Below are 56,053 nucleotides of genomic sequence, written 5' to 3'. Positions count from 1 at the left end.
TGTCCTGGTACGACAACGAGTGGGGCTACTCCAACCGCCTGGCCAACCTGGTCGATCTCGTCGGCAAGTCGCTCTGACCGCGATGACAGTCCAGACACTGCAAGATCTGCTGGCCGAGGGTGTCGAGGGCCGGGGCGTACTCGTGCGCTCCGACCTGAACGTTCCCCTCGACGACAATGGCCAGATCACCGACCCGGGCCGCATCATCGCCTCGGTGCCGACCATCCAGGCACTGGTCGAGGCAGGCGCCAAGGTGGTCGTCATGGCCCACCTCGGCCGCCCCAAGGGCGAGCCCGACGCCAAGTTCTCGCTGGCCCCGGTGGCCGCGAAACTGGCCGAGCTGCTCGGCCGCAACGTCCAGCTCGCCGGTGACGTGGTCGGCTACGACGCGCTCTCGCGCTCGGAAGGCCTCACCGACGGCGATGTGCTGCTGCTCGAGAACGTGCGTTTCGACGCGCGCGAGACCAGCAAGGACGACGCGGAGCGCGCCAAGCTGGCCGCCGCCTACGTCGAGCTGGTCGGCGACGACGGTGCGTTCGTCTCCGACGGTTTCGGTGTGGTGCACCGCAAGCAGGCGTCGGTCTACGACGTCGCCCAGGTGCTGCCGCACTACGCGGGCACGCTGGTTGCCGCCGAGGTCGAGGTGCTGCGCAAGCTCACCGAAGACCCGGCCCGCCCGTACGCGGTGGTGCTCGGCGGCTCCAAGGTCTCCGACAAGCTCGCGGTCATCGAGGCGCTGGCGCCCAAGGTCGACACCCTGGTGATCGGCGGCGGCATGTGCTTCACCTTCCTTGCCGCACAGGGCCTTTCGGTGGGCACCTCGCTGCTGCAGGAAGAGATGATCGACACCTGCAAGTCGCTGCTCGAGCGCTTCGGCGACGTGCTGCATCTGCCGGTCGACATCGTGGCGGCCGACAAGTTCGCGGCCGACGCGGACTCGAAGACCGTCGCGTCGACCGAGATCCCCGACGGCTGGATGGGCCTTGACATCGGCCCCGAGTCGGTGTCGCGGTTCGCCGCGCTGCTGACCGAGGCGAAGACGGTGTTCTGGAACGGCCCGATGGGCGTGTTCGAGTTCGAGAAGTTCGCCGCGGGCACCCGTGGCGTCGCCGAGGCCATCGTGACCGCCACCGGCAAGGGTGCGTTCACGGTCGTCGGCGGCGGTGACTCGGCGGCCGCCGTGCGCACCCTCGGCCTGCCCGACGACGGTTTCTCGCACATCTCCACCGGTGGCGGCGCGTCCCTGGAATACCTGGAAGGCAAAGAGCTGCCCGGTATTTCGGTGCTGGAGGGCTGAGCGATGGCAGTGCGTAAGCCGCTCATCGCGGGCAACTGGAAGATGAACCTCAACCACCTCGAGGCCATCGCGCTGGTGCAGAAGGTGGCCTTCGCGCTGCCGGAGAAGTACTTCGCGAAGGTCGACGTGTCGGTGATCGCGCCGTTCACCGATCTGCGCAGCGTGCAGTCGGTGGTCGAGGGCGACAAGCTCCTGCTCACCTACGGTGCGCAGGACGTGTCGGTGCACGACTCGGGTGCCTACACCGGTGAGATCAGCGGGTCGATGCTGGCCAAGCTGGGCTGCACCTTCGTGGTGGTCGGGCACTCGGAGCGTCGTCAGTACCACAACGAGGACGACGCGACCGTGCTGGCCAAGGCCAAGCAGGCGCTGAAGAACGAGATCACCCCGATCGTCTGCATCGGCGAGGGTCTCGGCGTCCGCGAGGCGGGCACGCACGTCGAGTACAACCTCGAGCAGCTGCGCGGTTCGCTGAAAGGCCTGACGGCCGAGCAGATCTCGCAGATCGTCATCGCCTACGAGCCGGTCTGGGCGATCGGCACCGGCAAGGTCGCCTCGGCGGCCGACGCGCAGGAAGTGTGTGGCGCGATCCGGGCCGAGCTGGCCGAATTGGCCTCCCCTGAGGTCGCCGCGGGTGTCCGCGTGCTCTACGGCGGGTCGGTCAACGCCAAGAACGTCGGCGAGCTGGTCGGCCAGGCCGACATCGACGGCGCCCTGGTCGGCGGTGCCTCGCTCAAGGCGGACGAGTTCGCGACCCTGTCGGCGATCGCCGCGGGTGGGCCGCTGCCCTGATCGGGTAGAGCTGTAGCGAAGGGCCGGGAACCGGAAAGGTTTCCGGCCCTTCGTCGTTCGTCGCTACTGCGCGTGCAGGATCAGGCCGTTGCCGTTGACGTTGCGCAGGGTGAGGCTGTCGCCGTCGATGGTGGCCGTCGTGCGGCCGTCGAGGGCGCGCAGCACGGCGTTCTCGATCTCCATGACCTCCGGTGCGCACATCATCTTGGTGGTGGCGACGGCGAAATTCACCGCGTCGCCGGGGCCGACGCCCGCGGTGCCGGTCATCCGGTTGCAGCCCGCCATCCCGTTGACGGTGCCGCCCGCGCCGATCGTCAGGTTGGGGCCAACCTCGTCGAGGGTGGTGGAGCGGACCTGGCCCTGCTCGGTGATCAGCGTGGTGACGATCCAGGTGGTGCCGGTCAGCGGCTTGTCCGGGGTGACGATCTTCTTGTCGGTGAGGTGGACGGTGGCGGTCTTGCCGGTGAGGGTCAGCTTGTCGCCGTCCAGACGCCAGGTGGGATCGGACTCCAGGAAGGAGTTCTGCCAGGCGTCGGACCTGCCGACCTCGTCGGTGCAGGCCATCAGGGTGCTCGCCAGCGGAGACGTGCTCAGGACGTGGTTGCTCAGGTCGACGGTGCCGCTGCTGGTGTTGCAGCCGGAGTTCGCGGAGATGCGGCCGTCGGCGAAGGTGAGCCTCATCGGACCGCCGCCGGGGATCTGGTCGCCCTCGACCTCGGTGGAGATGTAGGTGTGTCCCATCGGGGTCGCGGTGTCGTCCGGTGCCTTCGGAGAATCGGAGGAGGAACAGGCCGTGGCCGCGGCGGTGGCGAGCACACAGAGCGCGGCGAGACGGATCAGGGTTGCCGACATGTAGCCCATCGTACGTGGCAGAGGGGTGAATTCGGCTCGAGCTGCGGCGAATCCGTCTCGCGCCCGCACCGGACCTGCCCGCCGTTGCGCGTACCGTCGCGCAAGGTCGCCGGGGATATGCTCGGCGGGTGAACAGTGTGGCGGCGGAACCGGTGTCGACGTGGGCGCCGTTGCGCTCGCCGGTGTTCCGGGCACTGTGGATCGCGCAGCTGGTGTCGAATCTGGGCACGTGGATGCAGACGGTCGGTGCGCAGTGGATCCTGGTCGACCAGCCGAACGCGGCGGCGCTGGTGTCGTTCGTGCAGACCGCGCTCGCGTTGCCGGTGATGTTGCTGTCCATCCCGTCCGGGGTGCTCGCCGACCTGGTCGACCGGCGCAGGCTGCTGATCGGCGCGCAGTCGGGCATGGCGCTGGCCTCGCTCACCCTCACCGTGTTCACCGCCACCGGGCACACCACGCCCGCGGTGCTGCTGACTCTGCTGTTCCTGCTCGGCTGCGGGCAGGCGCTCACCGCACCCGCGTGGCAGGCGATCCAGCCCGAACTGGTGCCGCGCGACCAGATCACCTCCGCGGCGGCGCTGGGCAGCATGAGCGTCAATATCGGCCGCGCCGTCGGGCCCGCGGTGGCCGGCGTGATCGTGTCGATCGCCGGGCCGACGGTGGTGTTCGGGTTCAACACGCTCTCGTTCGTCGGCATCGTCGCGGTGCTGCTGGTGTCGCAGTGGCCGATCCGGGTGCGCACCCTGCCCAGCGAGCGGCCGCTCGCGGCACTGCAGGCGGGAACCCGGTTCATCCGCGCCGCGCCCGCGATCCGGCGCGTGCTGTTCCGCGCGATCCTGTTCATCGCGCCGGCCAGCGCGGTGTGGTCGCTGCTGCCGGTCATCGCGCACGACCGGCTCGGGCTGGCCTCCGACGGCTACGGTCTGCTGCTCGGCGCGCTCGGCCTCGGCGCGGTGTGCGGCGCGCTCGGCCTGTCCCGGCTGCGGGTGCTGTTCACGCCGACCCAGCGGCTGGCGCTGGCCGCGGTGCTGTTCGGGCTCGGCGCGGTGGCGACGGCGCTGGTGCCGAGCGTCCCGATCGTGCTGGTGCTGCTGGTCGGGTCAGGCCTGGCGTGGCTGCTCGCCATGGCGACGCTGAACTCGACCATGCAGTTGCTGCTGCCCGCCTGGGTGCGGGCACGTGGCCTGTCGGTGTACATGCTGGTGTTCATGGGCGGGCAGGCCATCGGCTCGCTGCTGTGGGGTCTGGTCGCCGGTGCGTACAGCGCCGTGGCGGCGCTGCTGATCGCGGCGGGATTGCTGGCCTGCTGCGCGGTGAGCACGCTGTGGTGGCCGATCCGGCACAACGTCGAGGACATCGACCTGTCACCGGCCGCGTTCTGGCCCGAACCGCAGCTCGTCGTCGAACCCGACCCCGAGGACGGCCCGGTCCTGGTGATGCGCGGCTACGACGTACCACCCGAGGACGTCCCCGGATTCACCGCGGCGATGGCCATGGTCGGCCGGTCCAGACAGCGCACCGGCGCGATGGAATGGCGGCTCTACCGCGACGTCGGCATCGTCGACCGTTTCGTCGAAGCCTTTGTCGTCCGCTCCTGGGCCGAGCACATGCACCAGCATCAGGTCCGCCTCACCGCCCGCGACCAGGAGATCGAACAGACCGTCGCCCACTGGTCGGCCGGCGCCGAAACGGTCTCCCACCTGGTCGCGGTCGAGCCTGGTTAGACCAGCCGGGCGTGGACCCCATAGGATGGGCGCCATGTCGCTGTTCCTCGATATCCTCCTTGTGATCACCAGCGTCCTGTTGGTGCTGCTGGTGCTGCTGCACCGCGCCAAGGGTGGCGGCTTGTCCAGCCTGTTCGGTGGCGGCGTGCAGTCGAGCCTGTCGGGCTCCACCGTCGTCGAGAAGAACCTCGACCGCATCACCATCTTCGTCGGCATCGTGTGGCTGATCGCGATCCTCGGCATCGGCCTGGAGATCAAGTTCGCCTGAGTTGTTCCGGCCTGTTCCTGTCGAAACTCAGCGCACAGGACTTCGGGCCTACTCGGCGGATCGGTGCGTACGCGGTGAGCTAGGGCAGTTTCCTGGGTGGCATGTGTGCCCGGTGGGCAATCGTGAGCGCGCCGAGTCACCGAGTTCGATCGGCCGAATCAGTGGGACGCTATGACTCCTGTCGTGATCCGCGGCGCCTGGCGGTGACCGGAATGGCGATGCCGATGAGGGTTCCGGCCGCGGCGATCGTCAGCGAACCGAGGACGGTCCGCTTGATCGAGGGAACGATGTCGCTGCCTACTGCCACGGTTTTCCCCGGGCTGCCCTGGACAGTGACGCGATAGCTGCCGCTGTCGTCGGCGTGGAAGGCGTACCGGGCCTGACCATGGTGATCGCCGATCTGAAATACCATCCGCGTCACTGAGCGCAGTTCGACCGGATGACCTGCCGGATCGGTGAGTTCTACCGATACCTCGGGCGCATCGGTACCTACCGGGTACTCGATGTACGCCGAATACTCGCGACCTGCCACAACATGCACAGAACCGGCACCAGGGACCGAAATGCGTTCGAAGTGGTCGACCTGATCCGTCATCCGCGCATAGCTGACCATCCCGAAACCGATGGCTCCGATGGCGCCCGCCATGATCACAAGCACGCCGACTCCGATCCTCCGGGTCGGTGGACGTGTGCGTTGTGGGATAAGCGGTGGGGACGGCTGATCCGCGATGTCGTCGTCCAGATATGGCACTGTTGAATGCTATGGGGTGAGAGCTGTTCCGCTCGACTGTCCGCTGTCGAGTGCGGATGGCTGCTAGCGCATTGGCTGGAACATGCCGAGAGCTGTTGCTTCGATAGCCGACTCGCTCAGCAGGACGGTGTCGGCGGCGGGGCCGAGGGGGACGAAGCTGTCCTCGCTCGTGACGCGGGCGAGGGGCCCGGGGAAGCGCGCGTCGATGAGCGCCGCGAAGATCGACTCGGATACGCCGCCGGTGCGCCTGGTTTCGTCGGCGACGAGCACACGGCCGGTGGCCTCGGCGTGACGGAGCAGGTCGGCGACCGGGAGTGGGTTCAGCCAGCGTAGGTCGAGCACCCTGGCGTGGACGCCCTGGGCGGCCAGGCGGTCGGCGGTGCGCAGGCACATCGGCACCCCGTTGCCGAAGGTGACCAGGGTGAGGTCGGTGCCGTCGCCGTAGACGCGGGCGCTGCCGATCGGGACATGCTCGGAAGTCGGTGTGGCGAGCCAGGATTCGTCGCCGGGGTGTAGATCTCTGGTGTGGTACAGCGCGATCGGCTCGACGAACAGGCAGACACGCCCGTCCACCCGGGCCGCGGAGACACAAGTGCGTAGCATCGCCGCCGCGTCGTCGGCGCGAGCGGGCACCGCCATGACGACACCGGGGATATCGCGCAGGGCCGCCAGGGAATCGTCGTTGTGGAAGTGGCCGCCGAAGCCCTTCTGATACGCGAGCCCGGCGATGCGCACCACCATCGGATTGCGGTACTGGCCGTTGGAGAAGAACGACAGGGTCGCCGCCTCACCACGGATCTGGTCGGCGGCATTGTGGACGTAGGCCAGGTACTGGATCTCCGGGATCGGCACGAACCCGGCCAGCCCGGTTCCCAGGGCGGTTCCGAGGACGGCTTGCTCGTCGAGCAGGGTGTCGAAGACCCGCCGCGCACCGAATCGCTTCCGCAGGCCCTTCGTGACGCCGTAGACGCCGCCTTTGCGCGCCACGTCCTCACCGAAGACCAGCACATCGTTGTCGCGGGCGAGTAGTTCACCCAGCGTGTGGTTGATGGCCTGGGCCAACGTCATCGGCACGGGACGGGCGGGTGCGGTTGAAACGCGGTGCGACTCGGTGTTCTCCGTTGCGCCGCTGGTCTGGCCGCGTTCACCACCTCGACCGTAGGCGCGACCGCGCACGCCGACGCCCGGCTCGACGCCGTCGGCCGCGCGGCGCTCGACATCGCTGCGGATAGCGTCGGGACTGGACGGTGCGAGAGGAGCCGTCACCGCCGCCGCGGAGTCGAGCCGGGCCTCGTGGAGCACCTCGTCGGCCGTGTCGCGGACGCGAGCGCCGATGCGCTCGTAGCGGTCGAGCAGGTCGACGGCGTCGGCGATCCCCGCATCGAGCAGAAAGCGGGCGGTGCCGAGCAAGGGATCACGAGCCAGGTCGGCGGCGAGTTCGGCCGGGCCACGGTAGGCCGCCTCGACATCGGATCCCGCGTGCCCGCCGAGGCGAACGGTGCGCAGGTGCACGAAGACCGGTACCCGCCACGTCCGGGCGAGGTCCACCGCGTCCTCGGCGACACCGAGGGCATCCGGGAGATCGCAGCCGTCGGCGGCGAGGTAGGTGAGCCCGGGCCGCGGGCCGTAGGTACGTTCGATCCAATCCGGCGGCGTCGGCACACTGATGCCGATCCCGTTGTCCTCGCAGACGAGCACGAGCGGCATCGGGACACCTTGATGCGCGGCGTGCACCGCCGCATTGATCGCCCCCGCCGCGGTGGAGTGATTGGCCGAGGCGTCACCGAAGCTGCATACCACCACCGCATCGGCGGGCCATGGGCACGGAATGCCTTGCCGTGCAGCCCGATCCAGCGCGAAGGCCAGCCCGACCGCGCGCGGCAGCTGGGACGCGATCGTCGAGGTCTGCGGGATGATCGAGGCCGGTTTGCTCCCGAACACCTTGTGCCTGCCACCGGAAATCGGATCGGCGGCCGCCGCGACGACCCCGAGCAGCACGTCCCGGATGGGATCGGCCCCCGGAATCTGTCTGCACCGCTGGACGAAGAACGCGCCCGATCGATAGTGCAGCAGCGCCGGATCGTCCACTCGCAGTGCGGCCGCCACCGCCGCATTGCCCTCGTGTCCCGAGGACCCGATGCTGTAGAACCCCTGCCGGGCGGCGCCGAGCCGCCGAGCCGCCAGATCGAGATGCCTGCTGGTGACTTGGGATTCGAACAGCTCCAGCCCCCGCGCGGCATCGATCGCGCCGACGGCATCGCACCGGTCGGCCGCGGTGAGATCGGCCAGCGCGGCCCGAAATGCTGCATCCAGGTCGAGCGAGCTCCTCGCCACTTCGCCCATCGCACTTACTCCTCGCCCGCGGTCGAGTCGACGTCCGATCCCGTCGGCATGCCAGGAATCCGATGCTAGGCGCTTGTACGTCCCCGGCTGCCACATTGGATCGACCCGACCGGCGGATGTCGGACACCGACCAGCCATCAGGCGGGTATCTGCCAGTAGGGGGCGGTGCGAGCAGTCGGCCGGGTCGAGGGGCCACAACATCCGGCCCCGACAACGACCGGCGGATGTCGAAGAGCGATCAGAGCATCGGCAGGTATCTGCACTCAGCGGGCGGCGGGAGTAGCCGGGCGGGGTCGAGCGACCACAACATCCAGCCTCGACGTCGGTCAGCTGATGGCACGCGCCGGATCCGGTACGACGGTGCTGTGGGGCCGACACTGGTCGAATTCGACCCGGGCGTGCGTGGCGATCGTGCCGGACCGCATGTTTCCGAAAGCGCACCGCCGGTCACCTCAGGCACCGTAGTGCTACCCCGCTGACTCAGCGGCCGGTGAACAGCACGACGAGACGCCCGGAGGACCCATCATGCGAGGCCGAATCCCCCTGCGAATGCGGATACTGGCCGCACTCAAGCCTGAACCGGACTGGGACACGATCACCCCGGCCGAGGTCGTCGAATTGCGCGCCGCCCAGGCGCGCACCCTGGGATCCGCGCTCGGCGCCTTCGTCCTGGGCAAACCCGACCCTGGCGCGCGGATCACGACACACTCTCTCGAGCTCCCAGGCCGCACCCTCGACGTGCGGATCCACCAGCCGACAAGTGGCGGCACCGGGCTGCCGTTGATCGTCGCCTTCCACGGTGGCGGCCTCATCGGCGGTGTTCCAGCCCAGGACGATTGGCTGCTCAGCCACCTGGCCGCGCACATTCCGGCGGTGGTCGCCTCCGTGGATTACCGCCTGGCGCCGGAACATCCGGTACCCGAACCCGTCGACGACGCCTACGACGCGGTGCCTGGCCTCGTCGAGCAGGCCACGCGATGGGGCGCCGATCCCAGCCGCCTCGCCCTGCTCGGCGCCAGTGCGGGCGCCACGCTCGCCGCCCTCACCGCGATCAGGGCCGTCGAAATCGGTCTGCCGGTGCGCAGCCAGGTCCTGATCAATCCGCAGCTCGACTGGACCGACGCGGTGTTCCGGTATCCCTCGTTCACCGAGAACGCCGACGCCCCGACCGCATCGCCCGCCAATTGCCGTGCGGTACAACGGATCGCGCTACCCCCGTCATTCGATGCCAGGACGATCTCGCCGCTGTACGCCGACGATCTCACCGGCGTCGCCCCCGCCCTCATCGTGTCGGCCGGTCTCGACACGATCGAGGACCAGTCGCCCGCGTACGCCGCCCGGCTGCGCGAGGCAGGCGTCGAGGTGACACTGACCCGCTATGCCGAAGCGACCCACGCCTTTCTGAGCATGCCCCGCCTGGTCCCCGCGGCCCGGCCTGCCCGCCAGGAAATCCTCACCCACCTGCGTAATCGCTTGCTGGAGCGCGCGAGTACACCACGCTGACCCCGGGCGTGGCCGACGTCGAGTCAGCCGGCGGCGATCCCTTCGTCGCGAAGGCGGCAAGCCGTCAGCGCGGTCCTACCGCCAGGGAGCCGGGGCCGCACTATCGCCGGGGAGCCGGGGCCGCGCGGTCGCCCGGGAGCTGCGACGGCGCTGTTGCCCGGGAGCCGGGGCTATCGCCCGGAAGCCGGGGTCGGCGCTATCACTCGGAAGCGTGGGGCGGGGTCTGCTCGCACGGTACGACCCACAGGGCCTCGGCGAGGGCGCACAGCTCGCCGCCGCGGGTGGAAAGGGACACGCCCACTGTGTATTTGCGGCCTTCGGTGCGGATCGCCCAGGCATGCGAGATGTATTCCGCGCCGGCCAGGACCGGCTGGAACTGGGTGGCGGTGAGGGCTGCGGTCACCGCGCCATGGGCCATCCCCTGGAACACCCAGGCGGCGATACCGCCGGGGCAGTCGAGTGCGGCCCAGACGATCTCCGGGGGCAGCTCCCCGTTGTCGTCCGCGAGACCCTGATCCGGAGTCCACGCCGCGGCGATGACCGGACGATCCGGCACCGGCCAGGGGAACAGGCGCAGACCGTGGCCGGGCACGCACTCGGCACCGCAGCCGAAGCAGTCGGTGACCGGGCGTTTCGGGCTCGCGAGCGCGGCTTCGGCAGCGCGCTTCGCCGCCGACCAGGAGGGGCCGGGCGGCGCGGTGATGCCGAGTGTGGCGGGGGAGGCCTGCGCCAGCAGCGTGCCGTCCGCGTCGGTCAGCGTCGCGTGGCCTGGTTCGGCGTCGGTCAGGGCGATGGGGGTGTCGATCGGGACCGCGCGGCGGAAATCGACGCGCACGGTGTCGGCTCCGGATCGGCGGGCCAGCATTCCGGCCACATATCCGCCGAACGCCACCTGCGGATAGCCGTGCACATGGCCGGGAATCGTCACCGTCTCGGTCTGGATCATGCTGGTGGTCACCCTTTCGGCCGGTAGAGCACCCTCGACGATATCGATGGGCCGGGAGAGTCCGCCGCGAGGGGCCCGGCATGCGAAAGGGCCGGACCCGTCTGGGGCCGGCCCTTCGCGGACGACTATTCCTCGTCGAGCAACAGGTCGGCGGCGGCCGCCTCGTCGATGACCCAGGTCGTCGACTCGATGCCGACGGCGCCTGCCGACGGAACGTCGTCGGGCGACGCGCCGTTGACCGCGGCGGCCACGGCGGCCGCCTTGGCGGTGCCGCTGACAACGAGCATCACGTGACGGGAACGGTGGATCGCGGGCAGGGTCAAGCTGACGCGGGTCGGCGGCGGCTTCGGGCAATCATGTACGGCGACAACGTAATCGTGCTGTTCCCGGATGGCGGGGGAGTGCGGGAACAGAGAGTCGATGTGGCCTTCGGGGCCCATGCCGAGAACGGTCAGGTCGATTTCGCCGCGTTCGTCGAGCTCAGTGTGGATCGCCTGGGCATAGGCGGCGGCCGCCGCCTCCGGGGAGCCGTAGGTGCCGTCCGAGGCGGCGATCGGGAAGACGTGGGCCGGGTCGAGCGGGACGAAGTCGAGCAGCGCCTGCCTGGCCTGGAGTTCGTTGCGATCCGGGTCGTCCGCGGGGACGAAACGCTCGTCGCCCCAGTAGACATAGAGCTTGGACCAGTCGATGGCGCCCGGGTTCTGCCGGACCCGCTCGAGCAGCCGGATGCCGTCGCTGCCGCCGGTCAGCGACACCGAGGCGGTGCCGCGTTCGGCCTGGGCCGCGACGATCACGTCGACGAATCGTTCGGCGGCGGCATCGGCCAGACCGTCGGCGTCGTCGTGGACCTCGACGGTGTCGGCCGGGAATTCGGCACCGAGCTCGTCGTGCACGTCGATGTGGTCACTCATAGGTCACCTTCTCGATTCCGGCGAGCGCCTCGGCGTAGATCTCGTCGGCATCGAGCCGGCGCAGTTCCTCGGCGAGGCAGTCGCGAGTTTCCCGGCGCGCCAGCGCGATGCGCTGATCGGGTTCACCGGTGCGGGTCAGCGTTGCTGTTCTTCCTAGTTGCGGGCGGCTGATGGCGATCGAATCCGTGCCGCGGTGCAGCTCCACCCGCAGCTCACCCGTCCTGCGGACGACGGGACAGCTCAGCCGCGAAGCGAGCCAGCCCGCGAGGGTGTCCAGCGCGGGCTCGCCGGCCAGGCCGGACACGGTCACCGAGGTGACCGCCTCGAACGGCGGCTCGTCCAGCGCCGCGGCCAGCAGCGCACGCCAGTAGGTGATGCGGCTCCACGCCAGATCGGTGTCGCCCACCGCGTAGGAGTAGCGGCGCTTCTTGATGGCGGCCTGCGGATCGGGCGCGAAGGTGGCGTCGGTGATCCGGCGCTTGGCCAGCTTGCCCACCGAGTCCAGCGACGGGAACTCCGGCGCGCCACGCGGCCACCACGCCACCACCGGGGTGTCGGGCAGCAGGAACGGCGTGACGACGCTGCTCTCGTGGTTCACCAGCGGACCCTGCAACCGCAGCACGATCACCTCGGCCGCACCCGCGTCGCCGCCGACGCGGATCTGGGCGTCGAGGCGGGTATCGGCGTCGCGGTCGCCGCGGGCCAGCACGATCACCCGGCACGGGTGTTCGCGGCTGGCGTCGTTGGCGGCGTCGATCGCGTCCTCGGCCTCGGAGGAATCCAGCGTGCACACCACCAGGGTGAGCACCCGGCCCTGGGTGATGACGCCGTTGGTCTCGCGCAGCAGCACCATCCGCTTGGCCACATCGGCCGTGGTGGTGTCGGGCATGTCGACGATCACGGGCGCCGCCATTCCCGCCCGCTGCGCGCGAGCATCTCATCGGCCGAGGTGGGACCCCAGGTGCCCGCCTCGTAGGGTTCGGGCTTGCCCTCTGCCGCCCAGTGCTCGAGCACGGGATCGAGGATGCGCCAGGACAATTCGACCTCCGCGTTGACCGGGAACAGCGAGGGCACGCCGAGCAGCACGTCCAGGATCAGCCGCTCGTAGGCCTCGGGGGAGGACTCGGTGAACGCCTCGCCGTAGCTGAAGTCCATGTTCACATCGCGCACTTCCATGCCGGAGCCCGGCACCTTGGAACCGAAGCGCAGGGTGATGCCCTCGTCCGGCTGTACCCGGATGACCAGCGCGTTCTGCCCGAGTTCCTCGGTCATGGTCTGGTCGAACGGCAGGTGCGGCGCGCGCTTGAAGATCACCGCGATCTCGGTCACCCTGCGGCCCAGGCGTTTTCCGGTGCGCAGGTAGAACGGGACACCGGCCCAGCGGCGGTTCTCCACGTGCAGGGTTATCGCGGCGTAGGTCTCGGTCCGCGACTGCGGGTCGAAACCGTCCTCCTCGTGCAGGCCGACCACCTGCTCGCTGCCCTGCCAGCCCTCGGTGTACTGGCCACGGGCGGTCGTCTCGTCCAGCGGCGCGACGAGTTTGGTCGCCGAGAGCGCCTTGATCTTCTCGGTGGTCAGCTGCTCCGGCTCGAAGGAGGTGGGCTCCTCCATCGCGGTCAGCGCCAGCAGCTGCAGCAGATGGTTCTGGATGACGTCACGCGCGGCGCCGATCCCGTCGTAATACCCGGCGCGCCCGCCGAGGCCGATGTCCTCGGCCATGGTGATCTGTACGCTGTCGACGTAGTTGGCGTTCCACAGCGGCTCGAACAACTCGTTGGCGAAGCGCAGCGCCAGGATGTTCTGCACCGTCTCCTTGCCGAGGTAGTGATCGATGCGGAAGACCTGCTCCTCCGGGAAGACCCGGTTGACCAGGGCGTTGAGTTCCTTGGCGCTGGCCAGGTCGTGCCCGAAGGGCTTCTCGATCACCACCCGCCGCCACGGCAGGTAGCCGTCGGCGTCGGTGCCGACGGGCTGCGCCAGCTTGTGCTCGGAGAGCTGGTCGAGCACCACCGGGAACATGTTCGGCGGAATCGACAGGTAGAAGGCGTAATTGCCGCCGGTGCCGCGGGTCTCGTCCAGGTTCCGCAGGGTGTCGGCGAGCGTCGCGAAGGCCGCGTCGTCGTCGAAACTGCCCTGGACGAACCGCAGCCCTTCCGCCAGGTGATCCCAGACCTCCTGGCGGAAGGGTGTGCGTGCGTGTTGCTTCACCGCGTCGAGGACGACGGAGGCGAAGTCTTCGTCGGCGTAGTTACGCCGGGCGAACCCGACCAGGGCGAAGCCAGGGGGCAACAGCCCCTGGTTCGCCAGGTCGTAGATGGCCGGCATCAGCTTCTTGCGGGACAGATCTCCGGTGACGCCGAAGATCACCATGCAGCAGGGCCCCGCGATGAAGGGAACCCGTTTGTCTCGTTCGTCGCGCAGCGGGTTGCGCCACAGCCCCGCCGCCCGATCCGTCGATGCTGTGCCGGCCATCGGGTCAGTTGCCCCCCGCCGCCGCGGTGCGCAGTTCGCCGGTGGTGGCGTCGAGCAGTTCGTTCCACGCCGACTCGAACTTGTCGACGCCCTCACGCTCGAGCAGCGCGAACACATCGTCGAGGTCGATGCCGACCGCCGCCAGGTCGGCGAAGACCTGCGCGGCCTCGGTGGCCCGGCCGCTGAGCGTGTCGCCGATGACCTCGCCGTGATCGGCGAAGGCCTGCAACGTCTTCTCCGGCAGGGTGTTCACCGTGTTCGGGCCGACCAGCTCGGTGACGTACAGGGTGTCGGAGTAGTCCGGGTTCTTCACCCCGGTCGACGCCCACAGCGGACGCTGGCGGTTGCCGCCCTGCGCGGCCAGGTGGTTGTAGGTGGAGGTGTGCGCCCCACCGTCGAACACGTCCTGGTACTCGGCGTAGGCCAGCCGGGCGTTGGCCACACCGGCCTTGCCACGCAGCGCGAGCGCCTCCGGTGTGCCGATCGCGTCCAGGCGCTTGTCGATCTCGGTGTCGACGCGGGAGACGAAGAACGAAGCGACGGAATGGATCTTGGCCAGGTCGTGGCCGCCGATCTGGGCGTTGCGCAGACCGTCGAGGTAGGCGCCCATCACCGCGCGGTAGCGCGGCACCGAGAAGATCAGCGTCACGTTCACGCTGATGCCCTCGCCGATCACCGCGGTGATGGCGGGCAGGCCCGCCTCGGTGGCCGGGATCTTGATGAACAGGTTCTTGCGGTCGACGATCTTCCACAGCTCGATCGCCTGGGCGACGGTCTTGTCGGCGTCGAAGGCGAAGCGCGGGTCGACCTCGATCGACACGCGGCCGTCGACGCCGTTCGTCGCCTCGAACACCGGGGCGAGCACGTCGCAGGCGGCGCGCACGTCGTCGGTGGTCATGGTGCGGATCGCGGCGTCGGCGTCGGCGCCCTGGGCGGCAAGCTCTTTCAGCTGACCGTCGTAGTCGTGACCCTTGCTCAGGGCGGCCTGGAAGATGCTCGGGTTCGTGGTGACGCCGACGACGCTGCGGGTCGCGACCAGGTCGGCGAGATTGCCGGACTTGATCCGATCACGGGACAGGTCGTCGAGCCACACCGAGACCCCCGCGGCCGAGAGCGCGGCGAGATTCTCGTTCTGTGCCATTGGTTTTACCCCTTCACCTTGTCGGTCGAACGCAGTGCGGCGGCGACGACGGCATCGGCGGTGATACCGAATTCGCGGAACAGGGTCTTGAAGTCGGCTGAGGCACCGAAGTGATCGATACCGACCACCTCGCCCGCGTCACCGACGAACCGGTGCCACGGCATCGCGATACCGGCCTCGACGGCCACCCGGGCGCGCACCGAAGGCGGCAGCACCTCGTCGCGGTAGCCCTGCTCCTGCGCGTCGAACCATTCCACACACGGCATCGAGACCACGCGGGTCGGGATGCCCTGCTCCTCCAGGGTAGTGCGCGCGGCGACCGCGAGCTGGAGCTCGGAACCGGTGCCGATCAGGATGACCTGCGGGGTACCGGTCGAGGCCTCGGCCAGCACGTAGCCACCCTTCTTGACACCCTCGTAGCTGGTGCCCTCCAGGGTCGGGATGTCCTGACGGGTCAGCGCCAGCGCGGACGGGCCATCCTGGTGCGGGGCGTCGAAGGTGTGGAAGTGCGAGGTGTGCTCGTCGGAGTCGCGCTCGAGGATGGTGCGCCAGGCGTGCACGGTCTCGTTGGCGTCGCCGGGGCGCACGACATTGAGGCCCGGGATCGCGCGCAGCGCGGCCAGGTGCTCGACCGGCTGGTGGGTCGGGCCGTCCTCGCCCAGACCGATGGAGTCGTGGGTCCAGACGTAGATGGCGGGCACCCGCATCAGCGCGGCCAGGCGAACGGCCGGGCGCATGTAGTCGGAGAACACCAGGAAGGTGCCACCGTAGGGGCGGGTCGGGCCGTGCAGCGCGATGCCGTTGAGGATCGAGCCCATCGCGTGCTCACGGATACCGAAGTGCAGGGTGCGGCCGTAGGGCTGCGCCTTCCACATGCCGGTCGAGATCGACTCGGGGCCGAAGCTCGGCTGGTTGGGCATGGTGGTGTTGTTGGACTCGGCCAGGTCGGCCGAACCGCCCCACAGCTCGGGCAGCTCGTCGGCGACGGAGGCCAGGAACTTGCCGGAGGCCTTGCGGGTGGCCATGCCCTTCGGGTCGGTCTCGAAGGCAGGCAGCGCCTCGACCCAGCCCTTGGGCAGCGAGCGGGTCTGCAGGCGGTCGAACAGGGCCTTGTTGGACGGGTTCGTCTCGGCCCACTTGTCGAAGTCCAGCTGCCACTTCGCCTTGGCCTCGGTGCCGCGGCCCAGGGCCTTGCGGGTGTGCTCGATGACGGCCGGGTCGACGTCGAAGGACTTCTCGGGATCGAAACCGAGCGCCTTCTTGACCGCGGCGACCTCGTCGGCGCCAAGCGCCGCGCCGTGCACGCCACCGGTGTTCATCTTGTTCGGCGCGGGGAAGCCGATGATGGTGCGCAGGATGATGATCGACGGCTTGTCGGTCTCGGCCTTGGCCGCCTCGATGGCCGCCTCGATCGCCACGACGTCCTCGCCGCCCTCGACGATCTGCACATGCCAGCCGTAGGCCTCGTAGCGCTTGGCGACGTCCTCGGTGAAGGCGATGTCGGTGTCGTCCTCGATGGAGATCTCGTTGTCGTCGTAGATCACCACGAGGTTGCCCAGCTGCTGGGTGCCCGCGATCGAGGAGGCCTCGGCGGTGACGCCCTCCTGCAGGTCGCCGTCGGAGGCGATGGTGTAGATGAAGTGGTCGAACGGGCTGGTGCCCGGCGCCGCTTCCGGATCGAACAGGCCACGCTCACGACGGGCGGCCATCGCCATGCCGACCGCGGAGGCCAGGCCCTGGCCCAGCGGGCCGGTGGTGATCTCGACGCCGTCGGTGTGCCGGAACTCGGGGTGGCCCGGGGTCAGCGAACCCCACTGGCGCAGGTGCTCGAGGTCGGTCAGCTCCAGGCCGAAACCGGCCAGGTAGAGCTGGATGTAGAGGGTGAGGCTGGAATGCCCACAGGACAGCACGAACCGGTCGCGACCGACCCAGCGCGGTTCCGCGGGGTCGTGGCGCATGGTGCGCTGGAAGAGGGTGTAGGCGACCGGCGCGAGGCTCATCGCGGTGCCGGGGTGTCCGTTGCCCGCCTTCTGCACGGCATCGGCGGCGAGGACGCGGGCGGTATCGACGGCCTTGGTGTCGAGGTCCGTCCAGTCGCTGGGGTAGTTCCGCTGAGTGAGGGCGCGAATGTCGTCTGTGACTGACACGACCGTGGTTCTCCTGACCTGAGGTTTCGTCGACGGCGATACATGGCAGCTGCGATGTGTCTCGAACGGATCGCACGCGGCCGGGGGTGCGTACCGATGTACATCCATACCCTAGTGGTGATGCTCGGTGGGACCGGCGCGAACCCTGGTTGTGAGTGTAGTGCGGACCTGGGCGTCGTCTCCGGTGTGGGCGGCATCCATCGGCAGGCAGGGCGCAGGCGCGTCCGCGGTGCCGTTCACCTGCATGTCGATGCCGGTTCACCGTCGGATGGGGCCTCGTGACGGCCGCGTGGGCGGCAGTGACCGTGCCCACGGTGGCAGGGGCCTGGCGTGGAGCGGCACCGGCGTGGGTCTACCATCGTCTGTAGTAGTGGCCGCGCCGCAGCCGCGCGCTGCTCGTTCCAATGCCGGATGCGAAGCACAGCGTGCGAGGAGAAACAGTGCGGATCGATCCCCAGCCGGGTAGTAGCGGTGCGCACAATTCCTCGACGGCACTGGCCGATCGCCTCACCGGGGACGGTCTCGTCTCCAAAATACTGCGCAAGCCGCTCGCCTACATCGCGCTCACCAAGCCGCGTGTCATCGAGCTGTTGCTCGTCGCCACCATCCCGACGATGCTGCTGGCCGACCGCGGCACCGTCGACATCCGGCTGATCCTGGTCACCCTCTTCGGTGGCTGGATGGGCGCGGCCAGCGCCAACACCCTCAACTGTGTCGCCGACGCCGACATCGACAAGGTGATGAAGCGGACCGCGCGGCGCCCGCTGGCCCGCGACGCGGTGCCGACCAGGCACGCGCTCGTCTTCGGTGTGGCACTGGGCGCGATCTCGTTCGCGTGGCTGTGGTGGCAGGCCAACCTGCTCAGCGGCGTGCTGGTGGTCGCGACGATCCTGTTCTACGTCTTCGTCTACACCAAGGGCCTCAAGCGCCGGACCTCGCAGAACGTGGTGTGGGGCGGCGCCGCCGGCTGCATGCCCGCCCTCGTCGGCTGGTCCGCGGTCACCGGGAACATCGGCTGGCCCGCGATCGTGCTGTTCGCCGTCATCTTCTTCTGGACACCGCCGCACACCTGGGCGCTGGCCATGCGCTACAAGGAGGACTACCGCGCGGCGGGGGTGCCGATGCTGCCGGTGGTCGCGACCGAGCAGGTCGTCACCAAGCAGATCGTCATCTACACCTGGTTGACCGTGCTGGCCACGCTGGCTCTGGTCCCCGCGACCGGTGTCATCTACGCGGCCGTCGCGCTGGTGGCCGGTGCGTGGTTCCTGCTGATGGCGCATCAGCTCTACGCCGGGGTGCGGCGTGGCGAGTCGGTGAAGCCGCTGCGGTTGTTCCTGCAGTCGAACAACTACCTGGCGGTGGTGTTCTGTGGTCTGGCTGTCGACTCGGTGCTCGGGTGGACCACGCTGGGTAGCCTCGTCGGGCTCTGATACTTCTCGAACGAACACCGGTGGCCGGGCAGGGATGCCCGGCCACCGGCGTGTTCGCCGGCGGCAGGGGCTACCAGCGGCGGGCGAGGTGGCCGTCCGGACGGATCAGGACATGGGTGCCGGGGGTGGCCGCGTAGGCGGTGAATGCGTGACCTTCGGTGTCGACGAGTGTTGACGCGAGCGGGTCGGCGGCTTCCGGGTGGGGCGGGGCATCGGCGCGGCGGATCTCGACCGTGCGGACGGCGGGATCGTCGAGGGGTGTGCGGCTCGCCGACGCGAAACGCAGCAGGGTGGCGTGCGGGCCGCGGAAGAGGTCGAACAGGCGGATCGGGCGGCCGGATTCGTCGTGCAGTGGGGCGTCCGGTGCTCGGTCGCCCGCGACGAGCGGACCCTGCTCGGTGGGGGAGCGGTAGGTGATGCCGAGCTGGCGGGTCTCGGGGCCGCGGTGCATCGCGTCCTCGTCGCCGTCGACGAGTTTGTCGAGGAGTTCGGTGCTCAGGCCCAGGACGCGGGCCGCGACCGTGCGGCGTTCGGGTTCGTAGGTGTCGAGCGGGGCGGTGTCGCCGTCGAGGGCCGCCGCCAGTTTCCAGCCGAGGTTGTAGGCGTCCTGGACGCCGGTATTGAGGCCCTGTCCGCCGGTCGGCGGGTGGACGTGGGCGGCATCGCCCGCGAGTAGCACCCGGCCGTCGCGGAAGCGCTCGGCGAGACGAATGTTGGGGCGCCACACCGTGACCCACGACAGATCGCTCAGGGTCAGGCCCAGCGCGGGGGCGTGGTGGTCGGCGAGGTCCTGCAGGGTGGCCAAGTCGGGGGACTGATCCTCGGCCAGCGGCGCGGCGAACTGGAAGCGACGTCCACCCGGCAGCGGCGACAGAGTGAAACCGTTCATCGGCTGGTCGGCCGCGGCGGCGAACCAGTAGCCGGACTCGTGGTCGAGGGCATCGACGCGGACATCGCCGAGCAGCATCTTGATCGAGTCGTCGGTGCTGCCCTCGAACGCGATCCCCAGACGCTTGCGCACTGCGCTCGCGCCGCCGTCGGCGCCGACCAGATAGCGGACGCGGACCGTCTCGTTGACGCCGTCGCGCAGCAGTGTGGCGGTGACGCCCGTGTCGTCCTGCGTGAAATCGACCAGCGCCGTACCGAATTCGACCTGTCCACCCAGTTCGGCCAACCGGGCTCGCAAGATGGCCTCGGTGTCGGACTGGCCGAGCACCCACCCGTTCGGGTACGGCACGTCCGGTGTCGGTGCGACCGGCTCAGCCATGCGGCGCTCGCCGGCGAACTCACCCGCGAAGTACACGCGCATCGCCGGGAGGTCGCGACCCGCGGCCGACACCGCGTCGAGGACGCCGAGATCGTCGAACACCTCCAGCGTGCGCGGCTGGATGCCGTCACCACGCGACCCCTGGAAGGGTGTCTCGGCGCGGTCGACGAGCCGGACACCGATCCCGCGCCGCGCGAGATCGATGGCGAGGGTGAGGCCGGTCGGGCCTGCACCGGCGACAAGTACCTGGTCGGACATGGGAGCTGCCTCCTGCTCTGAGAACTGAATAGACATTCAGTGAATATGAATTCAGTTTCAGTGTTGGTACCGTGCTTGTCAAGGAGGTGGTGTCCGGTGGCAGGCAGCAGGCGCGAGAAGTCCGCGGAGACCGAGCAGGCGCTCAAGGACGCCGCCCGGCAGGTCTTCGCCGAACACGGCTACCTGAACGCGAAGATCACCGACATCACCGCCGCCGCGGGCCGGGCCGCCGGCTCGTTCTACAACCACTTCGCGAGCAAAGAGGAACTGCTGCAAGCCTTGCTGGCCGATATGGCCGCGGCGAGCGACGAACGCGCCGCCGATCCCGAACACAGCGGGGACTTCACCGATCCGGCCGCGGTGCGCTACCACGTGCGCGGCTACTGGACCTTCGCCCGCGACAACGCGTCGGTACTGCGGGCGATGGGGCAGGCAGCCCAGGTCAGCCCCGAATTCGCCCGGATCATCGCGAGTTTCGGCACCGCGCAGCGCGCCGATATCGCCGACCACGTTTCCGATTTCCCCGAACGTGGCCTACAGCTGCCGGGGACTGTCGATGCCAGCCTGGCGATGATGTTCGCCGCGGCCGACGGGACGCTGCGCATGGTCGAGGACGGGTCGGTGACGCTGACCGACGAGGAGGCGATCGAGTCGATCACCCGGTTCGTCTACCGGGGGCTCACCGGTCGCGACTACTGACCGCGATCGTCGTACTCGCCTTCGTCCGAATCCGCTTCTGGCGGCTCGTCTCGGTCCTCGTCCATCATGAGCGCGAGCCCTTCTGCAACCGGGCGTTGAGCGCGTCGATGCGATTGCTCGCGGCGGTGACCGCCGCCGACCGGACTGCGCCGGGTAACTCGCCGCGGACAGTGTCGGTGAGCCGAGTCAGCTCCGGCGACGATGTGAGCAGCGAAGCCCCGCGTTCCAGCAGTCGCGCGGGGGCATCCGAGGACCGCCTTGACATCACCGCACCCGCCAGCGCCAGCGCCGCCGCCGAGCGCATTGTGCGCGTGCGGCCGAGCAAGTACCCGATTCCCACCCCTACCGCAATTCGTGTTCCGCCTTTCATGCTCACTCCTGGACGGCTTGATTGCCACGGCGGTCGCGCCGAGGACGTGGGGGTGTGTCAGGGGAGATGAATCAGCTCTCGAGCCAGGCCGAACAGGCGGCTACCGAGCTTGATGACAGGAAGCCCCAGCGGAATCAGGAGGATCGTCGCGCACAACACGGCACCGAGGACCCACACCACGGCGGCCAGCAACCCGACTACCGTGCCGAGCACGGCCGTCAGGATTCCCACCACCACATTGAGCAGGCCCTGTAGCGCTCGCATGACAACCCTTCCGTCTCCATTCTGCGCTCTTTTCACTCGATGCGCCCCTGCCCGCACCCAATGGCGCGGGCAAAGCCGCCGGAGTTCGGCGAAGGTCAGGTGTCACGGGGAGAGCGGCGAGGCGTGACCTAGGGCAGCAGGACGATGGAGCCGGTGGTCTTGCGTCCGGCCAGGTCGCGGTGGGCCTGCGCGGCGTCGGCGAGGGGATAGGTCGCGCCGATGCGGAAGGTCAGGGTGCCCGCGGCGATGCCGTCGAAGACATCGGTTGCGCGCCAGAGGAATTCGGTGCGGTCGCGGGTGTAGGCGCCGAGGGACGGGCGGGTCAGCCAGAGGGAACCGGCCGGGTTGAGGCGTTGCGGGTCGAACGGGGGGACCGCGCCGCTGGCCGCGCCGAACAGGGCCAGGGTGCCGCGCACGCGCAGCGAGGCGAGGCTGGCTTCGAAGGTGGCGGCGCCGACGCCGTCGTAGACCGCGGCGACACCGGCGCCGTCGGTGAGTTCGCGGACCTGGGCGGCCAGGTCGTCGCCGTAGCGCAGGACCTCGCGGGCGCCCGCCTGGCGCGAGAGCTTCTCCTTGTCGTCGGTGGAGACGGTGGTGATCACCCGTGCGCCCTTGGCTGCGGCCATCTGGGTGAGCAGCAGCCCGACGCCGCCAGCGCCCGCGTGGATGAGTACCGGATCGCCGGGTTCGGGGCGGAACACCGATTCGACCAGGTAGTGCGCGGTCATGCCCTGGAGCAGGGCGGCCGCCGCGACGACCGGTTCGACGGCGTCGGGCACCCGCACCGCCACGGCCGCGTCGACGGCGACCTTGTCCGCGTAGCTGCCCAGCGCCGCGGCCCATGCCACCCGGTCACCGACCGCGAACTCGGTGACCTCCGCGCCGACCGCCGCCACGATGCCGGTGCCTTCGGAGCCCGGTATATAAGGAGTCGCCTGCGGATACAGTCCGGTGCGGAAGTAGATGTCGATGTAGTTGACGCCGACGCCCTGGGTGTCGACCAGCAGCTGACCCGGCCCGATCCGCGGATCCGCCACCTCGGTATACCGCAGGACCTCGGGACCACCGTGCTCGGAAACCTGAATCGCGCGCATGAGTCTCCTTTGTACACCCCGTGTTCGACGCCACTCGGGGGTGGACTCGGAACTACCGGCCGGTAAACTCACGGCCATGAGTGCAACCACCGCCGCCCCCGCCGCCGTGAAGGTGCCTGCCGAGGTCGAGAAGTCCGTCGCCAAGTTCGTCGCCGAGCACGGTGGTTCGGGTACGGCCGTGCTGCAGTACATCGGCGAGCAGGGCGTGCGCATCACGCTGGTCGGCGCCGACGGCATCCTCGGCGACCGCGTGGTGGCCGACATGGCGACCGCGAAGGCCCTGGTCGAGCGGGTCGACGGCCTCGCCGAGACCGACGAGTGGAACCGCGAGCTGGTCTCCGTCGTCACCCCGGCCGCGTCGCACTGGAAGAAGATGGCGGGCTGGGTCGCCAACCAGACCCGCTTCCCGAAGGCGCGCAACTGGAAGCTCTTCGCCGGCGCCTGACCCCGGCACGACAACAGCCCGCGATCATCGAGATCGCGGGCTGTTGTCTTTGTCAGGAGATCAGTGCGCCGCGGGCACCGGAGCGGGCGCGTCGACCTGCTCGCGGACGCGCAGCGACGCCCACAGCGCGGCGGTCGCGGCCGTGCACGCCGCGGCGCCGCCGACATGGATGGCGACCAGCGCGGCGGGCACATCGGTGAAGTACTGGACGACGCCGACAAGAGACTGGGACACGACCAGCCCGAGCAGCACGTACAGGCGGACGCGGATCGCCGGAGTGATGCCGACGGCGAACAGGCCGAACGCGAGGCCGACCAGCAGTGCCAGGTAGCCGACGAGCAACTGCGAGTGCAGGTGCACCAGCGTGACGATCTCGACCTGCAGCCGCGCGACCGGGCGCTCGATGCTCTTGTCACCGGCATGCGGTCCGGCGGCGGTGACCAGCGTGCCCGCGATCAGCACACCCGCCAGCGCGACCCCGCTGAGCGCGGTGAGCCAGCGCAGGGGCGCGGGGACCTGGACGGTGTCGATGCCGTCGTCGGGCTGGCCGATCTTGGCGTAGAGCACGACCGCCAGCCACACCATCACCATCGAGGCCAGCAGGTGCACGGCCACCGTCCACCACAGCAGACCGGTGCGCACGGTGATGCCACCGATGATCGCCTGTACGACGGTGCCGCCGGGCATCAGCCACGCGTAGACGAGCACCTCGCGACGGCGCCGCGCCCTGACCACGGCGAGAACGATCAGCGCGGCGCACAGTGTCACCGCGAAGGTGAGCAGCCGGTTGCCGAACTCGACGGTCTGATGGATGACCGGCACCTCCGACACCCCCACCGGGGTGAAGCTGCCGGGGAAGCACTGCGGCCAGGTCGGGCAACCGAGGCCCGACGCGGTGACGCGCACGACGGCGCCGGTCACGGAAATGCCGGCCTGGCTGAGGATCACCGCGAACGCGATGAGCCGCTGCACCCGCAGCGAGGGGAGCGGCAGCCGGTCGACGAGTCCCAGGAAGGCGCGATACAGCACGTCACGATGGTACTGGCCGCGAATTCCCGGCCGATACCAGGGCTACTACAGTGCGTCGTTGGTCACTCAGCTGAACCGGAACAGCCGGGTCGCGAGCCACCCGCACACCACGCCCCACACCGCGAGCACCGCGACCCCGAACCAGTCGACCGCCCCGGACAGCGCCGCTTCCAGCGCGAACGCCAGCGCCCCGGACGGAACCAGGCGGACGAGCACGGTGACCGCGGTGGGCAGCGAATCGCCGACGAGCACCAGGCTGGCGACGCCGAGCATGATGAACCACAGGATATTGGCCAGTGCCAGCACGACCTCGGCCTTGAGCGTCCCGCCCAGCAGCAGGCCCATGGCCGCGAAGGTCGCGGTGCCGAGCGCGATCACCAGCGCGCCGAGCGCGAGTCCGCCGAGTCCGGGCCGCCAGCCCAGGGCCGCACCGATCGCGCCGAGCAGGATCGCCTGCAGCACCACGACGATCAGCACCGCCGCGCACTTGCCCGCGATCACGCCCCAGCGCGGCAGCGGCGTCGCGCCGAGGCGCTTGAGCGCGCCGTAGCGCCGGTCGAAGCCGACGGCGATGGCCTGGCCGGTGAACGCGGTCGACATCACCGCGGTCATCATGACCATCGGCACCACTTTCTCGACCCGGTGCTCGCCGAGCTCGCCGAACGGCAGCAGGGTGAGCCCGATCAGCAGGGTGATCGGGATGAACATGGTGAGCAGCAACTGTTCGCCGTTGCGCAGCAACAGCTTCAGCTCGAGCCCGGTCTGCGCGGTGAGCATCGTCGCGCGCGAGGCCGGTCGCGGGCCGGGGGTGAACGTGCCGGGCAGGAACCGGCTGGTGGTCTCGGTCATCCGCGCAGGTCCCGTCCGGTCAGTTCGAGGAAGACGTCTTCGAGGCGGCGCGCGTCGATGCGGATGTCGGTGGCCAGCACGTCCATCCTGGCGCACCAGGCGGTGACGGTCGCCAGCACCTGCGGGGTGATCTCGCCTTCGACGAGATAGGTGCCCGGTGACGTCTCACGCGGCGAGAAGCCTTCCGGCAGTGCCGATTTCAGCAACGCGATATCGAGTTTGGGTGGGGCGCAGAATCGCAGCTGACCGGCGGCGCCGTGCGCGGTGACCTCGGCGGGCGTGCCCTGGGCGACGATCTCGCCGTGATCGATGATCACCAGCTGGTCGGCGAGCTGTTCGGCCTCGTCCATCATGTGCGTGGTGAGCACGACGCTCACCCCGTCCCGGCGCAGGGCGTCGATCAGTTCCCACACGATCAGCCGCGCCTGGGCGTCCAGGCCCGCCGTGGGTTCGTCGAGGAACACGATCTCCGGCCTGCCGACCAGCGCGCAGGCCAGCGCGAGCCGCTGCTGCTGACCACCGGACAGGCGGCGATAGGGCGTGCGGCGGTTGTCCTGCAGACCGAGGGTCGCCAGCAGCCAGTCGGGATCGATCGGATCGGCCGAGTACGCGGCGACCAGGTCGAGCATCTCGCCCGCCCGGGCGCCGGGGTAGGCGCCGCCGCCCTGCAGCATCACGCCGATGCGCGGGCGCAGCTGTTCGGAGTCGGCGATCGGGTCGAGCCCCAGGACGCGCACCGTGCCCGCGTCGGGGCGGACGAAGCCCTCGCACATCTCGACGGTGGTGGTCTTGCCCGCGCCGTTGGGGCCGAGCAACGCGAACACCTGGGCCTGTTCGACATCGAACCGCAGGCCGTCGACCGCGGTGGTCTCGCCGTAGCGCTTGACCACGCCGTCGACGCTAACAGCGGGTCCGGAGCGACTTGTCACGATCTCACACGGTAAGCCGTGCCCTCCTGTGACGGAGCCGACACCCCCGGCTGAGCCCGCCACGGGAGGGAGTGCCGGGTGAGCGCGAAGAACAACGCGAAGCAGACCGCGGCGGCCAGTGCGGCGCCGATGATCTGGAAGACCTGGAATTCCGCACCGCGCGGCATCACCAGCATCGAGACGACCGCCGAGAACGCGACCGCGGGCACGCGGAACACCGGTTGGGTGGCCCAGGCGGCCAGCGGCACGATCGCCCACAGCAGGTACCAGGGCTGGACCACTGGGAGCAGCAGCACGATCGCGCCGAGCGAGACGCCGAGCGCGCCGACCGGATGGAGCCTGCCGGTGCCCGTGGCGACCAGCATGCGCACCGTCACGTAGGCCGCGACGGCCGCCGCGATGGGCCGGGTAATCGACAGCAGCGCCGTCGTGTGATCGCCGAGCCCGAGGAGCACGCCGCCGAAGCCGGTGATGATGCCGATGACCGTCGGCAGCGACATCCAGCTGCGTACGGCGTTGGCGACACTGAGGGTGAAGATCCAGCCGAACCCCAGTCCGCTCATCCAGCTCACCAGCAGTGTTGTCGCTCCCGCGATCAAACCGAGCAACAGGGCTGCCTTGACGACAGCCTGGAGGGTGCCGCCCCAGCGGCGGGCCAGCGCCATACCGACGAAGCCGAGCGCGATGATCGAGGTGAACTTCACCGACGACGACAGCGTGATCACCACCGCGCCGCCGATCAGCAGGGCCCACGCACGAGCGTCGAACGGCGCCAGATTCGTACCGATCAACCGATCGGGCTTGCCGCCGTTGCCGTAGATCGCGCGCAGCATCAGCTCCACGCCCGCCAGCATCAGTCCGAGCATGAGCGCGTCGTTGTGCACGCCGCCGACCAGATGGAACAGCACCAGCGGGTTGGCCGCACCCAACCACAGCGCACTCACCGGCGCGACGCCGCAGCGCACGGACAGCCGGGGCAGCGCCCACACGATCAGGGCGACACCGGCCAGCGCCAGCAGCCGGTGCACCCACACCCCGGCGATGATGTTGTCGCCGGTCAGTTCCGCGATGCCACGGCCGATCCACAGGAACAGCGGACCGTACGGCGCGGGCGTATCGCGCCAGATCGTCGGCACATTGTTGGTGAGGACATTGTCGATGCCGAGCCCGGCGACCGGACCCTCCAGGTAGGGGTCGATGCCGCGCGCGGCGATCTCGCTCTGCGCCAGATAGGAATAGACGTCGTTGCTGAACATCGGCGGCGCCACGCTGAGCGGGATGATCCACAGCAGCAGGGTCCGGTCCAGCTGCGAGCGGCTCAACCGGTGCAGCGGCGAACCCGCCAGCCCGCCGACCGCGAACCGGCCGAGCAGCAGCCACGCGCCGATCACCAGCACGGTGCCGAACATGCACATCGCCAGCGACCCGGTGTGCGCCCGCGCGAAGATGCCGAGCACCCGCATGCCGGAGACCGGGTTCTGGTGCACCGGCTGCGCGCCGATACCCAGCGCCGCGATCGCCATCAGCACCGCGCCGGTCGCGCCCATCAACCGGATCCGGTCCAGTTGCGCGCGCTCGTTCTTGTCGAGCCCGGGGACCTCGCTCTCGTCGCGGTGCAGCACCGCGACGGTGTGATCGGGCGTCGGCACGTCGAGCCCGAGAGCCCGCCTCCCGAACGCCAGTGTCTTGCGCGCCGCGCCCTCCAGTACCGCCACGAACACGGAGCCTAGTGTGGTCCGCCGCGCGTGGCGCTGCTCCGGTCGGCGGCACGTCGTCGACCAGCGCGGATCGGCTACCGCGGCTGCGGCGTCTCCAGAACGGGGGCAGAGACCTCGACGGGCACCATCGGCCGGTCGCCGCGCACCACGAGGGTGGCCGCGACGATGACCGCAAGGCACGCCACCGCGACCGCGGCGAGTGCGACCCAGCCGATGCGCCGCGCCGCTTCCGGTGTCCGCGCCGCTTCCGGGCCGCGCGCCAACAGCCAGCCGGGGACGAAGAGGATGCCGAGCGCGGCGAGCGTGCCCGCGGCCAGCCCGCCGAGGTGGCCCCACAGCGAGATGCCGGGCAGCGAGAAGCTGATCAGCACGTTGATACCGATGACGACCAGCATCGGCGTCGGGCTCTGCCGCAACCGGATCAGCGTCACGGTGACCGCGCCGAACAGGCCGTACACCGCACCGGAGGCGCCCGCGGTCGCGACGATCGTGTCCGACAGGGCCATCACCGCGGCGGAACCGCCGAGCAGCGAGACCAGGTAGACACAGGCGAACCGCGCCCGGCCCAGCACCTGCTCGAGATCGCGTCCGACGACATAGAGCGCGAACATGTTGACCAGCAGGTGGATCGCCCCGTAATGCAGGAATCCCGAGCCGATCAATCGCCACCACTCGCCGTCGGCGACCAGCAGCGGAACCAGCACGAACTCCCGGAACAGCGCCGACCCGCGATAGTTGTCCATCGCGCTGCCCGCCTGGGCGGCCGTGATGACGTAGACCAGCACATTGACCGCGATCAACCCGTAGGTGACATACGGAACCGCACCGCCACCGGCCCGCCCGCCGCCGGCGGTGCGCACCTGCCGCACGTCCCGCTGCCCCTGCCGCACGCAGTCCACGCAGTGCTGTCCGACCGAGGCGGGCCGCAGGCATTCCGGACAGGCGGGCCTGCCACACCGCGTGCACGCGAGTCCGGTGGGTCGATCGGGGTGGCGGACACAGGTGGGTGTGGGCGGGGTGGACACACCGCCATCGTGCCATGCGCCGCCGCGGCGGGCGGTCTGTCACGGGCGGGGAGTTTCGGTTGACGCGACGGGGCTATGACCGGGACATGACGTCATTGTGGTTGAACAACGCCGAGGTCCCCGCCCGTTTGCGGCTCACCGCCGGTTCCCGCTTCGACACCGTCGTCATCGGCGCCGGGCTGGTCGGGCTGGCGACCGCGCTGCTGCTGGCCGAGCAGGGCCGCGAGGTCGCGGTGCTCGAGGCCAGGCGGGTCGGCGCGGGCACGACCGCCGCCTCCACGGCGAAGATCTCGCTGCTGCAAGGAACCCGGGCCCAGGCCATCGCGGGCAGGCACGGCATCGCGACACTGTCGCGCTATATCGCGGGCAATATCGAGGGATTGGACTGGCTGCTGAACTTCTGCGCGGGCCACGATATCGACGCCCAGCGGGTCCCCGCGCTCACCTACGCCCAGAACGAGTCCGAAACCGCCGCTGTGCGAGCGGAATTCGAGGCCACCCGCACCGTGGGACTACCCACCGAGCTGGTCGACGACCTCGACGTCCCGTTCCCCGTGTACGGCGCGGTCCGGCTGCGGGAGCAAGCCCAGATCGACCCGATGGCGATGCTGGCCGCCCTCGCCGCCGACGTGGAATCGCACGGCGCGCCGATCTTCGAATCCACCCGCGCCCAGAGCCTGCACCATCGCGACGGCGAGGTCGTGATCGGCACCGAACACGGTGAGGTGTCGGCCGCGAATGTCGTGGTGGCCACCGGCACCCCGATCTTCGACCGCGGCGGCTTCTTCGCCCGCCTCACCGCGCAGCGCTCCTATCTGTCGGCGTGGCGGGTACCGGGACCGGTGCCGCAGGAGATGTACATCAGTGCCGGGCGGCCCATCCGGTCGCTGCGCGTGTTCCCGTCCGAGGACGGTGACGTACTGCTCACCGGCGGCAGCGGTCACGACGTCGGCCGGGAAGACTCGGCCACCGTCCACGCCCAGCAGTTGCTCGACTGGACCGGGCGCTGGTTCCCCGGTGCCGAACTGCTGAATCGCTGGTCGGCCCAGGACTATCACCCCGTCGGCGAACTGCCCTATGTCGGACCGCTGCTCCCGGGGCGCGACAATGTCCTGGTCGCCACCGGCTTCGCGAAATGGGGACTGACCAACGGTGCCGCCGCCGCCCTCGCGCTGGCCGGGCGGCTGACCGGCACGCCGCCGCCGTGGGCGGGCACCCTGTCCACCTGGCGTCTCAACGAGGTGATCTCGGTCCTGGCAGGCGCCAAGTCCAACGTGGCGGTGGCCCGATACCTGTCGACCGGGTGGTTGCGGCTGGTCGGCGCGGGCGGGCACTCGGTGCCGCCCGAAGGCTGCGGCCGGACCGAACGCCACGGGTTGCGCCCCACCGCCGTCTGCACCGTCGACGGCGTGACCACCGAGGTGTCGGCGGTATGCCCGCACCTGCACGGCATAGTGCAGTGGAACGACGCCGAACGCACCTGGGACTGCCCGCTGCACGGCTCGCGTTTCGCCCCCGACGGCACCGTGCTCGAGGGCCCGGCGACCGAACCGCTACCCCGGTGACGGATCCGCGCGCTGTGCGATGAGTCACCCCCGCGCGCGGAATTGATCCGGCGCCGGAAGCGGTACCTGGGCTTTTACCCGGGGCGGTGACACGGGAAGTGGCGAGTTCCCAGGTCAGGGCACCCTTGGCAAGGTGACCCTTATTAGATTTAGGGAAGTAATTCCGCCACACTGGTGTTGTGAAAACCGTGGGTTTGCGGACAGACGTGGATGGGACCGGTCGTAAGACGACCGGCGCCCGGACGTCGGCCGTGCCCGTCGCGACCGTGCACGAGGGTCAGACCAGGGCGGCCATCGTCCAGCTCCTGCTCGAAGACGGCCCGATCACCGCGACCGCCATCGGCACCGCACTCGGGCTCGCGCCCGCGGGCGTGCGCAGGCACCTCGACGCGCTCATCGACGCGGGTCAGGCCAGGGCGAGCCGATCGGCGCCGTGGCAGCAGAAGGGCCGCGGCCGGCCGGCCAAGCAGTACCAGCTCACGGCGGCGGGGCGTGGCAATCTCGGCCACGCCTACGACGATCTGGCCGGGGCGGCGATTCGTCAGCTCGGCGAGATCGGCGGCGACGCGGCGATCACCGAATTCGCCCGCAAGCGGGTCGGCGTCATCGTCGACGGCATCGAGCCGGTCGCCGAGCACACCGCCCCCCAGATCGAGGCGAAGGTCGAGGAGATCGCGGAAGCGTTCACCGACGCCGGTTTCGCCGCCACCACCCGCCAGGTCGGCACCGGTGTGCAGATCTGCCAGCATCACTGCCCCGTGGCCCACGTGGCCGAGGAGTTCCCGCAGCTGTGCGACGCCGAACTGGACGCTTTCCGTGACCTGCTCGGCACCCACGTACAGCGACTTGCGACCATCGCCAACGGCGATTGCGCCTGCACCACCCACGTACCGCTGATCACCGCCGCACAGCCCGCGGCGGGACGAACGAACGACTCCGGAAGGAGTGCCGAATGACGACGACCACCGACCAGGTGCAACCGCTGACCCAGGACGAGACCATCGCCTCGCTGGGCAACTACGGTTACGGCTGGGCCGATTCGGATGTGGCCGGTGCCAGTGCGCAACGCGGCCTGTCGGAGGCTGTCGTTCGCGACATCTCGGCCAAGAAGAGCGAGCCGGAGTGGATGCTCGACATCCGCCTCAAGGCCCTGCGCATCTTCGATCGCAAGCCCATGCCGAACTGGGGTTCCAACCTCGACGGCATCGACTTCGACAACATCAAGTACTTCGTGCGCTCGTCCGAGAAGCAGGCCGAGAGCTGGGAAGACCTGCCCGAGGACATCAAGAACACCTACGACAAGCTGGGCATCCCCGAGGCGGAGAAGCAGCGCCTCGTCTCCGGTGTCGCCGCGCAGTACGAGTCCGAGGTCGTCTACCACTCCATCCGCGAGGACCTGGAGAAGCAGGGCGTCATCTTCCTCGACACCGACACGGCGCTCAAGGAGCACCCGGAGATCTTCCAGCAGTACTTCGGCTCGGTGATCCCCGCCGGTGACAACAAGTTCTCCGCGCTCAACACCGCCGTCTGGTCGGGCGGCTCGTTCATCTACGTGCCGCCGGGCGTGCACGTCGACATCCCGCTGCAGGCCTACTTCCGGATCAACACCGAGAACATGGGCCAGTTCGAGCGGACGCTGATCATCGTCGACGAGGACGCCTACGTCCACTACGTCGAGGGTTGTACAGCCCCGATCTACAAGTCCGACTCGCTGCACTCCGCGGTCGTCGAGATCATCGTGAAGAAGGGCGGCCGCTGCCGCTACACGACCATCCAGAACTGGTCCAACAACGTCTACAACCTGGTCACCAAGCGGGCCAAGGCCGAGGCGGGCGCCACCATGGAGTGGGTCGACGGCAACATCGGCTCCAAGGTCACCATGAAGTACCCGGCGGTCTGGATGACCGGTGAGCACGCCCACGGCGAGGTGCTCTCGGTCGCGTTCGCCGGCGTCGGCCAGCACCAGGACACCGGTGCCAAGATGCTGCACCTGGCCCCGCACACCTCCTCGACCATCGTGTCGAAGTCGGTGGCGCGTGGCGGCGGTCGCGCGTCGTACCGCGGCCTGGTCCAGATCAACAAGGGCGCCCACGGCTCCAAGTCGACCGTGAAGTGTGACGCGCTGCTGGTCGACACGATCAGCCGCTCCGACACCTACCCCTACGTCGACATCCGCGAGGACGACGTGACCATGGGTCACGAGGCGACCGTCTCGAAGGTCTCCGAGGATCAGCTGTTCTACCTGATGAGCCGCGGTCTGACCGAGGACGAGGCGATGGCGATGGTGGTGCGCGGCTTCGTCGAGCCCATCGCCAAGGAACTGCCGATGGAATACGCGTTGGAACTGAACCGGCTCATCGAGCTGCAGATGGAAGGGGCCGTTGGCTGATGTCGTCGCTCGAGACGCCGACCCAGAACCCGGGCGCGGGCGCCGCCGTCAACAAGGGCGAGGTCTTCACTTCGTTCGATGTCGACCAGTTCGAGGTCCCGTCGGGCCGTGACGAGGCGTGGCGGTTCACTCCGCTGCGCCGGCTGCGTGGCCTGCACGACGGCACCGCGGTGCGCGACGGCCAGGCGACCGTCGAGGTGACCCCGGTCGATGGTGTCACCGTCGAAACCGTCGACCGCGCCGACGCGCGCCTCGGCCAGGCCGGTACCCCCGCCGATCGTGTTGCCGCCCAGGCCTACTCGGGCTTCGAGTCGGCGACCATCGTGTCGGTCGGCGCGGAAACCGAACTGGCCGAACCGGTCACCGTGACCGTCACCGGTCCGGGCGAGGGCAAGACCGCCTACGGCCACCTGCAGATCCGCCTCGGCAACTTCGCCGTCGCCACCGTGGTCCTGGACCAGCGCGGCAGCGGAACCTACGCCGAGAACGTCGAATTCGTGCTGGGTGACAGCGCCAAGCTGACCGTCGTCGCCGTCCAGGAATGGGCCGAGGACGCCGTGCACGCCACCGCGCACCACCTGAAGCTGGGCCGCGACGCCACCGCGCGTCACTTCGCCGCCACCCTCGGCGGCGACCTGGTCCGCCTCACCGGCACCGTGCGCTACGCCGGTCCCGGCGGCGAGGCCGAGCTGTTCGGCCTGTACTTCGCCGACGCGGGCCAGCACTTCGAGCAGCGTCTGCTGGTCGATCACTCGGAGCCCAACTGCAAGTCCAACGTGCTGTACAAGGGTGCGCTGCAGGGTGATCCGTCCTCGCCCAAGGGCGACGCCCGCACCGTGTGGGTCGGCGACGTGCTGATCCGCGCGGCAGCCGAGGGCACCGACACCTACGAGGCCAACCGCAACCTGGTGCTCACCGACGGCGCGCGCGCCGACTCGGTGCCGAACCTGGAGATCGAGACCGGCGAGATCGCCGGCGCCGGACACGCCAGCGCTACCGGCCGTTTCGACGACGAGCAGCTGTTCTACCTGCGTGCTCGCGGCATTCCGGAAGAGGTCGCCCGCCGCCTGGTTGTGCGTGGCTTCTTCCACGAGATCATCCAGAAGATCACGGTCCCCGAGGTCCGGGAGCGGCTGGAGGCGGCCATCGAGGCCGAGCTCGCCACTGTCGGTATCTGACACCACACTTACTCCCCACGAAGGAATTCGAATTCGATGACCACCTTGGAAATCAAGGACCTGCACGCCGAGATCACCACCCCCGAGGGTGAGTCCAAGAAGATCCTCAACGGTGTGAACCTGACCGTGCGCTCCGGCGAGACGCACGCCATCATGGGCCCCAACGGCTCGGGCAAGTCGACGCTGTCCTACGTGATCGCGGGCCACCCGAAGTACACCGTCACCCAGGGCACCATCACCCTCGACGGTGAGGACGTGCTGGAGATGTCGGTCGACGAGCGCGCCCGCGCCGGCCTGTTCCTGGCCATGCAGTACCCGGTCGAGGTCCCCGGCGTCTCGATGTCGAACTTCCTGCGGACCGCCGCCACCGCCGTGCGCGGCGAGGCGCCCAAGCTGCGCACCTGGGTCAAGGAGGTGAAGGAGTCGATGAAGGAACTCGACATCGACGCGGCCTTCGCCGACCGCAGCGTGAACGAGGGCTTCTCCGGTGGCGAGAAGAAGCGCCACGAGGTCCTGCAGCTGGGTCTGCTCAAGCCGAAGATCGCGATCCTCGACGAGACCGACTCCGGCCTCGACGTCGACGCGCTGCGCATCGTCTCCGAGGGCGTCAACCGCTACAAGGAGCGCGAGAACGGCGGCGTGCTGCTGATCACGCACTACACCCGCATCCTGCGCTACATCCAGCCCGACTTCGTGCACGTGTTCGTCAACGGCAAGATCGTCGCCGAGGGCGGCTCCGAGCTGGCCGAGGAACTCGACGCGAACGGCTACGTGCGCTTCACGTCCGCGACCGCTGGAGCCTGAGATGACCGCGACGGTGCCCGCCCTCGACGTCGCCCGGATCCGGGCCGACTTCCCGATCCTGAACCGCACGGTCCGGGACGGGAAACCGTTGGTGTACCTGGATTCCGGTGCGACCGCGCAGCGTCCGCTGCAGGTGCTGGACGCCGAGCGCGACTTCCTGCTCACCCGCAACTCGGCGGTGCACCGCGGTGCGCACCAGCTGGCGGAGGAGGCGACCGACTCCTACGAGGACGCGCGTGTCGCCATCGCGCGCTTCGTCGGCGCCGAGGCCGGGGAGATCGTGTTCACCAAGAACGCGACCGAGTCGCTGAACCTGGTGGCCAACGCGTTCGGCGACGACCGGTTCCCCTACAAGGTCGGCCCGGGCGACGAGATCGTGATCACCGAGCTCGAGCACCACGCGAATCTCGTTCCGTGGCAGGAACTCGCGCGCCGCACCGGTGCCACGCTCAAGTGGTACGGCATCACCGACGACGGCCGCATCGACCTGGATTCGCTCGAACTGTCGCCCGCGACAAAGGTTCTCGCGTTCACCCACCAGTCGAACGTGACCGGTGCGGTCGCCCCCGTGGCCGAATTGGTCCGCCGGGCAAGGGAAGTCGGCGCGCTGGTCGTGCTCGACGCCTGCCAGTCGGTGCCGCACATGGCGGTGAACTTCCGTGAGCTCGGCGTCGACTTCGCCGCGTTCTCCGGCCACAAGATGCTCGGCCCGATGGGCGTGGGCGGACTGTGGGGCCGTCGTGCGCTGCTCGAGGAGACCCCGCCGTTCATCACCGGCGGGTCGATGATCGAGACCGTCACCATGGAGAAGACCACCTACGCGCCGCCGCCGCAGCGCTTCGAGGCGGGCACGCCGATGACCTCGCAGGTCGTCGGGCTGGCCGCCGCGGTGCGTTACCTCGAAGACCTCGGCATGGACGCGATCGCCGCGCACGAGCACGCGCTCACCGGCGCCGCGCTCGACGGGCTGCGCGGGATCGAGGGCGTGCGGATCGTCGGTCCGACGGAGAAAGTGGACCGCGGTGGCGCGGTGGCGTTCGTGGTCGACGGCATCCACGCCCACGACGTGGGCCAGATCCTCGACGACCAGGGTGTCGCCATCCGGGTCGGGCACCACTGCGCCTGGCCGCTGCACCGCAAGTTCGGTGTCGCGGCGACGGCGCGCGCGTCGTTCGCCGTGTACAACACCCTCGACGAGGTGGACGCGCTGGTGCAGGCCGTGCGGAAGGCTCAGAGCTTCTTCGGCGTGAGCGCAGCGAGGGCCGATGATTAGACACCGTGGAGTTGCATAAATCATGCGCATGGAGCAGATGTACCAGGAAGTGATCCTGGACCATTACAAACATCCCCACCACCGCGGTTTGCGGGAGCCGTTCGGTGCCGAAGTGCACCACGTGAACCCGACCTGTGGTGACGAGGTGACCCTGCGGGTGAACATCGACGGCGCCGGCGAGATCGCCGACGTCTCCTACGATGGTCAGGGCTGCTCGATCAGCCAGGCCGCCACCTCGATCCTCACCGATCAGGTGATCGGGCTGCCGGTGCAGCAGGCACTGAAAGTGGTCGACTCCTACAGTGAGATGATCTCGAGCCGCGGCACCGTCGAGGGCGACGAGGACATGATCGGGGACGGCATCGCGCTCGCGGGCGTCGCCAAGTACCCGGCGCGCGTGAAGTGCGCACTGCTGGGGTGGATGGCGTTCAAGGACGCCGTCGTGCGGATCGCCTCGGCCGAAGATGCCAAGCCTGCCATGGGAAATGGGGAAGCGTGATGAGTGAGACACCGGCCGTCGAAGCCACCGAAGCCGCGGCTCCCGAGGTGGAGCTGACACCCGAGCAGATCCAGCACCTGGAGGATCTCGAGGAAGCCATGCGCGACGTGGTCGACCCCGAGCTCGGCATCAATGTCGTCGACCTCGGCCTGGTCTACGGCATGTCCGTCGACGACGGGAACATCTGCACCCTCGACATGACGCTCACCTCGGCGGCCTGTCCGCTGACCGACGTCATCGAAGACCAGTCCCGCAACGCGCTGGTCCGCAGCGGCCTGGTCGAAGACCTGAAGATCAACTGGGTCTGGATGCCCCCGTGGGGCCCGGACAAGATCACCGACGACGGCCGCGAACAACTGCGTGCCCTCGGCTTCACGGTCTAGAACGCTCCGTGGAAGGCCCGGATCCCGGTGGGGGTCCGGGCTTTTTCGGCTTTCCGGAGCGATCGGCGGGAATTGTGATTCTGCTCTATTCGATTGTCCAGGAAGCGGTGTTCGGCCATGATCTTGATGCTCCGGCTTTCGGGGCAATTTCCAGAGGAGATCGTTCGAATGAGTTTCATGGGTAAGGCCGGTTTCGCCGTTGCGGCGCTTGGCCTTGCGGCCGGATCGGTGTTCGGTGCCGGTGCGGCGAAGGCCGACAACCTGTACGCGGCCTACGCGGTGAGTGATCGGGAGTGGGTCTTCGGCGTCGGGGTCAACGCCCCCAGCCGCGAAGATGCCGAAGCCGAGGCGATCGCGAATTGCGGAGCCGACGACTGCCGAATCGTGACCTGGTGGGGCAACGGCTGCGCCGCGTTGGTCGAGAGCGATGAGGGCTTCGCCGTCTCCGTCGCCGCCACCCGCGCCGAGGCCGAGCGCGAGGCGTACACCCTGCTGTCGGAGATCACCCCGACCGCTCAGCTGGCCAACTTCGGTTCGTCGCAGTTCAGCGGCGCCGACCTGGTCGACGTGACCTGCACGGCCAACGCACGCTGATAGCCGTTCGGGCCCGGATCCACGCGGGGGCGGATCCGGGCCTTTCGTGTGTTCTAGACCGGTTCGTTGTCGGTGAGCGAGGCGATCCAGACGCCGATCATGTCGGCGGTGCTGTCGATGACGACGTCGCGGTCCAGACCCTCGTCTTCCATCTCGACCGACCGCAGCGCGGTGGCGAAACCGGCGTTGAGCACGACGAGGGCCACGATGTCGACGTCGATGTTCTTGGTGGGGCCGAGCAGGTGGATCAGGAGGAGTTTGATGATCATCCGCAGCCGCGGTTCGAATTCCGGGATGCCGCTGCCGTAGAAGTGCAGGTCGGCGACGAGGGCGCGGACCAGGGGACCGTTGGCGACGAGGATCTCGACCGCGGTGCGGATCACGTCGGCGACGGCATCGCGCGGGGTCTTGTCGGCGGCGACGGTGAGCAGCCTGCTGTAGCGGTCTTCGACCTGCAGGAACAGGCCGCGGGTGAGCTCCTTGACGATCTCGTCGCGGTCGGTGAAATACCGGTAGAGGGTGCCGATGCTCATGCCCGCTTCGGCGGCGATCCGGTTGGTCGAGGTGTTGCCGATTCCGCGGCTGCCGAAAAGCTGAGCGGACACCGTCAGAATGCGGGTTCGGGTTTCCTTCGCGCGATCCTGTTTGGGGCGTTTGCGCTGCTTATCGGCGTGCGATGGCATTCGATGACCTCGGCTGAAAGAGGAGTAGAAGGTGAGCGGTTACTCATCCTAGAGTCATGATCACGAAGAAACCGCGGTGTCGGCCATCACAGAGGCCCGCGACGCGGAAGCTGAACCACCACCGGCGCCGCCGGCTCGGTGTGGAAGGAGTCGACGATGATGATGACGGTCCCCGTGGACGGTGCCCCGATGTGGCAGCCGCTGCGCGAAGTCCGGACCTTGACGGGCACGCTCGTCGGCCACTTCGTCGACACCGTGGCGACCTGCCGGACGCTACCCGGTGACGCGATCTCGGGGGATGTCACCACCGTCACCCGGTTGTGCCTGGAGATCGTCGGCGGGATGCTCGACGGCCGCGACGAGACGGAGCGGCTGAACCGGCTCTCCGTCGCCGCGGCGGGCTGGGCGCGCGAGGGCGTGCCGATCGACACCATCCTGCACGCCTTCCACGAGGGTTTCCGGCTCGCTCTCGACACCGTGTTCGACGGCGTCGGTGACGGCGACCGGGCGAGCCTGATCGACGGATTCCGCAGGGCCGTCACGATGTCGGATCAGCTGTGTACGACGGTGACCCTCGCCTACATCCGGGAGCATCGCGATATCGCGGGCGAGCATCACACGGCCGTGCACACCCTCACCTCGGCGCTGCTGGCCGGTCAGCCGACCGTCACGATGGCGCGCGAATGTGGGATCGCCGTCGCCGACGCGTATTCGGTACTGGCACTGTCGATCCGGCGCCATCCCGCGCACGACGATCCGCGGGTGAACGCCGCCGTGGTGGCGCGGCGCACCCTGCGCCGGGTGCAGGCGGCGCTGGCCCACCACGGCGGCGACCAGGTGCTGTCGCTGCTGTCGGTGGACGGTGGCACCCTGCTGATCCCGGCCGAGCTGATGGACTCCGATGCCCTCGACGCCCTGCTGGCCGCCCTCTCGCGGGCGGCCCGTGTGGACGTGACGGGCGCGCTGGTGCCCGCGACCACCGAGGAGATCCCGTCCGCGGCCGAGCGCGCGCACGAACTGCTCGACATGGTCGAGCGCCTCGACTGCGCGCCCGGTCTCTACCGCTTCGGCGACCTGGCCCTGGAATACCAGCTCACCCGCCCCGGCCCCGGCCGCGCCCGCCTCGGTGAACTGCTGGCCCCGCTGGACAACCACCCCGAACTGTTCGAAACCCTGCGCGTGCACATCGCCAACAACATGAACCGCCGCCGCACCGCCCGCCTCCTGCACATCCACACCAACACCGTCGACTACCGCCTGCGCCGCATCGCCCAGCTCACCGGCCTCGACCCCGCCCAGGGCTCCGGCCTCTGGCAACTCCGCTCCGCCATGATCGCCCGCAGCTTCCACACCGGCCCCACCTCCCCGGAAGCCCGCCTGGCCTAGCTCTTGCCCCGCGAATACCGTTGGCGGACAGGCCGCCCGCCGGTATATGGTTCATAAGACCAAAACGGGGAGGGATTATGACCGTCGACACTGTCGAACAATTGCGTCAGTCGATCGAGCAGGGCGCATCGCCGAAGTACCTGCCGTTCTGGGGCCACACCCCGCGGCGTGACGGGACCATCGGCACGAGCTGCCTGAGCCAGTGGTGGCCCGCGGTATTCGTCGTCGACGGTACCGAGTTCACGAGCGCCGAGCACTACATGATGTGGCGCAAAGCGCTCCTGTTCGACGACGAACGCATCGCGGCCCGCGTCCTCGAGGTGAAGCATCCCAGCCAGGCGAAGAAGCTCGGCAGGCAGATCCGCGACTTCGACGAAACCCGATGGGAGCAAGCTCGATTCGAGATCGTGGTCGCGGGCAATGTGGCCAAGTTCGGCCAGGACGACGCGCTGCGGGACTTCCTGCTCGGCACCGGCGCCCGTGTGCTCGTCGAGGCCAGTCCGGTGGATCGCGTCTGGGGGATCGGGCTGGCCGCCGGCGATCCGCGCGCCGCCGACCCCGCGCAGTGGCGGGGCCTCAACCTGCTCGGCTTCGCGCTGATGCGAGCCCGGAGCATGGTGCGGTAGGCGGGATCGCTGGCCCGACTGTGTCGGTGGGAGTTGTTAGTCTGTGGCGGACGGACGGACCGGGAGGATTCGGGCGTCGCCACAGGCGAAATCAATTCGGGAAAGCTATTTCTCGATGGCGCGTGTGGCGGTTCATGATTGGTTCGGCTTCGACCGCGAAGCCGGTATTTCGATGGGGAGATTCACTGATGTCTGTTGTGGGCAAATATGCCCTGGGTGTGGCTGCCGTGTCCGCGGTGGCCGCGTTCACTGTCGTGAACGCCGGTTCGGCCGCCGCGGCCGAGAGCGGCGTGGCGATCGCCGAGGCGCCGGGTTACACCGCTGTCTCGCGTGACGGTGGCTTCCAGGCCGCCGCCGGTGATCTCTATGGCGCGCTGGCGCTGTCGTCGAAGGAAGCCGTGGTCGCTTCGGCGGTCAACTACGGCAGCTGGGCAGCCGCGAGCCAGGCCGCGCTGGCCGAGTGCGGTGTGTGGGACTGCCAGATCGTCGTCGAGTTCCGCAATGCCTGCGGTGCCGTCGCGCAGGGCGCCGACTACCGCTTCGGCTGGGCCTGGGATCACACCCTGGCCGCGGCCGAACGGTCGGCGGTGGACGTGCTGGGAATCAGCGCACCGCCGTTCCCGGATCCGGGTTCGGCCTCGCCGCGTGCGGCGAGCGTCATCCTGTCCGCCTGCACGGCGAACGTCTGACGAACGAAGACAGGGGCACGGCCATTCGGACCGTGCCCCTGTCTCGTCTTCGGTGATCGAGTTGTTCAGCGGCGCAGCACTTTCCGGGCCAGCCAGTTCCCGAAGAACTGCACACCCTGCACCCCGGCGATGATGATCAGCGTCGCCACGATCGTGACTTCCCAATCGAACTGCTGATACCCGTAGACCAGCGCGAAATCACCGAGCCCGCCACCACCGACCGTGCCCGCCATCGCGGAGATGTCGACGATCGAGATCACCACGAAGGTGTAGCCGAGGATCAGCGGGCCGAGCGCCTCCGGGATCAGCAGCGTCAGAATGATCCGCAGCGGTCCCGCACCGACCGCGCGCGCCGCCTCGATCACGCCGGGATCGACCGTCACCAGATTCTGTTCCACGATCCGGGCGATACCGAACGATGCCGCCACGATCATCACGAACAGCGCGGCCTCGGTGCCGATGGTGGTACCGACGACCTCCAGGGTGACCGGGCCGAGCGCGGCGAGCAGGATGATGAACGGAATCGGGCGCACCACATTGACGATCACATTGAGCACCAGATAGACCGGCGCGTTCGCCAGCAGCCCGCCCTTACGGGTGGTGTAGAGCGCCGTGCCGATGACCAGCCCGATCACCCCGGCCACGACGAAGGTCACGCCGACCAGATAGACGGTCGTCCCGATCGCCTCGAACAGGGTGGGCCGCAGTTTCTCCCAGTTGGTCTCCATCAGCCCGCCTTTCGCGCCAGGTCGGCGACCACGCGGTCCAGCGCGTCGCCGGGGCCGTGCAGCGCCAGCGTGATGCTGCCGAACGTCTTGTCCTGCAGGGTGCTCACGCCGCCGTAGACGATCTCGAAACGCACGTCCGCGGCGGTGGCGGCGGCCAGTGCGGCGCCGATACCGCTGTGGTCGTCGACGTCGACGGTGACCAGCCGGCCGCCGTGCAGCTCCCGTAACCGGTCGAGCTCGGCCGCGTCGGGCCGGTTGTGCAGCACGGTCGCCACGAACGACCGCGTCGGCGCCGCCTTCGGTGCGGCGAAAACATCGAAGGTGTCGGCCAGTTCGACGATCCGTCCCTCGGCCAGCACCGCCACCCGGTCGGCGACCGCGCGGATCACGTCCATCTCGTGGGTGATCACCACGATGGTCACGCCGAGTTCGGCGTTGATCTTCTTCAGCAGCCGCAGCACCTCGCCGGTGGTCTCCGGGTCGAGCGCGGAGGTGGACTCGTCGGCGAGCAGCAGCGACGGCGAGGTCGCCAGCGCCCGCGCGATCCCGACGCGCTGTTTCTGCCCGCCGGAGAGCTGATCGGGATAGGCGCGCGCCTTGTCGGTGAGGCCGACGAACTCGAGCAGCTCGGCGACCCGCGCCTTGCGCTCGGCGCGCTTCCAGCCCGCCACCTTGAGCGGGTACTCGATATTGCCCGCGGCCGTGCGGGACCGGAACAGGTTGAACTGCTGGAACACCATGCCGATATCGCGCCGCAGCGCGCGTACCGCCGACTCCGGCACCCCGGTGATGGGGGTGCCGGAGATCGTGACGGTGCCCGAGGTCGGCTTCTCCAGCGCGTTGATCAGCCGCACGAGGGTGGACTTGCCCGCCCCGGAATAGCCGATCACACCGAAGATCTCGCCCCGCTCGATCCGCAGGTCGATGTCGTCGAGCGCGACATGCCGCTCGTCGCCGCTGCCGAAGACCTTGGTGACCGAACGGAATTCGACAGCGGCGGCGTCGGAGCTCACTTGTTCGCGCGGATGCCCTGCTGCACCCGGTCGAGGATCTGTTCGAGCTCGGCGCCGGGACGGGTCACGGCGACCGCGGTGTTCTTGGTGACCTGGGCGTGCGCGGCCGCAACGGCCGGGTCCTTCCAGATCTCGACCAGCTTCAGATAGGTCGGGTTGGTCTTGTCCTCGGCGCGGGTGACGATGACGTTGATGTACGGCTCGGCGGCCGGGTTCTTCGGATCGTCCTTGTACAGCGCCGAATGCGGGTCGATGCCGGAGCGCTCGAGGAAGGTGTTGTTGACCACCGAGCCGTCGACCGAGGCCAGCGACAGCGCGGTCTGCGCGGCGTCGACCGGGGTGACCCGCACCTTCGAGGCGCCCTTGTCGATGTCGGCGGGCGTCGGTTGCGCGGAGGTGCCGGTCAGCTTCAGCAGTCCGGCGGCCTGCAGCACGAACAGCGCGCGGGCCTGGTTGGTCGGGTCGTTGGGGATCGCGATCTCACCGCCGGCCGGGATGTCGGCCAGTGCCTTGTGCTTCTTGGAGTACAGGCCGAGCGGGACGATGTAGGTCGAGCCGATCGGGGTCAGCGTGTCCGAGCTCGCCACGTTGTACTGACCGAGGAACTGCAGGTGCTGGAACAGGTTGACGTCGATCTGCTTCTGCGACAACGCCGCATTGGGCTGCTTGTAGTCGGAGAAGTTGGTGATCTTCAGCGTGATGCCCTGCTCCTTGGCCTTCTGCTCGAAGACGTCCCATGCCTGGTCCTTGTCGGTGGTGCCGATCCGCACCACGGTGCCGGACTCGGCGTCGTCCGCACCGCACGCCGTGAGGGTGAGGGCCGCGGTTGCTACCAGTACCGGGATCGCCAGTACCCGACGGAATTTCACTTGATACTCCCGAATTGCTCGCTGAGGGTGAACCCGGTCAGCCAAGCCGGGGCCAGGGCCCGCGGCAACGGTTTGCGTTGGCTCGAGCGAAACCCTCGCTAACTCCTGGACGGCCGTCTAATTTGCGGACGACGCGAATCCTGCGCCGTATTCTGGCGGTCCCGGTCCTGGTAGCACAGGCAGCTACAAGCAGTCCAATCCCGCGCTGGCGCAGAAACGGGGCGACCTCGACAAGTTCCAGCACGTGCGGTACCTGGCCTACTACAACGACACCCTGGTGCCGATCGGGGCGACCGAGATCTTCCCGCTCACCCTGTATTCGAAGAAGCACAGGGCGGTCGCCGACATCCCGCGCGGCGGTCAGATCACGCTCAGCAACAATCCGGCCCAGCAGGTCCGCCCGCTACCGGGACTGGCCGCGGCGGGCCTGATCGTGCTGAAAGGCGGGACGACCTGACAAGGACAACCCCACCTACCTGAAACTAACTCAGCTCTATCATGATCCGGAGGTGGTGGCCGCGGTCCGTGCCGAGACCGGCTATGCCGGGATCTTCAAGACCAACGACCCCGCCGACCTGCAGGCGACGCTGCGCGAACTGGAGGCGAAGTTCCGCGAGTAGGTCAGTCGCGCAGGTATTCGTGGACAAGCATGACGGCCATCGAGCCCTCGCCGACCGCGGCCGCGACCCGGTGGCCGTTGAAGGCGCGCACGTCGCCCGCGGCGAAGACGCCCGGCACGGTGGTCTCGAGGTGTAGCGGGGGCCGGGTCAGCGGCCAGGGTGAGCCGGCGCCGGCGACGGTGGCGATATCGGGTCCGGTGAGCAGGTAGCCGCGGTCGTCGCGGGCGAAGCCGGGGCCGAGCCAGGCCGTGGCGGGATCAGCGCCGATGAAGGCGAACAGCCAGGTGGCGGGAACCTCTTCCGTCGCGCCGGTTCGCCGGTGGCGCAGGGTGAGGTGTTCGAGGTGGGTGCCGCCGGAGGCGCCGGCGACCTCGGTGCCCGTGCGGACGTGGATCTCCGGGATCGACGCGATCTGCTCGATCAGGTAGGCCGACATCTCGGTCGCCAGTGATTCGGCGCGGACCAGCAGGATCACCCGGCGGGCGCAGCTGGCGAAGTAGACGGCCGCCTGGCCCGCCGAGTTCGCGCCGCCGACGATGTAGACGTCGGCCCCCGCGCACAGCGGCGCCTCGGTGAGCGCCGAGAAGTAGTAGACGCCGCGGCCGGTGAAATCCTCGACACCCGGTGCGTCGATGGCGCGGAAGGTGGCGCCGGTGGCGATGATCGCCGCCCGCGCCGAGACGGTCGTGCCGCCCGCGCAGTGCACGGTGACGTCCTCGTCGGTGGCCTCGAGCGCGTCGGCGCGCAGGCTGATCACCAGTTCGGCGCCGAACTTGCCCGCCTGGCGCCGGGCCCGGTCGGTGAGCACGGCGCCGGAGATCCCGTCGGGAAAGCCGAGATAGTTCTCGATGCGTGAGCTCAGCCCGGCCTGCCCGCCGATCGCCCAGCGCTCCAGCAGGACCGTGTGCAGTCCCTCCGACGCGCCGTAGACGGCGGCGGCCATGCCGGCCGGACCCCCGCCGACGACGAGCAGGTCGTATCCGCCGGAGCTGGGTGTGGTGTGCAGCCCGACCCACCGGGCGAGCTGCTCCTCGTCGGCCGGTTTCAGTACCCGGCCGTCCGCGGCGATCAGCACCGGGGTGTCGTCGTCGGCGAACCCGTGCGCGGCCAGTAGCTCACGGCCGGTCGGATCGGTGGGTCGCACCCAGCGGCAGGCGATCTCGTTACGGCTGAGGAAGGTCCGGATGGCCGCGCACGCGGGCGACCACATATCGCCGACGACGGTCAGCGCGGGGGAGTCGTGCTCATCCGGCGAGGCCACCCGTCGAGAATAGGCCGGACCAGCGGCGATGCCGGGGTGGCGCTCCGTCAGCGGCGCGGGTGGTCCACCGACAGCCTGCCGCGGCGGATGAGATCGTGGCGGGTGTTCGCCGACATCGGCGGCAGCGGCTGCTCGCCGCTCGCCTCGTCCGGGTTCGGCCGCACCAGCAAGGTGACGGTCGCGGCGGGCACGAAACCGGTGCTGGTCATCAGTGCCGCCGAGGCGCTGTTGCGGTCTTCGACATCGGTGACGATGTGGCGCGCACCGCGCGCGAACAGCGCCTCCGAGCACACGTCTACCAGCCGCCGGGCGATGCCGTGGCCCTGCATGTCCGGCGCGACCGCGATCCATTCGAGGTAGGCCCAGTCGTCGCGGTGCTCGAACTCCATCGAGCCGAGCACGAAGCCGACGACCCGGTCGGAATCCAGGGCGACCCAGCAGGCGTTGTCCGGGCTGTCCAGATGCTCGGCGACGGCAGTGAGCGACCACGACGTGTACGGCTTGGTGGTCGTGTCGAACACCTGGTGGCCGAGGTCGAGGACTTGACGCAGATGTCCCAGCCCCATCGGCACGACGACGATCGAGGAGTCCATAGCGTCAGTGTGCCCTACGCACCCTTGCGAGTCGCGGTCTTGCCTGCCGTGGATTTCTTCGCCGCCGCCTTGCGCGGAGCCGCCTTCTTTGCCGCTGTTTTCTTGGCCGCCTTCTTCGGGGCAGGCGCCGCCTCTGTATCGCGGCGGCCACTGGCTTCGAGACTGCGCTGCAGCGCCGCGACCAGGTCGACGACCTCGGCGTCGGGTTGTTCGGCGGGTTCGGCTGCCGCGGCGGATTCGACCTTGCCCGTGCCGCTGGCGATCGCCTCGTCGAGGAGTTTCTGCAATTCGATCTGATATTCGTCGGTGTATTCGCCGGGATCGAAATCGCCCGACATCGACTCGACCAGCGTTTCGGCCATCTTCAATTCCTGCGGACGCGGCGCGGGCACCTCGTCGAGCGACGGGAAGTCGACGGCACGCACCTCGTCGGGCCACAGCAGCGTCTGCAGGACCAGCACGCCATCGCGCACCCGCAGCGCAGCCAGCCGGGTCTTCTGGCGCAACGTGAAGTGCACGAGCGCGGTCTTGTCGATGCGTTCGAGGGTGGCCGCCAGTAGCTGGTAGGCCTTGGGCGTCGCCGAATCCGGTTCGAGGTAATAGCTCTTGTCGAACAGGACTGGGTCGATCTGCTCGGACGGCACGAATTCCAGCACCGGGATTTCGTGTTTCTCCGCCGCGGGGAGTTTCGCGAAATCGGCGTCGGTGAGGACGACCTGGTCGCCGTCGGGGGAGACGTAGGCCTTGTCGATATCGGAATACTGGACCGATTTGCCGCATACCTGGCAGACCCGGTCGTATTTGATCCGGCCGCCGTCCTTGGCGTGGACCTGGTGGAACCGGATGTCGTGGTCCTCGGTCGCGGTATAGACCTTGACCGGGACATTGACCAGCCCGAAGGCGATCGAGCCTTTCCAGATCGATCTCATTTCCCCATAATTGCCGAAATGTCGCGCGGGGGCGAGGCTACGCCGCTGAACCGGTGCCCGTCCGTGACGCGGCGGTGCTTGAAATCGTTGTGTCTGATCCAATATCCGGGTGGACGCCGAGCTGATCATCTGCGGACTCGGCCCTGCGGGCCGGGCGGTGGCCCATCGCGCGCTGGCCCGCGGCCGCGCCGTCACGGTGATCGACCCGCATCCCGACCGGGTGTGGACGCCGACCTATGCCGCCTGGGCGGACGAACTGCCGGACTGGCTGGATCCTGCCGTCGTCGCCGCGACCGTCGACGGGCCGACGGCGTGGGCCGTGCGGGAGCATCGGGTCGAGCGCGCCTACCAGGTCCTCGACACCGCGGGATTGCAACGGTCGCTGACCATCGACGGTGCGGAGGTGATCGCCGACCGGGTCGTCGACCTGGACGCGGGCTCGGTGCGGACAGCGAGCGGACCGACCCGCACCGGCCGGGTGGTCGACGCACGCGGACTGGCCAGGTCGCCGCGCCGCGCCGAGCAGACCGCCTACGGCGTGGTCCTGCGCCGGGACACCCTTGCCGAGCCGGCCCTGTTCATGGACTGGCGCCTGGACAACGGTGCCGACCCGGACGATCCGGCGTCGTTCCTCTACGTCGTCCCGCTCGGCGCGGACACGATGCTGTTCGAGGAAACCTGCCTCGCGGGCCGCCCCGCCCTCGGCCCCGATGTCCTGCGACACCGCCTGGAACACCGCCTGCGGGCCCGCGGCATCCCCGTCACCGGTGCGGAACCGGTTGAGCGGGTGCGCTTTCCGGTGCAAGGTGGCAGGCCAGGCCATGGCCGGTTCGGTGCGGCCGGTGGCCTGACCCATCCCGCCACCGGGTACAGCGTCGCCGCCTCGCTGAGCGCGGCCGACCTCGTCGCCGCAGGCACGACGCCGTGGACGGCCCGAACGCGCACCGTGGCCGCCCTGCGCCGGGCGGGATTGCGGGCACTGCTGGCCATCCCGCCGCGCGATGTCGCGGTCTTCTTCGACGCGTTCTTCGATCTGCCCGCCCCACTGCAACGGTCGTACCTGTCCGGACACGACGATCTGCGCGGCACACTCGCGGCGATGCGCGCGCTGTTCGCCGCTCTTCCCCCGCGACTACGCCGCACTCTCGCGGCTTCGGTAGCCGGAATCGGCGCGACCCCGACAGGGGTGTAGCGGGCCGGTCGCTGACCGGGAATCGCAGGGCGTGCGCTGGGTCACCCCGAGGCCCGGCGGCGCCGCCACGAAGTTGCTACCATCGCTGCGCGAACGCGCCCACCCGCCAACAGGATCGGGCCGGCGAGGCGGACCGGCCGGAGACACCCGAGCCCCCGCACGTCGACGTGCGTGCCGCACAGTTGCGTGACGAGTTAGGGGAATATCCGGTGTTCGAATTCACCAAGCGGCGCAGCTGCTGGGTGCTCGGCGTTTTCGCAGTGCTCGCGCTGGTGCTCGGCGCACTCGGCGCCACGCTGTTCGAGCGGGTGGAGGGCGGCGGATACACCGACCCGGGCAGTGAATCCAGCAGAGCACTCGAGGTGCTGCGCGAGGAGTTCGGGCAGGCGCCGCCGAATCTGCTGCTGCTCGTGGAGACCGAGTCCTCGGTCGAGGACCCCGAATCCACCGCGGCGGCAACGGCGCTGGTGGCCAACCTGCAGGAACGCGACGGCGTCACCGACGTGGTGTCCTACTGGACCACCCACCAGCCCGCGCTGCGCAGCGTCGACGGCAAGCAGGGCCTGATCGTGGCCAGTGTGCTCGGCAGCGAACGCGAGATCGACCAGCGTGTCGCCGCGATCGCCGCCGAACTGACCGGAACGCAGGGCACCCTGCAGGTCAGGGCCGGTGGCTTCGCGATGCTCATGCACGAGACCGTCGAGCAGAGCAAGACCGACATCGCCAAGGGCGAGGCGATCGCGTTCCCGCTCACGCTGATCGCGCTGCTGTTCGTCTTCGGCGGCCTGGTCGCGGCGAGCCTGCCGCTGCTGGTCGCGCTCGGCACCGTGGTGGCGACGATGGGCGCGCTGTGGCTGCTGACGCTGTTCACCCCGCTCTCGGTCTCCGCGACGAACGTGGCCACCCTGCTCGGCCTCGGCCTCGCCATCGACTACAGCCTGCTGATCGTCAACCGCTACCGCGACGAACTGTCCGAGGGCCGCACCCCGGCGGGCGCGGTGGCGACCACGCTGCGCACCGCGGGCCGCACCGTCGCGTTCTCGGCGCTGACCGTCGCCGTCGCGCTCGCGGGCCTGCTGTTCTTCCCACTGCTGGCGATCCGGTCCATGGGTTACGCGGGCATCCTCGTCGCGGCATTGGCGGCCCTGGTCTCCCTGACCGTGCTGCCCGCGGCGCTGCTGCTGCTCGGCCCGCGGATCGACAAGGGCCAGCTCGGCTGGTGGTTCCTGCGGGCGCCGCGCCCCGCACCGGGCGAGGGCGCCTGGCACAAGCTCGCCACCGCGGTGATGCGCAAGCCGATCCCGATCGGGCTGGCCGTGACGCTGCTGCTGCTGCTCCTCGGCGCACCGTTCCTCGGCGTCAAGCTCGGCTTCCCGGACGAGCGCACCCTGCCGGAGTCGATGAACTCCCGCCAGGTCACCGAGATCGTGCAGCGCGACTTCGGCGAGAGCGACCAGAACACCCTAGTCGCTGTCCTGCCCGAGAGCGCGTACAGCGCAACGGGAATCGACTCCATCGCCCGCGACCTGTCCGACCTCGACCATGTCCGCCGCGTCGACACCGCCACCGGCAGCTACGCCCAGGGCGGCCTGCTCATCGCCCCCACCGCGGCGAACGCCCGGTTCCGGGCCGACCGTGCGGTCTACCTGTCGATCGTGCCAGCCACCTCCGACAGTGACGCGCTGGCCGGGCTGGTCGAGCAGGTGCGCGCGGTGCCGACGCCCAGCGAGCTGCTGGTCGGCGGTGTCGCCGCGGCCAACGCCGACTCCATCGCCGCCATCGAGGACGAATTGCCCTGGGCGCTCGGCTTCGTCGTGCTCGTGATGCTGCTGGTGCTGTTCGCGCTCACCGGCAGCGTCGTGCTGCCCGTGCTGGCGGTGATCCTCAGCGCGCTCAGCCTCACGGCGACCTTCGGCGCGCTGGTGTGGATCTTCCAGGACGGCCATCTGTCCGGGCTGTTCGGATTCACGGTCACCGGCGACCTGTCCGCCACCGTGCCGGTGATGCTGTTCGCCGCCGCCTTCGGGCTCGCGATGGACTACCAGGTGTTCCTGCTCTCGCGGATCCGCGAGGAATACGACCGCACCGGCAAGAACGAGACCGCCGTCGCGGTGGGGCTGGAACGGATCGGGCGCATCGTCACCGCGGCCGCGATCCTCATCTCGCTGGTATTCCTCGGCTTCCTCGCCTCCGACATCACCTTCATGAAGGCGTTCGGGATCGGCCTGCCGCTGGCGGTGATCGTCGACGCCACCCTGGTGCGCGGGTTCCTGCTGCCCGCCGCGATGAAGGTGCTCGGCGACGCGAACTGGTACGCGCCGGAATTCCTGCGCCGCCTGCACGATCGCTGGGGCGTGGACGAGGGCGGCGCAGGCCGGTCGCTGAATCGCGATGTCCCGGTGCGCGATCCCCTCGGTGTCACCACCGGCAAGCCGGTGACCACGGACGTGGAGATCGTCGTCAACGATCCGCTCGCGCGCGCGGAGGCGGCGCGCGCCAAGGAAGAGCTGGCCGCCGCGGGTCGTACCGAGACCACGGACTGACCCCGCGGGACTGTCGAGAGCTGTTGGGCGACACCGGTTTCCAGTCGGACCGGTGTCGCCCTTCGCATTGTCCGGGAGGCCTCAGATGCCGCCGGTGGACAGCAGTCCGCCGTCGACCCGCACGCAGTCGCCGGTGATCCACGCGGCCTCGTCGGAGACCAGGAACGCGATCAGCCTGGCCACGTCCTCCGGGACGCCGAGCCGCTGCAACGGGTAGGCGCTCGCGGCCCGCTCCTCGTCCGCCGAGTACAGCGCGTCGGCGAACTTGGTCTTCACCACGCCCGGCGCCACCGCGTTGACGCGGATGTTCGGGCCGAGCTGCCAGGCCAGCTCCTCGGTGAGCCGGATCAGCGCCGCCTTGGACGCGCCGTAGGCCGAGATGACACCGGAGGACCGGATGCCCGCGACGCTGGCGACGTTCACGATCGCGCCACCGTGCTCGGCCATCCACGCCCGGTAGGCCTGCTGGACGTAGCCCAGCGAGGCCACCACGTTCACGTCGAAGATCTTGCTGACCGCACCCAGGTCGGCGTCCATCAGCGAGCCGTACACCGGGTTGATGCCGGTGTTGTTGATCAGGATGTCCAGCGAACCGAACTCGGTGACCGCCCTGGCCACGGCCTCGGCCCTGGCATCGGCATCGCCCGCGTTGCCTGCCAGCGTGCTCACCTGGCCCTTGTGCCCGAGGGCGCGCAGCTCGGTCGCCGCGGCCTCGAGCGGCTCGGGTTTGCGCGCGGTGATCAGCACGTTCGCGCCACGGCGCATCAGTTCGGCGGCGGTGGCGAGGCCGATGCCGCGGCTCGCTCCGGTGACCAGGGCGGTCCGGCCTAGAAGATCGGTAGTCATGCGACGAGAGTAACCACGCTCACACCGGGCGGCGCCGGTTCGGCCGCCGAGTTCGAGGACGGTAAAATGAGTGGTTCTTGCCGAGACCGACGTGCACGATGGGTCGGTTCGGCGGCCACCATTTTTCCGACACGAGGAGATTCCCTGTGATCACGGCGACCGACCTGGAGGTCCGGGCCGGAGTCCGCACCCTGCTCTCGGCCCCTGGGCCGGCGCTGCGGGTGCAGTCCGGCGACCGGATCGGACTGGTCGGGCGCAACGGCGCCGGCAAGACCACCACCCTGCGCATCCTCGCGGGCGAGGGCGAGCCCTACGCCGGAAAGATCGTGCGCTCCACCGAGATCGGCTACCTGCCGCAGGACCCGAAGGAAGGCGATCTCGATGTGATCGCCCGCGACCGGGTGCTCTCCGCCCGCGGCCTTGACACCCTGATCCGGGACATGGAGAAGCAGCAGGCGCTGATGGCCGAGGTCGTCGACGAGAAGGAACGCGAGAAGGCGATCCGCAAGTACGGCCGCCTCGAAGACCAGTTCTCCTCGCTCGGCGGCTACGTCGCCGAGAGCGAAGCGGCCCGCATCTGCAACAGCCTCGGCCTGCCCGACCGGGTCCTCGGCCAGCAGCTGCGCACCCTGTCCGGCGGTCAGCGCCGCCGCATCGAGCTGGCCCGCATCCTGTTCTCCGCCTCCGACGGTTCCGGCGGGCGCTCCGATCGCATCCTGCTGCTCGACGAGCCGACCAACCACCTCGACGCCGACTCCATCACCTGGCTGCGCGGGTTCCTGCAGAACCACGACGGCGGCCTCATCGTGATCAGCCACGATGTCGAACTGCTCGAGGCCGTGGTCAACAAGGTGTGGTTCCTCGACGCGGTGCGCGGTGAGCCCGACGTGTACAACATGGGCTGGAAGAAGTACCTCGACGCCCGCGCCACCGACGAACAGCGTCGTGTCCGCGAGCGCGCCAACGCCGAGAAGAAGGCGAGCGCGCTGCGTCAGCAGGCCGCCAAGCTCGGCGCCAAGGCCACCAAAGCCGCTGCGGCACACCAGATGGTGCGCCGGGCCGAGCGGTTGATGTCGGAGCTCGACGACGTGCGCGTCGCCGACAAGGTCGCCCGCATCCGCTTCCCCGAGCCCGCGCCGTGCAGCAAGACCCCGCTGATGGTGAACAACCTCACCAAGCTCTACGGGTCCCTGGAAATCTTCACCGGCGTCAACTTCGCCGTCGACAAGGGCAGCCGCGTTGTGGTGCTCGGCCTCAACGGCGCGGGTAAGACGACCATGCTCAAGCTGCTCGCCGGCGTCGAGACGCCGACCTCGGGCGGAGTCGAGCAGGGCCGCGGCCTCAAGGTCGGCTACTTCGCCCAGGAACACGACACGCTCGACGACGAGGCCTCGGTGTGGGAGAACATCCGGCACGCGTCCCCGGACGCGGGGGAACAGGAGCTGCGCAGCCTGCTCGGCGCCTTCATGTTCACCGGCCCCCAGCTCGAGCAGCCCGCCGGCACGCTGTCCGGCGGTGAGAAGACCCGTCTGGCCCTGGCCGGGCTGGTGTCCTCGGCGGCGAACGTGCTGCTGCTCGACGAGCCGACCAACAACCTCGACCCGGTCTCGCGCGAACAGGTCCTCGAGGCGCTGCGCACCTACGCGGGCGCCGTCGTCCTGGTGACCCACGACCCGGGCGCGGCCGAGGCGCTGAACCCGGAACGCGTCATCCTGCTGCCCGACGGCACCGAGGATCACTGGTCCAACGAGTACGCCGAGCTGATCGACCTCGCCTGAGCCCATCGGCGCCCCAAACGGCGGTGTGTCGCGCGTGAAACGCTGTGTCGCGAGGGAACTCGCGGGTCTCAGGTGAGTTTCATCACTGTTTTCGTTGATCACCGACTCCGGAGTGTCTAGCCTGGAATCAGCTGCTCGGCGACTCGGAGGAAGCCATGAGCGACAGTGCGAGACAGGCCGCTAGGTCGGCCAAGGGTAAGGCGACGATCGGCAAGGCCGGGCTGGGAAAGGGCACCCGGGTCACGGGCAAATCCCGCGACCGGTTGCAGTCCCAGCTGAAGAAGCAGTACGAGGCGGGAGCGAGCATCCGCTCCCTGGCCAGGGCCACCGGCCGCTCGTACGGCTTCATCCACAATGTGCTGGTCGAATCGCACGTCGAGTTACGCGGCCGCGGCGGCGCCAACCGGCGAAAGAATCCGGCCGACTGAGGCGGGCTCACCAGCCGGGGACGGCACCGTCCCCGCGGACGAGCAGGTTCGCCAGGCTGGTGAACAGCGGCAGGCCGGTCTTGATCTCCAGATACGCGAACTGGCCCTGCGGGTTCACCTCGAGGAAGTAGTACTCCCCGTCGCTACCCAGGCGCAGGTCGACGACGCCGAAGCTCAGCCCGAGGGCACCCATCAGGGTGGCCAGCGACTTGCTGACCGAGGCGGGCAACCGGTAGCGCGTGAACCCCACCGAGGTATCGAGCCGGGAATCGACCCGGCCGACCCCCGCCTGGGAATCGATGCGCACCGTCCACTCGACGCCGTCGACCCACACCACCCGCAGATCGCAGCTGGCCTCGACATAGTCCTGGAACGTGGTCGGCGTCGACCGGATCGAACCGAGCCTGCTCAGCTCGGTCCTGGTGATGATGCGGGTCTCGGAGAACTCGCCGCGGCCGGTCCCCGTGCGCTTGTACACCACTGGGCCGGAACGGGATTCGACGAAACTGCGGGCCTCGTCCGGATCGTTGGTGATCAGCGTCTCGGGAATGGTGAAGCCGGCCCGCTGCGCCGTCTCCAGCTGCACGATCTTGCGGCTCGCGGTGCGTTCGGCGGCCGGATCGTTGACCCAGTACGCCGGGATCGACCACAGCATCCCCTGCAGGAACCCGTCGCACTCGGCCTGGCGGAACTCGTCGTCGGCGACGCGAACGCCGTGCGGCACCCGGCACGGGTGCGCCCTGCGCCACCACACCGCGCGCACGTCGTCGAGACCGTGGACATGGGCGAGCGCGCGGTTGGTACCCGCCTTGTCGAGCCGGAAACTGCCTGTCTCGGTGGGGAAGTCACGCAGGTCGAGCCGGATCGGGTCGAGCCCGTGGTGTTCTCGCAGGATGGCGGCCAGCGCATCGGCGTGCAGGTCGTCGGTTTCGGAGACGATGAGCACCGCGTCGGTCGCGCGTTCCATGACGGTGGGCCGCTTCAGTCGAGGCTGTCGCAGTTGATGCCGTCGCGGAAGGTGAACGTGGCGCCGGTGACGCCGCCGCGTTCGGCGATCCGCAGCTTGGCCGCCCAGGCGCGGGTGGCCTGGGCCAGCAGGTCGTCACCGAGCGCCTCCGACGGCTCGGGAGCCAGCGTGATCGGCCGGTCGACCAGTTCGACGCGCAGCCTGCGCGTGAAATCGGCGGTGGCGCCGGGCCGGATGTCGACGCGCACCTGCCGCTCGCCCGCCGCGGCGTGATCCTCGGTGAGCCGCACGACATCCCGCCGGTCGAAGGTCCACGTACCACCGTCGACGCGCACCGAGATGTCGCGATCGGACTCGGCCACCAGCAATCCGCGCAAGGCCGGGCCCCGGTCTCGGGACGCCGCCGTAGCGGGGAGGTGGATGGCGTCGGTCATGGGCACTCACTCCGATCTTCTCGTCTGCTCGCGATTTGCCAGAACCCCCGAAGGTGCTTCGGATCATAGCGTGCGAGCGGGCAGCGCCGAGCCGGTTCGCGAGATTTACAGAGCCCCGGGCAAACCGTCGAGCGGCGCGTGATCCCCTAGCGGGGAGAGAATTTCGGACAACCGGACCGCTGATCGCCCCGTCGCACCGGCAATCGATCAGCTAACGATGCTGGACACGACAACGGCCCGCATCGCCTCGGAATTGCTGGGTGATGCGGGCCGTGTCGGGCCGGTCAGAGGCCGAGCAGCTCGGGGTGCTCGGCGAGACCGCGGAAGTGCTCGGCGGGGTTGGCGACCAGCTTGCGTTCGGTCAGATCCATCGCGCCCGCCACCACGGTGATCTCGGCGGAGACGGTTCCGTCGAGCTTGATGATCTTGTGGTGGAACCTGAAGACCTTGCCGCCGTCCCAATCGAATTCGCACGTCACGGTCACCTCGTCGCCGCCACGCAGCTCCCGCCGGTACTTGATCGTCGACTCGAGCACGACGGCCCCGATGCCACTGGCGAGGAACTTGTCCTGCGGGATCCCCGCCGCCCGCATCAACTCCCAGCGGGCATGCTCGCCGTACTGGTGGTAGACGGCATGGTTGAGATGGCCCTGGGTGTCGAGCTCATAGCCGCGGACGAGGACCGGTACGGAGAACGTCATACGGTGTACAACCGGCGGCTTCGCCGGGGTTGTTCCCGATTCGGCTGCAATCTGCACCACAGTCGGGACGGTTCGGTATGGCCGGTGGGTCAACGGCGGTGGGCGTTGCGTTCGGCCCACCACGCGGGGGCGTCGACGAAGTGGTTGTCGAATTCCTCCTGGGCGGCGAGGAATTCGTCGTGTGTCGCCTGGCCGTGGATGAGGCGGTCGAGCAGGCGGAAGTATTCGAAGCGCTGGACGCCGGGCATCAGGGCGATGAGGATGCGGGCGCCGCTGTCGGGAGTGGCGCCGAAGGCGTGCGGCATCAGGCGGGGGACCACCAGGGAGCCGCCCGCGCCGACGGTGCGGATGCGGTCGCCCGCCATGACCTGGAGTTCGCCGTCGGCGACGTAGAAGAGTTCGTCGGAGCGGGTGTGGAAGTGCGGTGCCGCGCCGTCGGCGCCCCGGTCCATGGTGACTTCCAGGGTGCTGACGGTGCCGTCGCTGGCGTTCGCGTCGGTGAGCAGGCGCATGCGCACGGTGTCGGTGCCCAGGACCTCGGCGTCCTCGGGGAGGCAG

Annotated in this window: 56 protein-coding genes (2 of these 56 running past the window's edge); 26 read left to right on the top strand and 30 right to left on the bottom strand. The window is 69.2% G+C overall.

Features of this window, described 5'->3' with window-relative positions:
* The 3 genes in view from gap to tpiA are tightly spaced (at most 5 nt apart) and all read left to right on the top strand, a layout consistent with a single transcriptional unit that may run on beyond the window.
* Positions 1-77 carry the 3' end of a type I glyceraldehyde-3-phosphate dehydrogenase gene (gap, locus tag ACWF82_RS04950; protein ID WP_452498061.1) on the top strand. It extends 940 nt beyond the left edge of the window, so the window shows 77 of its 1,017 coding nt (coding positions 941-1,017); the start codon falls outside the window, past its left edge; its stop codon occupies positions 75-77.
* 5 nt (positions 78-82) lie between these two features.
* Positions 83-1,297: a phosphoglycerate kinase gene (locus tag ACWF82_RS04945; protein WP_452498059.1), complete on the top strand. Its 1,215-nt coding sequence runs from the start codon at positions 83-85 to the stop codon at positions 1,295-1,297.
* Between the two features lie 3 nt (positions 1,298-1,300).
* Positions 1,301-2,089, top strand: coding sequence for a triose-phosphate isomerase (tpiA, locus tag ACWF82_RS04940; protein WP_452498057.1), 789 nt, complete (start codon positions 1,301-1,303; stop codon positions 2,087-2,089).
* A 63-nt stretch (positions 2,090-2,152) separates the two neighbouring features.
* On the opposite strand, the gene ACWF82_RS04935 is transcribed toward tpiA, so the two are convergent.
* The gene (locus tag ACWF82_RS04935) at positions 2,153-2,941 is read right to left on the bottom strand and encodes an META domain-containing protein (protein ID WP_452498056.1); all 789 of its coding nucleotides are present in this window, start codon (positions 2,939-2,941) and stop codon (positions 2,153-2,155) included.
* A gap of 137 nt (positions 2,942-3,078) precedes the next feature.
* On the opposite strand from ACWF82_RS04935, the gene ACWF82_RS04930 reads away from it, so the two are divergent.
* Together ACWF82_RS04930 and secG are read left to right on the top strand one after the other, a co-directional pair.
* Complete coding sequence (locus ACWF82_RS04930) at positions 3,079-4,665, top strand: MFS transporter (RefSeq protein ID WP_452498190.1); 1,587 nt, start codon at positions 3,079-3,081, stop codon at positions 4,663-4,665.
* 34 nt (positions 4,666-4,699) lie between these two features.
* Positions 4,700-4,933 (top strand): preprotein translocase subunit SecG, encoded by a 234-nt coding sequence (gene secG, locus ACWF82_RS04925; protein ID WP_189023559.1) that lies wholly within the window; start codon positions 4,700-4,702, stop codon positions 4,931-4,933.
* A gap of 169 nt (positions 4,934-5,102) precedes the next feature.
* On the opposite strand, the gene ACWF82_RS04920 is transcribed toward secG, so the two are convergent.
* Positions 5,103-5,591: a hypothetical protein gene (locus ACWF82_RS04920; protein WP_452498054.1), complete on the bottom strand. Its 489-nt coding sequence runs from the start codon at positions 5,589-5,591 to the stop codon at positions 5,103-5,105.
* A 156-nt stretch (positions 5,592-5,747) separates the two neighbouring features.
* Entirely contained in the window at positions 5,748-8,027 is a 2,280-nt protein-coding gene (locus ACWF82_RS04915; RefSeq protein WP_452498053.1) for a transketolase C-terminal domain-containing protein, read from the bottom strand.
* A gap of 525 nt (positions 8,028-8,552) precedes the next feature.
* Here ACWF82_RS04915 and ACWF82_RS04910 point away from each other — a divergent pair.
* A complete protein-coding gene (locus ACWF82_RS04910) occupies positions 8,553-9,530 on the top strand; it encodes an alpha/beta hydrolase fold domain-containing protein (RefSeq protein ID WP_452498051.1) in 978 nt (325 codons plus the stop codon).
* Between the two features lie 199 nt (positions 9,531-9,729).
* Here ACWF82_RS04910 and ACWF82_RS04905 read toward each other — a convergent pair whose 3' ends face one another.
* The 6 genes from ACWF82_RS04905 to tkt form a co-directional block, all read right to left on the bottom strand.
* Complete coding sequence (locus ACWF82_RS04905) at positions 9,730-10,488, bottom strand: PaaI family thioesterase (RefSeq protein WP_452498049.1); 759 nt, start codon at positions 10,486-10,488, stop codon at positions 9,730-9,732.
* 113 nt (positions 10,489-10,601) lie between these two features.
* Positions 10,602-11,387: a 6-phosphogluconolactonase gene (pgl, locus tag ACWF82_RS04900; RefSeq protein ID WP_452498048.1), complete on the bottom strand. Its 786-nt coding sequence runs from the start codon at positions 11,385-11,387 to the stop codon at positions 10,602-10,604.
* Complete coding sequence (opcA, locus tag ACWF82_RS04895) at positions 11,380-12,288, bottom strand: glucose-6-phosphate dehydrogenase assembly protein OpcA (RefSeq protein WP_452498046.1); 909 nt, start codon at positions 12,286-12,288, stop codon at positions 11,380-11,382. The genes pgl and opcA overlap by 8 nt, the downstream gene beginning before the upstream one ends.
* Positions 12,285-13,859 (bottom strand): glucose-6-phosphate dehydrogenase, encoded by a 1,575-nt coding sequence (gene zwf, locus ACWF82_RS04890; RefSeq protein WP_452498044.1) that lies wholly within the window; start codon positions 13,857-13,859, stop codon positions 12,285-12,287. The genes opcA and zwf overlap by 4 nt, the downstream gene beginning before the upstream one ends.
* 4 nt (positions 13,860-13,863) lie before the next feature.
* Complete coding sequence (gene tal, locus ACWF82_RS04885) at positions 13,864-15,000, bottom strand: transaldolase (protein ID WP_452498043.1); 1,137 nt, start codon at positions 14,998-15,000, stop codon at positions 13,864-13,866.
* Between the two features lie 5 nt (positions 15,001-15,005).
* Positions 15,006-17,147 carry a transketolase gene (gene tkt / locus ACWF82_RS04880; RefSeq protein WP_452498041.1) on the bottom strand — a complete coding sequence of 714 codons (2,142 nt, stop codon included), beginning with the start codon at positions 17,145-17,147 and terminating at the stop codon, positions 15,006-15,008.
* Between the two features lie 440 nt (positions 17,148-17,587).
* Here tkt and ACWF82_RS04875 point away from each other — a divergent pair, with 440 nt between their 5' ends.
* The gene (locus tag ACWF82_RS04875) at positions 17,588-18,577 is read left to right on the top strand and encodes a heme o synthase (protein ID WP_452498039.1); all 990 of its coding nucleotides are present in this window, start codon (positions 17,588-17,590) and stop codon (positions 18,575-18,577) included.
* A gap of 70 nt (positions 18,578-18,647) precedes the next feature.
* Here ACWF82_RS04875 and ACWF82_RS04870 read toward each other — a convergent pair whose 3' ends face one another.
* Positions 18,648-20,102, bottom strand: coding sequence for an FAD-dependent monooxygenase (locus ACWF82_RS04870; RefSeq protein ID WP_452498037.1), 1,455 nt, complete (start codon positions 20,100-20,102; stop codon positions 18,648-18,650).
* A gap of 96 nt (positions 20,103-20,198) precedes the next feature.
* On the opposite strand from ACWF82_RS04870, the gene ACWF82_RS04865 reads away from it, so the two are divergent.
* Positions 20,199-20,801, top strand: coding sequence for a TetR/AcrR family transcriptional regulator (locus tag ACWF82_RS04865; RefSeq protein WP_452498035.1), 603 nt, complete (start codon positions 20,199-20,201; stop codon positions 20,799-20,801).
* A gap of 64 nt (positions 20,802-20,865) precedes the next feature.
* On the opposite strand, the gene ACWF82_RS04860 is transcribed toward ACWF82_RS04865, so the two are convergent.
* From ACWF82_RS04860 to ACWF82_RS04850, 3 genes are all read right to left on the bottom strand, one after another.
* On the bottom strand, positions 20,866-21,171 hold the full coding sequence (locus ACWF82_RS04860) for a hypothetical protein (RefSeq protein WP_452498033.1): 306 nt from the start codon (positions 21,169-21,171) through the stop codon (positions 20,866-20,868).
* Positions 21,172-21,228: 57 nt separating this feature from the next.
* On the bottom strand, positions 21,229-21,435 hold the full coding sequence (locus ACWF82_RS04855) for a hypothetical protein (protein ID WP_452498031.1): 207 nt from the start codon (positions 21,433-21,435) through the stop codon (positions 21,229-21,231).
* Between the two features lie 128 nt (positions 21,436-21,563).
* Positions 21,564-22,529, bottom strand: a complete 966-nt coding sequence (locus ACWF82_RS04850; RefSeq protein ID WP_452498029.1) for a quinone oxidoreductase family protein — start codon at positions 22,527-22,529, stop codon at positions 21,564-21,566.
* Positions 22,530-22,605: 76 nt separating this feature from the next.
* Here ACWF82_RS04850 and ACWF82_RS04845 point away from each other — a divergent pair, with 76 nt between their 5' ends.
* Positions 22,606-22,974: a hypothetical protein gene (locus ACWF82_RS04845; protein WP_452498028.1), complete on the top strand. Its 369-nt coding sequence runs from the start codon at positions 22,606-22,608 to the stop codon at positions 22,972-22,974.
* 60 nt (positions 22,975-23,034) lie between these two features.
* Here ACWF82_RS04845 and ACWF82_RS04840 read toward each other — a convergent pair whose 3' ends face one another.
* The 5 genes from ACWF82_RS04840 to ACWF82_RS04820 all read right to left on the bottom strand — a co-directional run bounded on the left by ACWF82_RS04840 (position 23,035) and on the right by ACWF82_RS04820 (position 28,524).
* Complete coding sequence (locus ACWF82_RS04840) at positions 23,035-24,003, bottom strand: COX15/CtaA family protein (protein ID WP_452498026.1); 969 nt, start codon at positions 24,001-24,003, stop codon at positions 23,035-23,037.
* Between the two features lie 66 nt (positions 24,004-24,069).
* On the bottom strand, positions 24,070-24,852 hold the full coding sequence (locus ACWF82_RS04835; RefSeq protein ID WP_452498024.1) for an ABC transporter permease: 783 nt from the start codon (positions 24,850-24,852) through the stop codon (positions 24,070-24,072).
* Positions 24,849-25,781 (bottom strand): ABC transporter ATP-binding protein, encoded by a 933-nt coding sequence (locus ACWF82_RS04830; RefSeq protein ID WP_452498022.1) that lies wholly within the window; start codon positions 25,779-25,781, stop codon positions 24,849-24,851. The genes ACWF82_RS04835 and ACWF82_RS04830 overlap by 4 nt, the downstream gene beginning before the upstream one ends.
* On the bottom strand, positions 25,778-27,496 hold the full coding sequence (gene mptB / locus ACWF82_RS04825) for a polyprenol phosphomannose-dependent alpha 1,6 mannosyltransferase MptB (RefSeq protein ID WP_452498188.1): 1,719 nt from the start codon (positions 27,494-27,496) through the stop codon (positions 25,778-25,780). The genes ACWF82_RS04830 and mptB overlap by 4 nt, the downstream gene beginning before the upstream one ends.
* 77 nt (positions 27,497-27,573) lie before the next feature.
* Positions 27,574-28,524 (bottom strand): rhomboid family intramembrane serine protease, encoded by a 951-nt coding sequence (locus ACWF82_RS04820; RefSeq protein WP_452498020.1) that lies wholly within the window; start codon positions 28,522-28,524, stop codon positions 27,574-27,576.
* A gap of 86 nt (positions 28,525-28,610) precedes the next feature.
* Here ACWF82_RS04820 and ACWF82_RS04815 point away from each other — a divergent pair, with 86 nt between their 5' ends.
* The 9 genes from ACWF82_RS04815 to ACWF82_RS04775 all read left to right on the top strand — a co-directional run bounded on the left by ACWF82_RS04815 (position 28,611) and on the right by ACWF82_RS04775 (position 37,209).
* Complete coding sequence (locus tag ACWF82_RS04815) at positions 28,611-30,089, top strand: FAD-dependent oxidoreductase (protein WP_452498019.1); 1,479 nt, start codon at positions 28,611-28,613, stop codon at positions 30,087-30,089.
* Between the two features lie 179 nt (positions 30,090-30,268).
* Complete coding sequence (locus tag ACWF82_RS04810; protein ID WP_452498017.1) at positions 30,269-31,045, top strand: helix-turn-helix transcriptional regulator; 777 nt, start codon at positions 30,269-30,271, stop codon at positions 31,043-31,045.
* A complete protein-coding gene (sufB, locus tag ACWF82_RS04805; protein ID WP_189023501.1) occupies positions 31,042-32,478 on the top strand; it encodes a Fe-S cluster assembly protein SufB in 1,437 nt (478 codons plus the stop codon). Before ACWF82_RS04810 ends, sufB begins: the two co-directional genes overlap by 4 nt.
* Positions 32,478-33,656, top strand: coding sequence for a Fe-S cluster assembly protein SufD (gene sufD / locus ACWF82_RS04800; RefSeq protein ID WP_452498014.1), 1,179 nt, complete (start codon positions 32,478-32,480; stop codon positions 33,654-33,656). Before sufB ends, sufD begins: the two co-directional genes overlap by 1 nt.
* Positions 33,657-33,692: 36 nt before the next feature.
* Complete coding sequence (gene sufC, locus ACWF82_RS04795) at positions 33,693-34,460, top strand: Fe-S cluster assembly ATPase SufC (protein WP_378853788.1); 768 nt, start codon at positions 33,693-33,695, stop codon at positions 34,458-34,460.
* A 1-nt stretch (position 34,461) separates the two neighbouring features.
* A complete protein-coding gene (locus tag ACWF82_RS04790; RefSeq protein ID WP_452498012.1) occupies positions 34,462-35,733 on the top strand; it encodes a cysteine desulfurase in 1,272 nt (423 codons plus the stop codon).
* Positions 35,734-35,755: 22 nt separating this feature from the next.
* Complete coding sequence (gene sufU / locus ACWF82_RS04785; protein WP_452498011.1) at positions 35,756-36,232, top strand: Fe-S cluster assembly sulfur transfer protein SufU; 477 nt, start codon at positions 35,756-35,758, stop codon at positions 36,230-36,232.
* Positions 36,232-36,615: a metal-sulfur cluster assembly factor gene (locus ACWF82_RS04780; RefSeq protein ID WP_452498009.1), complete on the top strand. Its 384-nt coding sequence runs from the start codon at positions 36,232-36,234 to the stop codon at positions 36,613-36,615. Before sufU ends, ACWF82_RS04780 begins: the two co-directional genes overlap by 1 nt.
* 168 nt (positions 36,616-36,783) lie before the next feature.
* Positions 36,784-37,209 carry a DUF4189 domain-containing protein gene (locus tag ACWF82_RS04775; protein ID WP_452498007.1) on the top strand — a complete coding sequence of 142 codons (426 nt, stop codon included), beginning with the start codon at positions 36,784-36,786 and terminating at the stop codon, positions 37,207-37,209.
* Between the two features lie 53 nt (positions 37,210-37,262).
* On the opposite strand, the gene ACWF82_RS04770 is transcribed toward ACWF82_RS04775, so the two are convergent.
* On the bottom strand, positions 37,263-37,892 hold the full coding sequence (locus ACWF82_RS04770; RefSeq protein ID WP_452498006.1) for a TetR/AcrR family transcriptional regulator: 630 nt from the start codon (positions 37,890-37,892) through the stop codon (positions 37,263-37,265).
* A gap of 159 nt (positions 37,893-38,051) precedes the next feature.
* Between ACWF82_RS04770 and ACWF82_RS04765 the strand changes: the two genes are divergently transcribed.
* From ACWF82_RS04765 to ACWF82_RS04755, 3 genes are all read left to right on the top strand, one after another.
* Entirely contained in the window at positions 38,052-39,278 is a 1,227-nt protein-coding gene (locus tag ACWF82_RS04765; protein ID WP_452498187.1) for a PucR family transcriptional regulator, read from the top strand.
* Positions 39,279-39,355: 77 nt separating this feature from the next.
* Positions 39,356-39,904, top strand: a complete 549-nt coding sequence (locus ACWF82_RS04760; protein WP_452498004.1) for an NADAR family protein — start codon at positions 39,356-39,358, stop codon at positions 39,902-39,904.
* Positions 39,905-40,092: 188 nt separating this feature from the next.
* The gene (locus tag ACWF82_RS04755; protein ID WP_189023484.1) at positions 40,093-40,593 is read left to right on the top strand and encodes a DUF4189 domain-containing protein; all 501 of its coding nucleotides are present in this window, start codon (positions 40,093-40,095) and stop codon (positions 40,591-40,593) included.
* A 65-nt stretch (positions 40,594-40,658) separates the two neighbouring features.
* Here the strand turns inward: ACWF82_RS04755 and ACWF82_RS04750 are convergent, their stop codons facing one another.
* The 3 genes from ACWF82_RS04750 to ACWF82_RS04740 are packed head-to-tail and all read right to left on the bottom strand — an operon-like array spanning position 40,659 to position 43,203.
* Complete coding sequence (locus ACWF82_RS04750) at positions 40,659-41,321, bottom strand: methionine ABC transporter permease (protein ID WP_379306690.1); 663 nt, start codon at positions 41,319-41,321, stop codon at positions 40,659-40,661.
* The gene (locus ACWF82_RS04745; RefSeq protein ID WP_452498002.1) at positions 41,321-42,334 is read right to left on the bottom strand and encodes a methionine ABC transporter ATP-binding protein; all 1,014 of its coding nucleotides are present in this window, start codon (positions 42,332-42,334) and stop codon (positions 41,321-41,323) included. Before ACWF82_RS04745 ends, ACWF82_RS04750 begins: the two co-directional genes overlap by 1 nt.
* Positions 42,331-43,203, bottom strand: coding sequence for a MetQ/NlpA family ABC transporter substrate-binding protein (locus ACWF82_RS04740; protein WP_379080356.1), 873 nt, complete (start codon positions 43,201-43,203; stop codon positions 42,331-42,333). Before ACWF82_RS04740 ends, ACWF82_RS04745 begins: the two co-directional genes overlap by 4 nt.
* Positions 43,204-43,408: 205 nt before the next feature.
* Here ACWF82_RS04740 and ACWF82_RS04735 point away from each other — a divergent pair, with 205 nt between their 5' ends.
* A complete protein-coding gene (locus tag ACWF82_RS04735; RefSeq protein WP_452498185.1) occupies positions 43,409-43,660 on the top strand; it encodes a MetQ/NlpA family ABC transporter substrate-binding protein in 252 nt (83 codons plus the stop codon).
* 164 nt (positions 43,661-43,824) lie between these two features.
* On the opposite strand, the gene ACWF82_RS04730 is transcribed toward ACWF82_RS04735, so the two are convergent.
* From ACWF82_RS04730 to ku, 3 genes are read right to left on the bottom strand one after another with little or no spacing between them, the layout of a single operon-like run.
* The gene (locus ACWF82_RS04730) at positions 43,825-45,084 is read right to left on the bottom strand and encodes an NAD(P)/FAD-dependent oxidoreductase (protein ID WP_452498000.1); all 1,260 of its coding nucleotides are present in this window, start codon (positions 45,082-45,084) and stop codon (positions 43,825-43,827) included.
* Between the two features lie 47 nt (positions 45,085-45,131).
* The gene (locus ACWF82_RS04725; RefSeq protein WP_452497998.1) at positions 45,132-45,677 is read right to left on the bottom strand and encodes a GNAT family N-acetyltransferase; all 546 of its coding nucleotides are present in this window, start codon (positions 45,675-45,677) and stop codon (positions 45,132-45,134) included.
* Between the two features lie 14 nt (positions 45,678-45,691).
* On the bottom strand, positions 45,692-46,606 hold the full coding sequence (gene ku / locus ACWF82_RS04720; protein ID WP_452497996.1) for a non-homologous end joining protein Ku: 915 nt from the start codon (positions 46,604-46,606) through the stop codon (positions 45,692-45,694).
* Positions 46,607-46,715: 109 nt separating this feature from the next.
* On the opposite strand from ku, the gene ACWF82_RS04715 reads away from it, so the two are divergent.
* Both ACWF82_RS04715 and ACWF82_RS04710 read left to right on the top strand, forming a co-directional pair.
* Positions 46,716-47,798 carry a lycopene cyclase family protein gene (locus ACWF82_RS04715; protein WP_452497994.1) on the top strand — a complete coding sequence of 361 codons (1,083 nt, stop codon included), beginning with the start codon at positions 46,716-46,718 and terminating at the stop codon, positions 47,796-47,798.
* Between the two features lie 209 nt (positions 47,799-48,007).
* Entirely contained in the window at positions 48,008-50,341 is a 2,334-nt protein-coding gene (locus ACWF82_RS04710) for an MMPL family transporter (protein WP_452497993.1), read from the top strand.
* Positions 50,342-50,422: 81 nt separating this feature from the next.
* Here ACWF82_RS04710 and ACWF82_RS04705 read toward each other — a convergent pair whose 3' ends face one another.
* Positions 50,423-51,187, bottom strand: coding sequence for an SDR family oxidoreductase (locus ACWF82_RS04705; RefSeq protein ID WP_452497991.1), 765 nt, complete (start codon positions 51,185-51,187; stop codon positions 50,423-50,425).
* 146 nt (positions 51,188-51,333) lie between these two features.
* Between ACWF82_RS04705 and ACWF82_RS04700 the strand changes: the two genes are divergently transcribed.
* Together ACWF82_RS04700 and ACWF82_RS04695 are read left to right on the top strand one after the other, a co-directional pair.
* Positions 51,334-52,965, top strand: coding sequence for an ABC-F family ATP-binding cassette domain-containing protein (locus ACWF82_RS04700; RefSeq protein ID WP_378854827.1), 1,632 nt, complete (start codon positions 51,334-51,336; stop codon positions 52,963-52,965).
* A gap of 155 nt (positions 52,966-53,120) precedes the next feature.
* The gene (locus ACWF82_RS04695; RefSeq protein WP_452497989.1) at positions 53,121-53,393 is read left to right on the top strand and encodes a helix-turn-helix domain-containing protein; all 273 of its coding nucleotides are present in this window, start codon (positions 53,121-53,123) and stop codon (positions 53,391-53,393) included.
* Between the two features lie 7 nt (positions 53,394-53,400).
* Here the strand turns inward: ACWF82_RS04695 and ACWF82_RS04690 are convergent, their stop codons facing one another.
* The 4 genes from ACWF82_RS04690 to ACWF82_RS04675 all read right to left on the bottom strand — a co-directional run.
* The gene (locus tag ACWF82_RS04690; protein WP_452497987.1) at positions 53,401-54,360 is read right to left on the bottom strand and encodes an MvdC/MvdD family ATP grasp protein; all 960 of its coding nucleotides are present in this window, start codon (positions 54,358-54,360) and stop codon (positions 53,401-53,403) included.
* Between the two features lie 14 nt (positions 54,361-54,374).
* A complete protein-coding gene (locus ACWF82_RS04685) occupies positions 54,375-54,794 on the bottom strand; it encodes a hypothetical protein (RefSeq protein WP_452497986.1) in 420 nt (139 codons plus the stop codon).
* A 284-nt stretch (positions 54,795-55,078) separates the two neighbouring features.
* On the bottom strand, positions 55,079-55,495 hold the full coding sequence (locus tag ACWF82_RS04680) for an acyl-CoA thioesterase (protein ID WP_379306664.1): 417 nt from the start codon (positions 55,493-55,495) through the stop codon (positions 55,079-55,081).
* Between the two features lie 89 nt (positions 55,496-55,584).
* Positions 55,585-56,053 carry the 3' portion of a cupin domain-containing protein gene (locus ACWF82_RS04675; protein WP_452497984.1) on the bottom strand. Its footprint extends 26 nt past the window's final position, so only the last 469 of its 495 coding nucleotides appear in the window; the start codon falls outside the window, past its right edge; it ends in the stop codon at positions 55,585-55,587.

Source organism: Nocardia sp. NPDC055053 (genome assembly GCF_053608285.1).
The sequence above is the reverse complement of the archived record's forward strand: the minus strand, read 5'-3'. Positions and strand labels throughout refer to the sequence as shown.

What these genes read in the sequence shown, in the direction of transcription:
- ACWF82_RS04945 (WP_452498059.1), top strand. Translation starts at nt 83, where the DNA reads ATGACAGTCCAGACACTGCAAGATCTGCTGGCCGAGGGTGTCGAGGGC.
- tpiA (WP_452498057.1), top strand. Translation starts at nt 1,301, where the DNA reads ATGGCAGTGCGTAAGCCGCTCATCGCGGGCAACTGGAAGATGAACCTC.
- ACWF82_RS04935 (WP_452498056.1), bottom strand. Translation starts at nt 2,941, where the DNA reads ATGTCGGCAACCCTGATCCGTCTCGCCGCGCTCTGTGTGCTCGCCACC.
- secG (WP_189023559.1), top strand. Translation starts at nt 4,700, where the DNA reads ATGTCGCTGTTCCTCGATATCCTCCTTGTGATCACCAGCGTCCTGTTG.
- ACWF82_RS04915 (WP_452498053.1), bottom strand. Translation starts at nt 8,027, where the DNA reads ATGGGCGAAGTGGCGAGGAGCTCGCTCGACCTGGATGCAGCATTTCGG.
- ACWF82_RS04910 (WP_452498051.1), top strand. Translation starts at nt 8,553, where the DNA reads ATGCGAGGCCGAATCCCCCTGCGAATGCGGATACTGGCCGCACTCAAG.
- pgl (WP_452498048.1), bottom strand. Translation starts at nt 11,387, where the DNA reads ATGAGTGACCACATCGACGTGCACGACGAGCTCGGTGCCGAATTCCCG.
- zwf (WP_452498044.1), bottom strand. Translation starts at nt 13,859, where the DNA reads ATGGCCGGCACAGCATCGACGGATCGGGCGGCGGGGCTGTGGCGCAAC.
- tal (WP_452498043.1), bottom strand. Translation starts at nt 15,000, where the DNA reads ATGGCACAGAACGAGAATCTCGCCGCGCTCTCGGCCGCGGGGGTCTCG.
- ACWF82_RS04870 (WP_452498037.1), bottom strand. Translation starts at nt 20,102, where the DNA reads ATGTCCGACCAGGTACTTGTCGCCGGTGCAGGCCCGACCGGCCTCACC.
- ACWF82_RS04860 (WP_452498033.1), bottom strand. Translation starts at nt 21,171, where the DNA reads ATGAAAGGCGGAACACGAATTGCGGTAGGGGTGGGAATCGGGTACTTG.
- ACWF82_RS04855 (WP_452498031.1), bottom strand. Translation starts at nt 21,435, where the DNA reads ATGCGAGCGCTACAGGGCCTGCTCAATGTGGTGGTGGGAATCCTGACG.
- ACWF82_RS04850 (WP_452498029.1), bottom strand. Translation starts at nt 22,529, where the DNA reads ATGCGCGCGATTCAGGTTTCCGAGCACGGTGGTCCCGAGGTCCTGCGG.
- ACWF82_RS04845 (WP_452498028.1), top strand. Translation starts at nt 22,606, where the DNA reads ATGAGTGCAACCACCGCCGCCCCCGCCGCCGTGAAGGTGCCTGCCGAG.
- ACWF82_RS04835 (WP_452498024.1), bottom strand. Translation starts at nt 24,852, where the DNA reads ATGACCGAGACCACCAGCCGGTTCCTGCCCGGCACGTTCACCCCCGGC.
- ACWF82_RS04815 (WP_452498019.1), top strand. Translation starts at nt 28,611, where the DNA reads ATGACGTCATTGTGGTTGAACAACGCCGAGGTCCCCGCCCGTTTGCGG.
- sufB (WP_189023501.1), top strand. Translation starts at nt 31,042, where the DNA reads ATGACGACGACCACCGACCAGGTGCAACCGCTGACCCAGGACGAGACC.
- sufD (WP_452498014.1), top strand. Translation starts at nt 32,478, where the DNA reads ATGTCGTCGCTCGAGACGCCGACCCAGAACCCGGGCGCGGGCGCCGCC.
- sufC (WP_378853788.1), top strand. Translation starts at nt 33,693, where the DNA reads ATGACCACCTTGGAAATCAAGGACCTGCACGCCGAGATCACCACCCCC.
- ACWF82_RS04790 (WP_452498012.1), top strand. Translation starts at nt 34,462, where the DNA reads ATGACCGCGACGGTGCCCGCCCTCGACGTCGCCCGGATCCGGGCCGAC.
- sufU (WP_452498011.1), top strand. Translation starts at nt 35,756, where the DNA reads ATGCGCATGGAGCAGATGTACCAGGAAGTGATCCTGGACCATTACAAA.
- ACWF82_RS04780 (WP_452498009.1), top strand. Translation starts at nt 36,232, where the DNA reads ATGAGTGAGACACCGGCCGTCGAAGCCACCGAAGCCGCGGCTCCCGAG.
- ACWF82_RS04775 (WP_452498007.1), top strand. Translation starts at nt 36,784, where the DNA reads ATGAGTTTCATGGGTAAGGCCGGTTTCGCCGTTGCGGCGCTTGGCCTT.
- ACWF82_RS04770 (WP_452498006.1), bottom strand. Translation starts at nt 37,892, where the DNA reads ATGCCATCGCACGCCGATAAGCAGCGCAAACGCCCCAAACAGGATCGC.
- ACWF82_RS04765 (WP_452498187.1), top strand. Translation starts at nt 38,052, where the DNA reads ATGATGACGGTCCCCGTGGACGGTGCCCCGATGTGGCAGCCGCTGCGC.
- ACWF82_RS04760 (WP_452498004.1), top strand. Translation starts at nt 39,356, where the DNA reads ATGACCGTCGACACTGTCGAACAATTGCGTCAGTCGATCGAGCAGGGC.
- ACWF82_RS04755 (WP_189023484.1), top strand. Translation starts at nt 40,093, where the DNA reads ATGTCTGTTGTGGGCAAATATGCCCTGGGTGTGGCTGCCGTGTCCGCG.
- ACWF82_RS04750 (WP_379306690.1), bottom strand. Translation starts at nt 41,321, where the DNA reads ATGGAGACCAACTGGGAGAAACTGCGGCCCACCCTGTTCGAGGCGATC.
- ACWF82_RS04725 (WP_452497998.1), bottom strand. Translation starts at nt 45,677, where the DNA reads ATGGACTCCTCGATCGTCGTCGTGCCGATGGGGCTGGGACATCTGCGT.
- ku (WP_452497996.1), bottom strand. Translation starts at nt 46,606, where the DNA reads ATGAGATCGATCTGGAAAGGCTCGATCGCCTTCGGGCTGGTCAATGTC.
- ACWF82_RS04705 (WP_452497991.1), bottom strand. Translation starts at nt 51,187, where the DNA reads ATGACTACCGATCTTCTAGGCCGGACCGCCCTGGTCACCGGAGCGAGC.
- ACWF82_RS04695 (WP_452497989.1), top strand. Translation starts at nt 53,121, where the DNA reads ATGAGCGACAGTGCGAGACAGGCCGCTAGGTCGGCCAAGGGTAAGGCG.
- ACWF82_RS04690 (WP_452497987.1), bottom strand. Translation starts at nt 54,360, where the DNA reads ATGGAACGCGCGACCGACGCGGTGCTCATCGTCTCCGAAACCGACGAC.
- ACWF82_RS04685 (WP_452497986.1), bottom strand. Translation starts at nt 54,794, where the DNA reads ATGACCGACGCCATCCACCTCCCCGCTACGGCGGCGTCCCGAGACCGG.
- ACWF82_RS04680 (WP_379306664.1), bottom strand. Translation starts at nt 55,495, where the DNA reads ATGACGTTCTCCGTACCGGTCCTCGTCCGCGGCTATGAGCTCGACACC.